The 57,671-nt window shown below is 50.4% G+C and carries 51 protein-coding genes (2 of these 51 running past the window's edge); 2 read left to right on the forward strand and 49 right to left on the reverse strand.

From position 1 onward, the window contains the following. The 29 genes from pduL to dpsA form a co-directional block, all read right to left on the reverse strand. Positions 1-95: the 5' portion of a phosphate propanoyltransferase gene (pduL, locus tag ACLB09_RS07485; protein ID WP_410769176.1), read on the reverse strand. It extends 478 nt beyond the left edge of the window; only the first 95 of its 573 coding nucleotides appear in the window; the start codon lies at positions 93-95; the stop codon falls past the left edge of the window. A 119-nt stretch (positions 96-214) separates the two neighbouring features. Next, positions 215-1,081 carry a 2-oxoacid:ferredoxin oxidoreductase subunit beta gene (locus ACLB09_RS07490; protein WP_410769177.1) on the reverse strand — a complete coding sequence of 289 codons (867 nt, stop codon included), beginning with the start codon at positions 1,079-1,081 and terminating at the stop codon, positions 215-217. Then, positions 1,068-2,843: a 2-oxoacid:acceptor oxidoreductase subunit alpha gene (locus ACLB09_RS07495; protein WP_410769178.1), complete on the reverse strand. Its 1,776-nt coding sequence runs from the start codon at positions 2,841-2,843 to the stop codon at positions 1,068-1,070. Before ACLB09_RS07495 ends, ACLB09_RS07490 begins: the two co-directional genes overlap by 14 nt. A gap of 226 nt (positions 2,844-3,069) precedes the next feature. Continuing rightward, a complete protein-coding gene (locus ACLB09_RS07500) occupies positions 3,070-4,041 on the reverse strand; it encodes a dipeptidase (protein ID WP_410769179.1) in 972 nt (323 codons plus the stop codon). A gap of 90 nt (positions 4,042-4,131) precedes the next feature. Then, entirely contained in the window at positions 4,132-4,392 is a 261-nt protein-coding gene (locus ACLB09_RS07505; RefSeq protein ID WP_006286829.1) for a stage V sporulation protein S, read from the reverse strand. 114 nt (positions 4,393-4,506) lie between these two features. Beyond that, a complete protein-coding gene (locus tag ACLB09_RS07510; protein ID WP_410770053.1) occupies positions 4,507-5,301 on the reverse strand; it encodes a TIGR00282 family metallophosphoesterase in 795 nt (264 codons plus the stop codon). Between the two features lie 108 nt (positions 5,302-5,409). Next, on the reverse strand, positions 5,410-6,951 hold the full coding sequence (rny, locus tag ACLB09_RS07515; protein WP_410769180.1) for a ribonuclease Y: 1,542 nt from the start codon (positions 6,949-6,951) through the stop codon (positions 5,410-5,412). Positions 6,952-7,260: 309 nt separating this feature from the next. Continuing rightward, entirely contained in the window at positions 7,261-8,103 is an 843-nt protein-coding gene (locus ACLB09_RS07520) for a regulatory protein RecX (RefSeq protein WP_410769181.1), read from the reverse strand. Positions 8,104-8,206: 103 nt separating this feature from the next. Then, on the reverse strand, positions 8,207-9,265 hold the full coding sequence (gene recA / locus ACLB09_RS07525; RefSeq protein WP_410769182.1) for a recombinase RecA: 1,059 nt from the start codon (positions 9,263-9,265) through the stop codon (positions 8,207-8,209). 451 nt (positions 9,266-9,716) lie between these two features. Then, positions 9,717-10,979, reverse strand: coding sequence for a competence/damage-inducible protein A (locus tag ACLB09_RS07530; protein ID WP_410769183.1), 1,263 nt, complete (start codon positions 10,977-10,979; stop codon positions 9,717-9,719). 47 nt (positions 10,980-11,026) lie between these two features. Beyond that, a complete protein-coding gene (pgsA, locus tag ACLB09_RS07535) occupies positions 11,027-11,614 on the reverse strand; it encodes a CDP-diacylglycerol--glycerol-3-phosphate 3-phosphatidyltransferase (RefSeq protein ID WP_410769184.1) in 588 nt (195 codons plus the stop codon). After that, on the reverse strand, positions 11,611-12,939 hold the full coding sequence (gene rimO, locus ACLB09_RS07540) for a 30S ribosomal protein S12 methylthiotransferase RimO (RefSeq protein ID WP_410769185.1): 1,329 nt from the start codon (positions 12,937-12,939) through the stop codon (positions 11,611-11,613). The genes pgsA and rimO overlap by 4 nt, the downstream gene beginning before the upstream one ends. Before the next feature lie 168 nt (positions 12,940-13,107). Further along, positions 13,108-13,599 (reverse strand): YajQ family cyclic di-GMP-binding protein, encoded by a 492-nt coding sequence (locus ACLB09_RS07545; RefSeq protein ID WP_410770054.1) that lies wholly within the window; start codon positions 13,597-13,599, stop codon positions 13,108-13,110. 133 nt (positions 13,600-13,732) lie between these two features. Further along, a complete protein-coding gene (locus tag ACLB09_RS07550; protein WP_410769187.1) occupies positions 13,733-14,776 on the reverse strand; it encodes a helix-turn-helix domain-containing protein in 1,044 nt (347 codons plus the stop codon). Between the two features lie 82 nt (positions 14,777-14,858). Then, positions 14,859-15,626, reverse strand: a complete 768-nt coding sequence (locus ACLB09_RS07555) for a DUF3388 domain-containing protein (RefSeq protein WP_410769189.1) — start codon at positions 15,624-15,626, stop codon at positions 14,859-14,861. 212 nt (positions 15,627-15,838) lie between these two features. Then, positions 15,839-16,093 (reverse strand): DUF3243 domain-containing protein, encoded by a 255-nt coding sequence (locus tag ACLB09_RS07560; protein WP_410769190.1) that lies wholly within the window; start codon positions 16,091-16,093, stop codon positions 15,839-15,841. A 93-nt stretch (positions 16,094-16,186) separates the two neighbouring features. Next, positions 16,187-16,954: an elongation factor P 5-aminopentanone reductase gene (gene ymfI, locus ACLB09_RS07565; RefSeq protein WP_410769192.1), complete on the reverse strand. Its 768-nt coding sequence runs from the start codon at positions 16,952-16,954 to the stop codon at positions 16,187-16,189. After that, on the reverse strand, positions 16,955-18,235 hold the full coding sequence (gene yfmH / locus ACLB09_RS07570) for an EF-P 5-aminopentanol modification-associated protein YfmH (RefSeq protein WP_410769194.1): 1,281 nt from the start codon (positions 18,233-18,235) through the stop codon (positions 16,955-16,957). Positions 18,236-18,238: 3 nt separating this feature from the next. After that, positions 18,239-19,519: an EF-P 5-aminopentanol modification-associated protein YfmF gene (yfmF, locus tag ACLB09_RS07575; RefSeq protein ID WP_410769195.1), complete on the reverse strand. Its 1,281-nt coding sequence runs from the start codon at positions 19,517-19,519 to the stop codon at positions 18,239-18,241. Positions 19,520-19,650: 131 nt separating this feature from the next. Then, entirely contained in the window at positions 19,651-20,496 is an 846-nt protein-coding gene (sleB, locus tag ACLB09_RS07580) for a spore cortex-lytic enzyme (RefSeq protein WP_410769196.1), read from the reverse strand. Positions 20,497-20,729: 233 nt separating this feature from the next. Beyond that, a complete protein-coding gene (locus tag ACLB09_RS07585) occupies positions 20,730-23,420 on the reverse strand; it encodes an FtsK/SpoIIIE family DNA translocase (protein ID WP_410769197.1) in 2,691 nt (896 codons plus the stop codon). 65 nt (positions 23,421-23,485) lie between these two features. Then, the gene (locus ACLB09_RS07590; RefSeq protein ID WP_410769198.1) at positions 23,486-23,710 is read right to left on the reverse strand and encodes a YlzJ-like family protein; all 225 of its coding nucleotides are present in this window, start codon (positions 23,708-23,710) and stop codon (positions 23,486-23,488) included. Beyond that, a complete protein-coding gene (locus ACLB09_RS07595) occupies positions 23,707-24,426 on the reverse strand; it encodes a ClpP family protease (RefSeq protein ID WP_410770055.1) in 720 nt (239 codons plus the stop codon). Before ACLB09_RS07595 ends, ACLB09_RS07590 begins: the two co-directional genes overlap by 4 nt. A gap of 257 nt (positions 24,427-24,683) precedes the next feature. After that, positions 24,684-26,363, reverse strand: a complete 1,680-nt coding sequence (locus tag ACLB09_RS07600; protein ID WP_410769199.1) for a ribonuclease J — start codon at positions 26,361-26,363, stop codon at positions 24,684-24,686. A gap of 250 nt (positions 26,364-26,613) precedes the next feature. Then, positions 26,614-27,477, reverse strand: coding sequence for a 4-hydroxy-tetrahydrodipicolinate synthase (gene dapA / locus ACLB09_RS07605; RefSeq protein ID WP_410769200.1), 864 nt, complete (start codon positions 27,475-27,477; stop codon positions 26,614-26,616). 46 nt (positions 27,478-27,523) lie between these two features. Continuing rightward, entirely contained in the window at positions 27,524-28,744 is a 1,221-nt protein-coding gene (gene dapG, locus ACLB09_RS07610; RefSeq protein ID WP_410769201.1) for an aspartate kinase, read from the reverse strand. A gap of 83 nt (positions 28,745-28,827) precedes the next feature. Then, entirely contained in the window at positions 28,828-29,862 is a 1,035-nt protein-coding gene (locus ACLB09_RS07615) for an aspartate-semialdehyde dehydrogenase (RefSeq protein ID WP_410769202.1), read from the reverse strand. A 72-nt stretch (positions 29,863-29,934) separates the two neighbouring features. Further along, entirely contained in the window at positions 29,935-30,528 is a 594-nt protein-coding gene (locus tag ACLB09_RS07620; RefSeq protein ID WP_410769203.1) for a dipicolinate synthase subunit B, read from the reverse strand. Beyond that, entirely contained in the window at positions 30,525-31,424 is a 900-nt protein-coding gene (gene dpsA / locus ACLB09_RS07625; RefSeq protein ID WP_410770056.1) for a dipicolinate synthase subunit DpsA, read from the reverse strand. Before dpsA ends, ACLB09_RS07620 begins: the two co-directional genes overlap by 4 nt. Positions 31,425-31,721: 297 nt before the next feature. On the opposite strand from dpsA, the gene ACLB09_RS07630 reads away from it, so the two are divergent. Then, a complete protein-coding gene (locus ACLB09_RS07630; RefSeq protein ID WP_410769204.1) occupies positions 31,722-32,126 on the forward strand; it encodes a hypothetical protein in 405 nt (134 codons plus the stop codon). Positions 32,127-32,140: 14 nt separating this feature from the next. Continuing rightward, on the forward strand, positions 32,141-33,595 hold the full coding sequence (locus ACLB09_RS07635) for a S41 family peptidase (RefSeq protein WP_410769205.1): 1,455 nt from the start codon (positions 32,141-32,143) through the stop codon (positions 33,593-33,595). A 96-nt stretch (positions 33,596-33,691) separates the two neighbouring features. On the opposite strand, the gene dut is transcribed toward ACLB09_RS07635, so the two are convergent. The 20 genes from dut to ACLB09_RS07735 all read right to left on the reverse strand — a co-directional run. Continuing rightward, on the reverse strand, positions 33,692-34,141 hold the full coding sequence (dut, locus tag ACLB09_RS07640) for a dUTP diphosphatase (RefSeq protein WP_410769206.1): 450 nt from the start codon (positions 34,139-34,141) through the stop codon (positions 33,692-33,694). Beyond that, positions 34,131-35,384, reverse strand: a complete 1,254-nt coding sequence (locus ACLB09_RS07645; RefSeq protein ID WP_410769207.1) for a M16 family metallopeptidase — start codon at positions 35,382-35,384, stop codon at positions 34,131-34,133. The genes dut and ACLB09_RS07645 overlap by 11 nt, the downstream gene beginning before the upstream one ends. A 204-nt stretch (positions 35,385-35,588) precedes the next feature. Next, positions 35,589-36,575 (reverse strand): polysaccharide deacetylase family protein, encoded by a 987-nt coding sequence (locus ACLB09_RS07650; RefSeq protein WP_410769208.1) that lies wholly within the window; start codon positions 36,573-36,575, stop codon positions 35,589-35,591. A gap of 152 nt (positions 36,576-36,727) precedes the next feature. Beyond that, positions 36,728-38,833: a polyribonucleotide nucleotidyltransferase gene (pnp, locus tag ACLB09_RS07655; RefSeq protein ID WP_410769209.1), complete on the reverse strand. Its 2,106-nt coding sequence runs from the start codon at positions 38,831-38,833 to the stop codon at positions 36,728-36,730. Positions 38,834-39,108: 275 nt separating this feature from the next. Next, complete coding sequence (gene rpsO, locus ACLB09_RS07660; RefSeq protein ID WP_076168040.1) at positions 39,109-39,378, reverse strand: 30S ribosomal protein S15; 270 nt, start codon at positions 39,376-39,378, stop codon at positions 39,109-39,111. 163 nt (positions 39,379-39,541) lie between these two features. Further along, entirely contained in the window at positions 39,542-40,489 is a 948-nt protein-coding gene (locus tag ACLB09_RS07665) for a bifunctional riboflavin kinase/FAD synthetase (RefSeq protein ID WP_410769210.1), read from the reverse strand. A 43-nt stretch (positions 40,490-40,532) separates the two neighbouring features. Further along, positions 40,533-41,447 (reverse strand): tRNA pseudouridine(55) synthase TruB, encoded by a 915-nt coding sequence (gene truB, locus ACLB09_RS07670; protein WP_410769211.1) that lies wholly within the window; start codon positions 41,445-41,447, stop codon positions 40,533-40,535. Continuing rightward, positions 41,444-42,421 (reverse strand): DHH family phosphoesterase, encoded by a 978-nt coding sequence (locus tag ACLB09_RS07675; RefSeq protein ID WP_410769212.1) that lies wholly within the window; start codon positions 42,419-42,421, stop codon positions 41,444-41,446. The genes truB and ACLB09_RS07675 overlap by 4 nt, the downstream gene beginning before the upstream one ends. 19 nt (positions 42,422-42,440) lie before the next feature. Further along, on the reverse strand, positions 42,441-42,794 hold the full coding sequence (gene rbfA, locus ACLB09_RS07680) for a 30S ribosome-binding factor RbfA (protein WP_410769213.1): 354 nt from the start codon (positions 42,792-42,794) through the stop codon (positions 42,441-42,443). 15 nt (positions 42,795-42,809) lie between these two features. After that, positions 42,810-45,494, reverse strand: a complete 2,685-nt coding sequence (infB, locus tag ACLB09_RS07685; RefSeq protein WP_410769214.1) for a translation initiation factor IF-2 — start codon at positions 45,492-45,494, stop codon at positions 42,810-42,812. Continuing rightward, positions 45,487-45,810, reverse strand: coding sequence for a L7Ae/L30e/S12e/Gadd45 family ribosomal protein (locus ACLB09_RS07690; protein ID WP_410770057.1), 324 nt, complete (start codon positions 45,808-45,810; stop codon positions 45,487-45,489). The genes infB and ACLB09_RS07690 overlap by 8 nt, the downstream gene beginning before the upstream one ends. Beyond that, a complete protein-coding gene (gene rnpM / locus ACLB09_RS07695; protein WP_410769215.1) occupies positions 45,803-46,120 on the reverse strand; it encodes an RNase P modulator RnpM in 318 nt (105 codons plus the stop codon). Before rnpM ends, ACLB09_RS07690 begins: the two co-directional genes overlap by 8 nt. Before the next feature lie 41 nt (positions 46,121-46,161). Continuing rightward, positions 46,162-47,259, reverse strand: a complete 1,098-nt coding sequence (nusA, locus tag ACLB09_RS07700) for a transcription termination factor NusA (RefSeq protein WP_410769216.1) — start codon at positions 47,257-47,259, stop codon at positions 46,162-46,164. 51 nt (positions 47,260-47,310) lie between these two features. Continuing rightward, positions 47,311-47,772, reverse strand: coding sequence for a ribosome maturation factor RimP (gene rimP, locus ACLB09_RS07705; protein ID WP_410769217.1), 462 nt, complete (start codon positions 47,770-47,772; stop codon positions 47,311-47,313). Positions 47,773-47,924: 152 nt separating this feature from the next. Continuing rightward, positions 47,925-52,241: a PolC-type DNA polymerase III gene (locus tag ACLB09_RS07710; protein ID WP_410769218.1), complete on the reverse strand. Its 4,317-nt coding sequence runs from the start codon at positions 52,239-52,241 to the stop codon at positions 47,925-47,927. Positions 52,242-52,400: 159 nt separating this feature from the next. Beyond that, complete coding sequence (gene proS, locus ACLB09_RS07715) at positions 52,401-53,852, reverse strand: proline--tRNA ligase (protein WP_410769219.1); 1,452 nt, start codon at positions 53,850-53,852, stop codon at positions 52,401-52,403. 21 nt (positions 53,853-53,873) lie between these two features. Further along, on the reverse strand, positions 53,874-55,148 hold the full coding sequence (gene rseP, locus ACLB09_RS07720) for an RIP metalloprotease RseP (protein WP_410769220.1): 1,275 nt from the start codon (positions 55,146-55,148) through the stop codon (positions 53,874-53,876). Between the two features lie 133 nt (positions 55,149-55,281). Continuing rightward, positions 55,282-56,421 carry a 1-deoxy-D-xylulose-5-phosphate reductoisomerase gene (locus tag ACLB09_RS07725; RefSeq protein WP_410770058.1) on the reverse strand — a complete coding sequence of 380 codons (1,140 nt, stop codon included), beginning with the start codon at positions 56,419-56,421 and terminating at the stop codon, positions 55,282-55,284. A 27-nt stretch (positions 56,422-56,448) separates the two neighbouring features. After that, positions 56,449-57,252, reverse strand: coding sequence for a phosphatidate cytidylyltransferase (locus ACLB09_RS07730; protein ID WP_410769221.1), 804 nt, complete (start codon positions 57,250-57,252; stop codon positions 56,449-56,451). Between the two features lie 21 nt (positions 57,253-57,273). Then, a protein-coding gene (locus ACLB09_RS07735) for an isoprenyl transferase (protein WP_410769222.1) crosses the window boundary here: on the reverse strand, positions 57,274-57,671 show its 3' portion. 370 nt of this gene lie beyond the right edge of the window; 398 of the gene's 768 nt are visible here — the last part of the coding sequence; the start codon falls outside the window, past its right edge; its stop codon occupies positions 57,274-57,276.

Raw genomic sequence — 57,671 nt, forward strand, 5'->3', positions numbered from 1 at the left:
GTCAGTTGGTAACCTTGGCCAAACAAAGCTTCGATATGTTCTTGTGTCAGGTGAATATGACGTGCCGATACGCCGACGGGTACAATTTTGCTCATTTTTGAAACACTCCTCGTATAATCTCTATATCGATGACGATTCACATCGTTACCCATTATACACCTAATTCAAACAAAAAGAAAAAGATGTCCACTTATTGTGGACACCTTTTGAAGGGTTATACGAATTCTGCAACAAGATTGTCAAACTCGTTTTTTTGCAGAGCCAACGATTGATGAGCAAGCGGCTCTTGCTTGAACCCGTGCACCATATTCTCATAACTCTTCTTCTCTTTGTTCTGATAAATCAGGCCGGTAATCATGCTGCCCGTTTCCATCAGTTTGGACATCGCCATCGCCCGGTTGCTTGGATCATAATCCGGTACGGTCTCCAGATTAATGATGTTTTCCTTGAACCAGTCGTACGTGTTGACCTTGTTAAAGGTTACGCACGGGCTGAACACATTGATCAACGAGAAGCCTTCATGTTGAATGCCCTGTTCAATCAGGGAAGTCAATTGCTTCAGGTCGCTGGAGAACGATTGGGCTACGAAGGTGGCTCCGGAAGCAAGCGCAATTTCCAACGGAGACAGCGTCGATTCTACCGAACCTTCCGGAGTACTCTTCGTCTTGAACCCCTCGCCGCTGCGCGGTGAAGTTTGCCCTTTCGTCAGGCCGTAAATCTGATTGTCCATGACGATGTAAGTGATATTGATGTTCCTGCGGATCGCATGAACCGTATGGCCCATCCCGATGGCAAAGCCGTCGCCGTCGCCGCCGGAGGCGATGACCGTCAAATCGCGGTTGGCCAGCTTGACGCCTTGCGCGATCGGAAGCGCGCGTCCGTGAATTCCGTGCAGTCCATATGCATTAATGTAACCGGAGATCCGGCCGGAGCAGCCGATCCCGGAAATGACAGCCAGATTTTCCGGCTCAAGCCCTACAGCAGCTGCTGCGCGCTGGATAGCCGCCTGGATGGAGAAATCGCCGCATCCCGGACACCAGTTTGGTTTGATGTTATTACGGAACTCTTTAAAGGTTGCCATTCTTCACCAACTCCTCCTGTGCTTTGTTGCCGGCTGCATTTTTGCATCTTTCGAACACTTCCGAAGGCAGGAACGGATTTCCGTCATATTTGAGGACATTCACGATCTTATCGTGATGTCCGACATTCATTTTAATCAAGTTAGCCAATTGGCCGGTTGCATTGTTCTCCAGTACGACGATCTTCTTTGCTTTCTCCATTTGCTCCTTTACTTCATCGACCGGGAACGGATGCAGCAGGCGGACCGTCATATGGTTCGAAGTAATTCCTTCGCCGTTTAAGCGAAGACGGGCCTGATCGATCGTACCGCCCGTGGAACCCATGCCCACGATCAGAAGATCCGGATCGGCGTGAGGGGCGTGCAGATGGATCGGATTCTCCACCTCCAGCTTTGCCAGCTTGCGGAATCGCTTATCCATCATTTTCTTGCGGTTCACCGGGCTCTCCGAAGGACGTCCCGACTCATCATGCTCCACGCCGGTCACATGGTGAATGCCGTTCTTCTCGCCCGGAAGCACCCGCGGCGAAATTCCGTTTTCGGTGAACGCATAGCGGTTAAACATGCTCGAATCTTCGCGGTCCGGAATATCCTTGACCATATAGCCCCGGTCGATCTGGATTTTATCGAAATCCAGCACCTCGCAAGACTGCTTGCCCAGCGACAGCTGAAGGTCGGTCGCCAGAATGACCGGCACTTGATACTTCTCAGCAAGATTGAAGGCTTGAACGGTATCGTAGAAGCACTCTTCGATCGAGCTCGGAGCGAGCACAATCTTAGGGATTTCCCCGTGCGTCCCGTATATCAACGCGCTGATATCGCTCTGCTCCTGCTTGGTCGGAAGTCCCGTACTTGGACCGCCGCGCTGGGTATCCACGATAACGACCGGTATCTCGGTCATCCCCGCCAATCCGATCGCTTCCATCATGAGCGAGAGACCCGGTCCCGCCGATGCGGTCATGGTTCTTACTCCGGCATAGCTGGCGCCGATGGCCATCGTAATCGCCGCGATTTCATCTTCCGTTTGCACCACGGTGCCGCCGAACTTCGGCAGCTTTTTAATCAGATATTCCATAATTTCCGAAGCCGGCGTAATCGGATAGGCACTCATGATCCGGCAACCGGCAGCTACGGACCCGAGTCCGATGGCATCATTGCCGATCATGAACAGCTTCTGCTTTCCGTCGGCCGGTTCCAGCTTGAAGTTCTCCAGCGGACCGCCAGCGAGCTCAAGCACGTAATCCGCACCTCTTTTGACCGCTTCAATGTTTTTTTCCACGATCGCCGGACCTTTGCGCCCGAATTCTTCTTCGACCGCTTTATTGAATACTTCCAGCGGCAATCCCAAGAGCGCCCAGGAAGCGCCGGAAGCGACCATATTTTTCATTAACGAGGTGCCAAGCTCCTCAGCAATGCTAGTAATTGGAACGGCGAACAACTTCGCGTCCACGCCTTCGGGTACGACCGGATTGAATTTGGCGTCTGCCACAATGACTCCGCTGCTAAGCAGTTCATGTGCGTTCAAATCGATAGTCTCCTGGTCAAAAGCGACTAATATGTCCAAGTCGTCGGAAATCGCGCGAATCGGCTTGGTGCTGATCCGGATTTTATTGTTCGTATGGCCGCCTTTAATACGTGAAGAAAAATGCCGATAGCCGTATAAATAGTAACCCAGTCGGTTCAAAGCCGTCGAAAAAATCCGATCCGTACTTTCAACGCCTTCACCTTGCTGTCCACCGATCTTCCAAGACAATTGACTAATCAAGATCGCCCACCCCTTTATGGTATCGCACTAGAATTTAGATGATATTAGTGCTGACAGAATGTAAACCTGTGAGGAATCGTATATAAACCCCTGACATTTGTGAACATTCTGTTTCAGAGTCATGTCAATTTTATGTCGCAAACATATAAAAAGCAAGCGTTTTCTACCCTTTTTCATATAGTAGTTTTCGATGAAACCAATCTCGTAATTGGATTAATTAAAGCGCTTACTTTATTTGTGGGAGCCATGTTCTTAAAAATGAAAGTGCATTACCGGACAACCATCCCTTTACAAGGTCTTCAGGATAGTGCCGGAGCAGCAGTTCCACCAAGTTCGCGTAGTGGCCGCTATGTCTCAAATCCTCGATATGGCTCTCGATCCCGTCAAAATCCGAACCAAACATGATGTTTTTTTCGCCACCCAGGGAACAAATATGCTCCAGATGCGGTAGAATGTCGCTCGCGGCTACTACAGGAGCTTTTTTAACAAACCAGGGAACGAACGTTACTCCGATTCTGCCGTCCAAGGAAACGATCTCCTGAATTTGGTCATCCCGCAAGTTACGGACATGGGAACATACGCCGTAAGCGTTGGAGTGGGATGCGATAAAAGGTTTTCCCGCCTCTTCGGCCATTTCGGCCAGCTCCCAGAATCCTTTGATCGATAAATGAGATACATCAAGTATGATGCCGAGCTGATGACAGGCTTTGACCAGTTCCACGCCCTGCGGAGTTAATCCGCCACCACGCGGTTCAAGGATACCGTCCGCTGCCCAATTGGCGAAGTTCCACGTTAGACCCAGGCATCGCACGCCTCGCTCATAGCATAGCTTCAAGTAATGAAGATTGGCTTCCAACCCGTCCGCCCCTTCAATCGAGAGCAGTCCGCCCGGCCGACCCGCCTTCACCGCCTCGTCGAGCTCTTCAACTGTGGTGATCGCAGCCAAACCGGATTGCACTACTTTTTGCCTGAATAGATCGATCTGGTCTAGGACGTAACCAAATTGCGGTTTGCCGAGCTTCTCGGAAAGATAGATCGCAAAGCATTGTAATTCGACTCCGCCTTGACCCATCCGTTCCAGATTGACATCCAACCGGGGGTCCCGCGTAAAATCCAGATTATGATCCAACTGCATTTTACTTAGTACATCGCAATGAAAATCCACGATTTTGTAAGCCAAACCGATCCCTCCGCTCATTCTTGTAATACCCGTTAATATCAAAATAAATGCAAAAAAACCTGTCTACTCTATCGTAAACAGGCATCTTCAACAGGATTTTCAATTATTTTATCTAGGTTCTACGATCAATTTTATAGCAGTGCGATCTTCGCCATCGATCACGATATCCGTAAATGCCGGAATACAAATCAAATCGACACCGCTTGGCGCCACAAATCCCCGGGCAATCGCTACCGCTTTAATAGCTTGGTTGAGAGCACCCGCCCCAATGGCCTGAAGTTCAGCAGCGCCACGTTCTCTTAGTACTCCAGCAAGCGCACCGGCAACGGAGTTAGGATTGGATTTTGCTGAAACTTTTAATACTTCCATGGTTAGTACCTCCTGGGAATTGGTTTGATTGATCCCACTACTTAGAAGATATTCGTGAGACTTCAAAAAATTCCTTCTTTTTTCTCCAGAGGCCTTCCCTACAGCTTAATATGTTTACTCCATAATCCATTCGTCTTCGAGCAGACGTATTTTCTGAATTTTCTTGGCATGGCCCGTGGCCTCGTCAATATCAACCACACAGGCATGAAACTGCCATTTTCCTTCGCATACCTGAAAACGTACCGGCAACTGGGTCGTGAACTTGCGCAGTACGGCATCACGCTCCATACCGAGTACTCCCTCCCGGGAACCGACCATGCCCGCATCGGTCAAATAAGCGGTCCCTTGAGGCAAAATAATATCGTCATTACTCTGAACATGCGTATGTGTCCCGACTACCAGAGAGACGCGTCCGTCCAAATGCCAGCCCATTGCGATTTTCTCCGATGTGGCTTCGGCATGGAAGTCGACTAAAATGCACTTATGCTTTTTGGAGAGACTACCCACAATTTCGTCCGCCATCCGGAAAGGATCCTCAATCGCCGGCAAAAAGGTACGGCCCATCAGGTTAACCAAGGCCAGTTCCTTGCCGTTAGCCCGAATGATCGTGGAACCCAACCCCGGCGTTCCCGGCGGAAAGTTCGCAGGACGCACCATCCGCGGCTCGTCGTCGATAAAGTCAAAGATCTCTTTATTATCCCAGGTATGATTGCCCATCGTTAGGCCATGAATGCCAAGGTCAAAAAAATCTTTGGCGATTTTGGCGGTAATGCCCCGTCCGGCCGCAGCATTTTCACCATTGGCTATAATAATGTGCGGATTGTATTTTGATTTCAAATGAGGCAGTGTATCCTTCAGCGCTTTACGTCCCGTGTTTCCAACGATATCTCCGATAAACAGAACTTTAATGACGTTTCCTCCTCAGATCTGGCATTCCGGTAGAACTAATACCTCCGGAACTTATCATATTTAAAAGTGAAAAAGCGGCCCACGGGGGGCCACTTTTCAGCATAACCTTTACTTAGCGTATTCAACCGCCCGTGTCTCGCGAATGACGGTAACTTTGATGTGCCCCGGATAATCGAGTTCACTTTCAATCGTTTTCGTAATATCTCTCGCCAGACGGAATGCTTCCGCATCGTCGATCTTTTCAGGCTGAACCATCACGCGCACCTCGCGGCCCGCTTGAATGGCAAAGGATTTCTCCACGCCTTCGAACGATTCGGAAATCTCCTCGAGCTTCTCCAAACGCCGGATATACGTCTCCAGCGTTTCGCGCCGTGCGCCAGGTCTCGCTGCCGACAAGGCATCAGCTGCACCCACCAGCATCGCAATGACCGAAGTTGCCTCACAGTCCCCATGGTGAGAAGCGATACTGTTGATAACGACCGGATGCTCTTTATACTTCTTAGCCAGTTCCACGCCGATTTCGACATGAGATCCTTCCACTTCATGATCAAGCGCTTTACCGATATCGTGCAGCAGTCCGGCCCGCTTCGCGAGCGAGATATCCTCACCCAGCTCTCCGGCCATAAGTCCGGCCAGGTAAGCCACCTCCATGGAATGCTTCAACACATTTTGTCCGTAGCTTGTCCGGAACTTGAGACGTCCCAAAATCTTGATTAAATCCGGATGCAGCGCATGAACCCCTACTTCGAAAGTAGCCTGTTCACCGTACTCGCGGATACGTTCATCGACCTCGCGACGGGATTTCTCAACCATTTCTTCGATCCGCGCCGGGTGAATACGTCCGTCCGCCACCAGTTTCTCCAGTGCGGTGCGGGCAATCTCACGGCGTATCGGATCAAAGCCCGACAAGATAACCGCTTCCGGTGTATCATCGATAATCAGATCGATACCGGTAAGCGTCTCCAGCGCACGGATATTCCGGCCTTCACGACCGATAATCCGACCCTTCATCTCCTCGTTAGGCAACGATACTACCGATACCGTCGTTTCCGCGACATGGTCTGCCGCACAACGTTGAATGGCCAGCGTAATGATCTCGCGGGATTTCTTATCCGCTTCTTCCTTCGCTTGCTGTTCAATGTCTTTAATCATTTGGGCTGTTTCATGGCGAACTTCCTGTTCCACATTGTTCAAAATGATGGTACGGGCATCCTCCATGCTCAAATTCGAAATACGCTCCAGTTCTTGAACCTGACTCTTGTAAATCAGATCAATCTGTTGCTGTGTTTCTTCAATCCGTTTCTCTTTGCCAGCCACTTGCTCTTCTTTACGTTCCAGCGATTCCAATTTTTTATCCAGCGACTCTTCTTTTTGCAACAATCGTCTTTCTTGTCGTTGAATTTCATTCCGACGTTCACGAATGTCTTTATCAGCTTCGGCTCTAAGCTTGTGGACTTCGTCCTTCGCTTCAAGAACCGTTTCCTTTTTCAGTGCTTCTGCGTCTTTCTTCGCGTTATCCAAGATTTGACTTGCAGCTTGTTCCGCACTGGAAATTTTAGCTTCTGCAAGAGATTTGCGAATAAAATACCCGATCACGAACCCAAAGAATAAAGCGGCTGCAACGAGAACGATCCAGATTCCTGCGTTCATCTGTTCACCTCCCCGTTGTTTCCTCCAAGGCATTCCTTGGGATGTTTGCAGTTGTAATTTTTCTCATTCATCATCATACAAAGAATTCATTACAGGCCGTTTAAGGCAAGGCTCTCCATGTGTGAGTGATGCAAAGTTTCCTCCAGCCACAAACGGAAAATTTGGCCTACATGATTTTCGAATAGAATCTTCACGGGACCCATAATTTTGGAAGGAAAAAAAGGGCCCAAGTAAAAATAGATTCATGTTCATTTTATTATTTGATGAAAGAAATTGTCAAGCAAATGACAAGCAATGTCTGTTTTGCTGTTATTCATTCTCCCACTCTTCTTCTTCGCTCATTCCATCTTCCTTGCCAAGCTCGCGAATGACTCTGGAGACGAGCGATCCCGAAAAGCCCCGGCGCATTAAAAATGCTCCGGTTTTTCGTTTACGGTCTGCCGGCTCGCCAGACGTGGAACGCCATTTCTTGGAAGCAAGCTCAAGGGCGCTCTCGAACTCGTCATCCTCGCTGACCGTTTGAAGGGCCTCTTCGATCAATGGCTTGGAAACCCCCTTCTGACGCAGTTCATGTCGTACCCACAGCTTCCCCTTGCCCCGGCCGCGGACACGCTGTCCTGCCCATTCTTGCGCGTATGCCGCGTCGTTCACCAGACCCTCCGCCGTTAACCGCCGTACGACTTCAGCTGCGGCCTCTTCGCTCCATCCCTTTTCTCCGAGTCGCATAGTTATTTCGAAGGCCGTGCGCGGCTTACGGCTCAAATAATGCAGTGCATCCGCATAAGCTTGCTGCCGTTCGTCGGCAAGCACGATTTCTTCCAACTCGTTCTTGGTAAAGGCCGCGCCTTTAATCATGCGGTACTTGATCATGACATCTTCATGGACTTCCAGTGAATAAGACCCGAATGAAATCCGGTATCGGAACTTGGGACGTTTCAACAGCAAAACGGATGTGATCGTCAGATCGATGCCCTCAGGAAATGCATCAATACCGCCGCTTTCCCCGGTTGACCCGGTTGAGAGATCTTCCGAAGCATTGCCGCGTGTCATCTCCCAAAATCCCTCTTCCGAAATATCTACAATGCCGCCGGATTGTTCCTGCTTTCCCCGGCTGCCAGCCTGTTTATTCCGTCCGCCATATCGCTGTTCCACCCGTCTATCGCTCCTTTATTCAGCACAATTAGAATCTCAGTTAAATAAAAAACGCCCTGTACCGGGAAGCCCCGGCCACAGAGCGCTTTAACAGCATGAGTTATTATTCTTCAAAAAGCGCCTGTTCTTCTTTAGCTTCAGCTTCCTGGTCGCTTGGTGACGAAGGAGGTACGGAAGTCGTCAAATTGCTGGCCTCCCGGATTTTCTGCTCGATGGCGTTAGCAATTTCAGGATGCTCTTTAAGATACTGCTTCGCATTTTCACGGCCCTGACCCAACCGTTCTCCGGCATAGGAATACCAAGCGCCGCTCTTATCCACGATATCCTGTTCCGCACCTATATCGATAATGCTGCCTTCTCTGGAAATTCCCTCACCGTACATAATATCGATCTCCGCCTGTTTAAAAGGAGGAGCTACTTTGTTCTTGACTACTTTAATCCGCGTCCGGTTACCAACCATATCATTGCCCATTTTGATCGTTTCCACACGGCGAACGTCAAGACGAACCGTGGAATAGAACTTCAAGGCACGGCCGCCAGGCGTGGTTTCAGGGTTCCCGAACATAACGCCGACTTTCTCCCGCAATTGGTTAATGAAGATGGCGATCGTTTTGGACTTGCTGATTGCCCCTGACAATTTGCGAAGAGCCTGGGACATTAGACGCGCCTGAAGACCGACGTGGGAATCCCCCATCTCGCCTTCAATTTCCGCTTTAGGAACCAGAGCGGCTACAGAGTCGATAACAATGACATCAACGGCGCCGCTTCGCACGAGCGCTTCGGCGATTTCGAGCGCCTGCTCACCGGTGTCCGGCTGAGACAACAGCAGTTCGTCGATATTTACGCCCAGTTTGTTTGCATAAGAAGGATCGAGGGCATGCTCCGCATCAATAAAAGCGGCTTGTCCGCCAATCTTCTGAACCTCGGCGATCGCATGCAGCGCCACCGTCGTTTTACCGGAAGATTCCGGTCCGTATACTTCAATGATCCGGCCGCGGGGAAGTCCCCCCGTACCAAGTGCGATATCTAATGCCAACGATCCGCTAGGTACGATCTCCACCTGCATATGCGTGGATTCTCCCAGCTTCATGATCGAACCTTTACCGAATTGTTTTTCTATTTGACGAAGCGCCATTTCCAGCGCTGCTTTACGATCTGACAATCAGCTCACATCCTTAAATATGATTGGATATACGATTTCTTACATTTATAATTGTACCTTGTTTTGGAACGTTTGCCAAGCATTTTTTCGAACATACATTCGTAAATTTTTCTATGTCGCTCAAACCCTTCTGGAACGTTTAGAAAAGCTTTGCCTCCTTTCGAAAACACCCATAATGGATAATTCGCCAGGCTTGAACCGATGATTTTCCGCGCTCTTCTTCCCCTCATGCTGAATGTGCCCGTTGACATGGTAATGCTGCCGTTTACGATGACGCCCCATGTCTCGAGCAAGTCCTCTGGCCCCAAAGCGATTAACGATCCACTCCTTCCCGTTCCATACTTATAACGACAAAAAGAACCGCAGCAAAACAATCAGTTTGCTGCGGTTCTTCCGCTAAAATCTATTATACTCCGGTTGAAATCCGTAAGGCAAGGCATAGCATTCCCGATTAAAGCGGCTGCTCTGCCTTCAATTGTTTCCAAAGATGATAAAGCACGGTTTTGGCCGACCGCAATCGAATCGTCTCACGGTTTCCCTTTAAATTTAGTTCATAGACGTCGGTGTCGCCGCCGCGCCGGGAAATACCGATATATACCAGACCGACAGGCTTGCGTTCGGAATAACCGGGGCCAGCCACACCCGTAATCGACAATCCGAAATCGGTATCCACGATCATGCGCACTTGCTCCGCCAGCACTTTGGCCGTTTCCGCGCTGACGGCCCCGGGGGCGTTATCGCCTTCCAACAATTCATGCGGCACGTTCAGAAGTTTCTCTTTCATCGCATTGGAATAGCAGACTATTCCTCCGAGGAACACCGTGGCGCTGCCGGGAATGCCCGTAACCGACTGCATCAGGAGCCCGCCGGTACAGCTTTCCGCGGCGCTCAATGTGAGCCCCCGCTCCGTCATCATATCCACGATCGTCTTCTCGATCGGCACGTCTTCGCTGGCGTAAAGGTGATCCGGGAGCCTTGAGCCGATTTCGGCCTCCAGCTTATCCAGTTTTTCCATCGCTTCGTGCTCTGTTCTTGCTTTGGTGGAGATCCGGATCGTGACTTCACTTTCCTTGGCATAGGGAGCGACCGTCGGATCGGATTGGTTCTCGATGAGATCCAGCAGCTTGGTCTCCAACCCCGATTCCCCGATGCCTGCAAACTTGAGCATTTTGGAATATAGCGGCTCCTCCTGGGTTAATACATGCTGCAAAATCCATGGTTTCGCCTGCTTCTCATACATCGGCTTCATTTCGGACGGAGGCCCCGGAAGCAGCACGTAAAACTTCCCGTTTTCCTCGATGGCATTCCCGACAGCGAGCCCGGTTTCGTTCGGCAACGGCGTCCCCCCGTCAACGACCAGCGCCTGCCGGCGGTTGTTTTCCGTCATAGGAACACTGCGGCCCTGGAAGAACCGGTCCACATTGTCCATCGCGATCCGGTCGATGTGTAGCGATCTTCCCAGCACCGCAGCCACGGCGTCCTTGGTCAGATCATCCTGGGTCGGGCCAAGCCCGCCGGTAAAAATAAGCAGGTCTGCCCGCTCAGATGCGACCCTAATCGCATGGGACAGGCGATTCACGTTATCGCCCACAACGGTTTGAAAATATACGTCAATCCCTATGGAAGCAAGTTCCTGGGACAAATATTGCGCATTGGAATTTACGATTTGACCAAGCAGCAGCTCGGTACCGACTGCGATGATTTCTGCTTTCATTTGTCATGTCTCCTTTCCGGAGGATTGCACGCTTAATTGCGGATGGCTTACATTTTCGATAAATTAAGCACGTTTTTATTTTTCACGAAATAATCGATTCCCGAGTAAATCGTAATGATGGCGGCCAGCCAGATCGCGATCTCGTCAAATGGGACATGGATCCACTCGAACGGGAAGTTATTCAGCAAGAGCACCGAAATGGCAATAATCTGCGTGATGGTCTTGGCTTTTCCCCATTTGCTCGCAGCGATTACGGAGCCTTCAAGCAGGGCCACTTCGCGAAGTCCCGTTACGGCAAACTCCCGGCTGATGATCACGATCACGATCCAGGCGTCGCATTTGCCCATGGCTACGAGCGCAACCAAGACGGCAGCCACCAGTAACTTATCCGCGAGCGGATCAAGCAATTTGCCCAAGTTCGTAACCAAATTATGCTTGCGGGCGATATACCCGTCGATTCCGTCCGTACTTGCCGCGATGATAAACAAAATAGCGCCGATCAGCTGATTCACCGGCAAAGAATAATTCCCCAGCGTCAGATCATACGACCACCAATCCAAATCCACCAGCAAAAAAACAAGCATCAGCGGAATCATGAAAATTCGGGCTAACGTGATGCGGTTGGGCAAATTCACAGGATCGCCTCCCCTGACAGATCATACTCATAAGCATGCGTAATCCGGACTTTGGTTATTTCTCCGATGGCTGCCGAACAATTACTTACGAACACTTCCCCGTCGATTTCCGGTGCATCGTATTGGGACCGTCCCACATACACGTCACTGCGTCCGTCGTATCGCTCCACGAGCACGTCAAGAACCTGTCCGACATACTTGCCACCGTTCTCATTGGCGACGGAACGCTGAATCTCCATCAGCGTATTGGCGCGCCATTCTTTAACCTCGTCATCGATTTGCTCCGGCAAACGCGATGCCGGGGTATCTTCTTCCATCGAATATGTAAAAACGCCCAACCGGTCGAACTTGATTTCCCGCACAAAATCGCAAAGCGCCTGAAATTCTTCCTCGGTCTCTCCCGGAAACCCTACAATGAGGGAAGTACGCAGCGAAACACCGGGTATTCTTTCCCTGATTTTAGATATCAATTCCCGGGTATCCCGGTTCCGTCCAGGCCGACGCATCCGCTTCAAAACAGCATCCTCGCTATGCTGCAGCGGCATATCCACGTATTTGCAAACTTTCGGGTTGCTTGCCATCGTTTCGATCAAATCATCACTAAAAAATCCGGGATAAGCATAGTGCAGTCTTACCCATTGAATTCCCGCCACCTGACTGACTCTATCGAGCAATTCGGCCAATTTGAGCTCCCCGTAGAGATCGCTGCCATAGTTGGTCGAGTCCTGGGCAATCAGGCTGACTTCCTTAACCCCTTGAGCCGCAAGCAGCTCCACTTCAGCCACAACCGATTCGATGGAACGGCTGCGGAATTTTCCGCGCATTAGCGGAATGCTGCAAAAAGTACAATTGTTGTCGCAACCTTCGGCGATTTTAATATAGGTCGTATGCCGGGCAGTTGTAAGCTTACGGGGCAAGCTCTCTTCATAATTAAACACGGGATTTCCGACTTGAATCGGCTTTTTCCCTTTTAAAGCTTCGTCCACGATCTGGTTGATATTATAAAAATCCCCCGTCCCGACGATCCCGTCAATCTCAGGCATCTCCTCCATAAGACTCTGCTTGTACCTTTGGGTCAGGCAACCTGAAACAATCAAGGCCTTCAGCTTGCCGGTCTCCTTAAGATCGGCCAGATCCAGAATCGTATTGACGGATTCCTCTTTGGCCGCATCAATAAAGCCGCAGGTGTTGACGATGATAACCGTTGCGTCCTCTTGATCTTCTACCAGCCGATAGCCCCTTGCATCAATCAGACCGGACATAATTTCGGAATCCACCAGATTTTTTTCGCAGCCTAGCGTAACTACTTTCACTTTTTCTGTCATGAGATATATCCCCCATTGCTCTAGAGCCGTAATCCCGAATTAAAAAACCTAATTAAGTATAATATTTCCGTAACAGTACTGTCAAAATCAATAAAATCAGCTCCATGCAGCAATATAATTGAAAAAAGTCCCACGCGGTGCATTGCACTGCGAGAGACCGTACACTGTCTATTTCAGATTGGTGAACTGCAAATCGACGGTAAGATCAGCCTTGCGGAGCATTTGAATAATCTGCTGCAGATCGTCCCTGCTCTTGCCGGTAACCCGGATCTGATCCCCTTGAATCTGACTCTTCACCTTCAGTTTGGAATCACGGATCAACACATTGATTTTTTTGGCGTTTTCCTGATCGATCCCCTGCTTCAAATTAATCCGCTGGCGCACTGCACCAAGCGAAGCCGGCTCAATCTTGCCATAGTCGAGATTTTTGATCGGCAGCCCGCGCTTTATCATTTTTGACTGCAAAATATCGATTACCGCATTCAGTTTGTACTCGTCGTCGGAAAGAATCACCAATACGTCCTTTTCGACTTTCAGTTCACTTTTGCTGCCCTTAAAATCAAACCGGTTGGCGATTTCCCGCTCGGTCTGGTCGATCGCGTTGGTCAATTCCTGCATGTCCATTTTGGATACAATATCAAAAGAGCTTTCAGAAGCCATCATTCACATTCCTTTCCAATGTTCTCTATCCCTTAATTATATGTAAAAGATTTCGCAAAGTCGAGTCAGGAGAATTCTGCCTGCTGAAAAACAAAAGACGTCCCTGGCCATCCATCGGCCAAAGACGCCCGTATTATTCGGCGTTAGTTCCGGTTCCGTCGGCGTTAGTACCGTCAGTGGTAGTATTGTCCGTCGAGGTTCCGTTATCCGTATTTGTCGTTCCTGCATCGGCGCTGCCCAGATTTAACTGGATTTTGGAAGTATTCTTGCCGTCCGTAACAACCTGATCTCCAACCGTAATCGTCGTTTTCGAAGAGGCGCCCGATTTGATGAACAGGCCTTCAGGACCAAGTTCGTAATTCAATACATCGCCTCCGTTTTCCGACGTATTGTCGAAAAACAGCTTTTCTCCATTCTTGTCTCCCTTGCGAACTTCCACCCAGCTCTTGCCGGTGGACGTGATCACGACCGGAACAGGTTGGTCTCCAGCCGCCTGAACTAGAAATTTCGTCGTACTTCCTTCCGTACCGTCAGGGGTAACAACCACGGTACCAGGTTCCGCTCCTGTATTCGCATCGTCCCCACCGGTCTCGTTGGTTCCGCCGTTTGTGCCATTTCCGGCATTCCCCGTACCCGTTCCGTCGTTACCCGTGGTTCCGTCATTTCCCGTTCCCGGATCCGAGCCGTTTTGGCCTGCGTTTCCGTTGTTTCCGCTGTTTCCATTGTTTCCTTTGCTGACATCCGTCACCGGAGTCTGGTCGGGCTGATTATCCTTGGCTTCGTCGCCCTTGCCCCAGACGGTGAAATACATATAAATCACCACGAGGATCAGCACGGCAAACGACCACATCAACGTCGTTGACAACCACTTGGAATTACGTTCCGACGTCCGCGAACTGCGCCGCTTCTGCAGCACGGGTTCCATCGCCGGTTCCGGAGCCACGTCAGGCACATGTTGCTTATGCTCGTTCAGCAGTTCGTCGGGATCCACACCCACAGCTTCGGCATAAGTCTTAATAAAGGCCCGCACATAAAAACTTCCGGGCAGAACTTTATAATCCCCTGCCTCGATGGCTTCCAAATATCGCTTGCGAATCTTCGTCATTTCTTGAACGTCGTCCAGAGACAATCCTCTGGAAAGGCGGGCTTCCTTCAATTGCTGGCCCAAATCCGACACGACCATCACCTCCCGTAATGTTAAAAATAATAATGTGTCAATTCATGATCTATATGTGATGCAGCGTGACATACGCTATGCTTCATAACTCGTCGGAATAAATTGTAGTGAACGTATCATAAACGATTTGCTCATCAGGATTGTTACGCAATTCAATAATTATGTCAAAATCGTCATAATTGTATTCGGATTCTTTAATGAATACGTCTGGATGTTCTATGACGATGGTCGAAGGCATGCTCATTAAATGCTGCAACAGCTGATAGTGCTTTTCATTCGATCGGAGCGTACTGATAATCCCGTCAATGATAAACACATTGTTCGGGTTCATTTCATCTTCCGATAACTGGCTGCGTACCGTCTGTCTCAGCAAAGTCGAAGAAACGAACGTCCATCGCTTCATCGCGCAGACACTGCCGGCGATAATGGACTCCGTCTTCCCCACCCGGGGCATCCCTCTTAAGCCGATTACCTGGTGACCGTCCCTTTTTAATACTTCACCCAAAAAATCAACAAGCAACCCAAGCTCATCCCGCGTGAAGCGGAAAGTTTTATGGTCGTCGGAATCCCTGACGATATAGCGGCCATGCCGGACAGCCAAAAGATCGACGAGCCTTGGAGTCCGCAGGGCGGTAACCGTTATGCTGTCTACTTTACGGAGCATCTGGTCAATCAGGGCGATTTTCCCGTCGTCGTCACTCTCCAGAAGCAGCCCACGGGTTTCTCCCTCGACGCCGTTGATCGTCAAAATATTTACTTCAAGCATCCCGAGCGTAGAGGCGATATCCCCCAGCAGGCCGGGACGGTTTTTATGTATTTTATACTCCAGATACCATTGCTTCGGTCCCATTCCTACACCTTCTTTATGTCCTATACCACCATTCGACAAAATAGGCCTATTTTCCTGCTCCGTTCTTGAAAAGTTGGATCTCGGAATGACGACCTGAAAATGCGAACAGAATATGAATACGTGTCTTATGATATATAAAATAGAATTGAAAGGCAAGCCGCTGCAATATATTGGAGAAAAGCTCCCTTAAAGGGAGCTTTTTCTCTGCCGGATTATGCGTTTCTCTTAGCCAGCTTGACCATAAGTTTGGCAATGGTCCGGCGTTCCTCTTCATTTCCCACATCCCATATTTCTTTCAGGGTGCGGTTGGATTCATTCTGAGGATCGACCTTGTCGTCCAGAAATCCACCAATTTCATAAGCCAGGTTGGCGATTGCCTCCTCGCTCATGCCCGATTTCTCCGCGTGTTGCACGCGGTCACCGAGAAATTTTTTCCAGGTATCAAAATTTTTGAGTACTGTTGACATTTATTAAATCCTCCTTCGGTTGGCGATTTAAAATCAACAGTCCTAATATGCGATGAACGCCCCTGCTTTATTCGCCGCCGGCCGGTGGGGAAATCAGGTAACCCAGCCGCCGTTGGGGCTGATAATCTGCCCGGTGATGTACCCCGACTCCGGCAAAGCAAGAAAATAAACCAGCGAGGAAATCTCCACGGGCGAAGCAAGCCTCCCGGCAGGAATCTCTTCCTCAAGCTGTTTCAGTTCCTCTGCGTCAAAGCGAGCCATCATCTCCGTTTTCACCGCACCGGGAGCAACCGCATTAACGGACACGCCCGAAGGTGCCAGCTCTTTCGCCAGCGCTTTGGTAAAGGAGTTTACGCCTCCTTTGGCGGCGGAATAAACAACTTCGCAAGATCCTCCGGAAATGCCCCAGACAGAGGATACATTAATAATCCGTCCAAAACGTTGCGAGATCATGTACGGCATAAAGATCTGGCTGCACAAAAACACGCTTTTCAAATTCACGGCCATGACGTCGTCCCACTGTTCTTCTTCAACATCCGAGAGCAGACCGTAATGGGATATGCCGGCATTATTCACCAGAATATCCGGATGCAGCCCATGACTATCCAGCTTTTCTTTCATGCGCAGGATCTGTTCCTTGCTCCGTAAATCCGCCGACACGGTATATACTTTAGCGCCGAGCTCAAGGCACTTGCGGGCCACTTCATTGGCTGCTTCATGTGAATTCATATAATGGATAACCACATTCATTCCGACCGAAGCGAACCGGAGCGCGATTTGCGCTCCGATTCCCCGGCTCGCGCCGGTGACAAGCACGGTCATGTCCCCGATGTTCTTCTCTACCCCATGATTCATTGCCATTTACGGACTCACCACTAACGAAATGGCCAACTGCTCCCAATCGATATGCTCGCGCAGCCGGGTGTTTACTTCATCCAGGGTCAGCGACTCGTATACCGATAGCACCTCAAAGAAATCTCCGCCACGGAAGTGATAACGGGTAAATTCGTGGGCGATATTTTCGGGAGAGTTCAACATTCTTAAATAACCGCCGATCTTTTTCTTGCGGGCGCGTTCAAAATCCTCCTCGCGCAAGCCGGTTTCCGTCACGCCCTTAATTTCCTCCGTAATGACCTGCAGCAGGCGCTCCGGATCCTTCGTATCCCCGCCGATGGCGGAGAAGGCGTAATTGGGATTGCTATTGTACTCATGAGAGAAACTGTCGGAAATCAGATCCAGATCATAAAGTTTCTGATACAGCCGGGTGCTGGCACCGAGCAACAGGTCCAACGCCAACTTGGTCGCAAGATCACGGCGCAACAGTTCCTCTCCGCTGTATCCGAGCTTGGTTTCCTTGAAACCGAAAAGGCATTTCGGCAGCGCCACCGGAAGCTTGGATTCACGGCGTTTTTCATGTACGGCTACCGGCTCCTCAGCAAACAAGCGTGCAATCGGACCTTGCGGCTGATATTCTTTCTTGGCTTGATTCTCCCTCACCAACCGAAACACTTCTTCGGCATCTACGCCGCCAACGACAAACAGCAGCATATTGCTGGGATGATAAAATGCGTTGTAGCAAGTGTATAGCGTTTCCTTCGTAATCGTACCGATCGATTCCACCGTTCCCGCTATATCGATATGCACCGGATGGACGCCATACATCGCTTCAATTAGCCCGAAGTAGACTCTCCAATCGGGATTGTCGCGGTACATGCCGATTTCCTGGCCGATAATACCTTTCTCTTTTTCCACATTCTGATCCGTAAAATAAGGATGTTGAACGAAATTGATCAGCGTTTCCAGATTGTCCTTGATGTTCTCGGTAGCTGAAAATAGATATACGGTCTGGTCAAAGCTAGTGAAAGCGTTGGCGGAAGCACCCTGGGAAGCAAACTTGGCGAAAATATCTCCTTCAGGCTCCTCGAACATCTTATGCTCCAGAAAGTGAGCGATCCCGTCAGGAACGGATATTTCCTCTTCCCCGGCAACACGGAAATGGTTGTCGATCGAGCCGAATTTCGTTGAAAAGGTGGCATATGTTTTCTGGAATCCCGGCTTGGGGAGTACATACACCTGAAGTCCGTTATCCATCGTCTCGCGGTATAACGTCTCCTTTAAAGTATCATAGGTGATAGCTTCCACCGTTCATCCCTCCTTTTGACCTGTCAAAAAGTAAATGGTGTCGAGCTGGAACGTTTCGGCCGCCCCGATCACGTCTTTAACGGTCACCTGCTCCACCTGGCTGAGCAGCTCTTCTGCCGGACGTTCTTTGCCGGACAGTACCCGGTTGAAATCGTAAGCGATCATTTCAAAAGCCGAGTCCTGCATTTCAAGCAGACTGTTGCGGATCATCGCTTTGGTCTGGCTCATCTCCAGCTCGCTGATTTCGCCACTGCGCATGCTTGCTAGTTGTTCTTCAATAATCCGAAGCGCTTTGTCGTAATTCTCGATCTCGATCCCGGACTGGATCGTCATCAGGCCTTTGTGTCCGTCATAACGGGACGCGGCGTAGTAGGCAAGGCTCTCTTTCTCCCGTACATTCATAAACAGTTTGGAGTGAGGATAACTGCCCAGAATCCCGCTATAAAGCAGGGCGGAGGCATACCGTTCGTCTCCGTAAGTAATCGGAGTGCGAAGCCCGAGATTGAGCTTGCCTTGATTGACGTCAAGGGCTTCCTTCACCGTACGTACTTCTTCGGATTTGATTTCGCTATGCTCGGGGGCATATTCCGGAGAAGCGGAGCGGTTAAGATGAAACATCTTCTCCACCAATTCCTGTACTTCCGCGAGAGAAGTGTCTCCCACTACATACAAATCAAGGCTGGCTTGCTGCAGCCAATTCCGGTAAGCCTCATAAAGCGATTCCGGCGTAATGCCGTCCAAATCGCTGCGTTGGCCGAGCGGATGCAGACGGTAAGGATCGTTTCGGAACATCTCCTCCAAGCACCGTTCGGCAGCATACCGAATTTTATCGTTAATGATGCTTTCCAGCTTTTGACGGACGTTTTCGCGTTCGGAAGTTACATAAGCGGGCCGGAAAACGCCCTCCTCCAGCACAGGCTTGGTTACGACCTCGCCGAGAAAAGCAAAGGATTGGGACAGCAGCGATTCTTCGCTTTGGACAAAAGAGTCGTTAATCGTATCCATACGAAATTGCACGATTTGATAATTTCCCCGTTTATACACGTCAAAGCCAAAACCGGCGCCATACAAGCGCTCAAGCTGTTCCCGGAACTGAATTGTTTCCGGATAAGATGCCGTGCCCCTTCTCAGTACAAAAGGGGTTAGTGCCGTCGTGGTTACCGTCTTGCTGTCCAGCGGAATGCCCGCATACAGGGAGACGGCAAACGTCTTGAAGCGGGTCGTTGGCAGTACATGGATCCGGATATGACCGGCACTGCCGCGTTCGAAAATCGTTTTGTTCAAGACCAAAACTCCTTTACGAGAGACTGATACTGCACGCTGTAATAAGAAAATTCAGTTCCATTCTATACCAATTCAAAGGAAAGAAGCAACCTGACGGATCAAGCGGCTGCTTCTTTATAAAGGCATAAAATTTACATACAGAAGATGTGTTTCCCTATCGTTTTTACCTGCGGACGCGTCCAGATCCATTTGGAGGTCGCCGTTTCGGGGTTGAAGTAATACAGGCATCCCCCGGAAGGATCCCATCCGTTTAAAGCCTGCTGAACCGCCTTGCGGGCATTTTCGTTCGGCTCCAGCCAGATTTGCCCGTCCGCGACCGCGGTAAACGCCCCCGGTTGGAAAATGACGCCCGATGCCGTGTTTGGAAAGCTCGGGGACTTCACCCGGTTCAGGATGACGGCGGCGACAGCGACTTGCCCTTCGAAAGGTTCCCCCCGCGCTTCCCCGTAAACGGCGTTAGCCATTATTTTCAGATCGTTTTCCGAAAGTCCCATGCCATTGGATGGAGATAAATCCGCGGATTCGGCTTTCGGCTTGTCCTTCGCGGCTTCCCCCGCCTCTTTCCCTGCATTCCCCTTGCCCTTTCCTTGTCCGCCCTGTGCATATTCCATTCCCGGTTTCCATGCCTTGGTAGCATTGTAAAGCTTAAGTTTGGTTTTAGGTCCGGCCAGACCGTCCGCCTTCATGCCGAACTCCGATTGGAACCACTTCAAAGATTCCCTCGTCTTCGGCCCGAAACTGCTATCGAGCTTGCCATGGTAAAATCCGAGAAAAGCGAGACGCCCTTGCAGCTCGTATACGTCCTTGCCGAACGCTCCGTAATCGATGACCTGCTCGCTGAAAACAGGAATGGCATGCTTCGGCGTTTCTTGTTTCATGTCCACATCTTTGGCTTGCCGAAAGTGGCTGTACCCGTAGACAATTCCGAACAAAAGCAGCACTAAACCCGCCGCGAACCATATCTTCATGTTTTTCATATCGTTTAGCTCTACCTTTCTGTTGTGGAATTAACATAATTGGTTGACATTATTATGACAAGGCCAGACCCTTCCTATGCACTATAAAATGACTAACCCTTCGTCTGCTCCACCTGCGCCATGCCGTACGGAACCTTCTAAGAAAGTCTGCGGAATTCCTGGCAACGCAAAAAGCCCCGCCGTAGATCGGCGAGGCTTTAATGTGATTATTTTGTGCGTATGTTGTTGTAGTATCAAGAGGATATTTTCCCGACTTTGTATTGATCGATGGACATCAGAACCTCCCGAGGCTTGCTGCCTTCGTACGGCCCTACAATGCCTCTGGCTTCCATCGAGTCGATCAGGCGGGCAGCCCGGGTATAACCGACCCGCATACGGCGCTGAAGCAGCGATACGGAGGCCTGCTTGGCCTCCAGCACGATCTGTACGGCCTGATCGTACAGTTCGTCCAGTACTTCATTCTGGTCCGCCGATTCCTCTTCGATTTCGGGAACGAGGCTTTCATCATATTCCGCCTGGCCTTGGCCGCGGACATAAGTCACGATCGCTTCCACTTCCTGATCGCTCATAAACGCGCCCTGAACCCGAACCGGCTTGGAAGCGCCCATTGGCATAAAGAGCATATCCCCGCGTCCAAGCAGCTTCTCCGCACCGGCCATGTCGAGAATAGTGCGCGAATCAACCTGCGACGATACGCCGAAGGCGATGCGCGACGGAATGTTCGCCTTGATGACGCCCGTGATTACGTCTACGGACGGCCGCTGGGTAGCGATGATCAGGTGGATGCCGGCGGCACGGGCCATCTGGGCAAGCCGTGCTATTGCGTCTTCCACATCATTCGCCGCGACCATCATCAGGTCGGCAAGCTCGTCCACGATGACGACGATATACGGCAACACGGCCGCCGGGTTCTCCTTCATCATCAGGTTGTAGCCTTCGATATTGCGGGCACCCGATTTGGAGAACAACTCATACCGCTTCTCCATCTCGACCACGATTTTCTTCAGCGCGAGCGAAGCTCTGCGCGGATCGGTGACCACCGGGGTAAGCAGATGGGGAATCCCGTTATAGACATTCAGCTCGACCATTTTCGGATCAACCATCATAAATTTGACTTCATCCGGCTTCGCCTTATACAAAATGCTCGTAATGATCCCGTTGATACATACGGATTTCCCCGATCCTGTCGCCCCGGCCACGAGCAGATGGGGCATTTTCGCCAGATTACCGACGATGGTTTGACCGGAAATATCGCGTCCGAAAGCGATAGACAGTTTGGATTCCGCATCAACGAATGTCGGGGTTTCCATGACTTCGCGCATGGTCACCAGAGACACTTCGTTGTTAGGCACTTCAATCCCGATGGCCGATTTGCCCGGAATCGGTGCCTCCATCCGAATGTCTTTGGCGGCTAGCGCCAGGGCGATATCATCCGTCAGGTTCACGATTCGGCTTACCTTGACCCCGATATCCGGCTGAATCTCGTAACGGGTAACCGCCGGTCCGCGCACGACTTCAAGCACGCGGGCGCGTACGCCGAAGCTTTCCAGCGTCGCTTCAAGCTTGCGGGCCGTTTGCATATAATCGGCCTGATCGCCGGATTTCCCGCCGCCTGACGGCTTCTCCAACAGTCTGAACGAAGGCAGCTTGTACGGCTTCGGCGCCGGTTTAGGCTGTACAGGGACGACGGGCTCGGCCGGACCGTCGGATCCTCCGTCAGCCTCTCCATTAGGTGTCCCGAGTACTCCAGTCTCCGTATGGTCTTGAGCTTCCTCGCCACTAAAGTGATGCGACGATGCATCCTCCAAGTTTAGCGATTCGGCATCATTAACCGAGGCTTCGCCACTCCAAGCACTTTGAAGCTCCTGCGCCTCTTCAGCTTCCAGTTCGTCCTCGCCAGGATGGCTTTCCCGCTGAATTTGATCGAAAAAGTCGCGGATAATCGGTCCGGTATCCCCGAAAGAACGGTTCTCCGTCCCCTGAGACTGTTGGACTGTGCCGCCGCTGGCATCATGGCCGGCTAGTCCGCGATACTCCAATTCATTCCAATTGATTTCATGACTTTCCGGATGATCGTGTTCATCCTGCGGATCCTCCTGTACAGGAGGATTATTCTCCGGTGCTTGTCCTTTAAATCCAAATAGCTGAAAGAACACAGGCTTCTGTTTCCGAACCGCCGTACCCGGAGGATGTGACAATACCTCTTCCGCCTCTTCTTCCTCTTCCGGTTCGCGAATGACCGGTTTGGAGGCCGCTTTGACTTTATTAGTTACCGGCACCGGACGAAGCATGCGGATCTTTTTGCCCAACAATTCGCCGAATCCGCCCATTTTGCCCCGCAACAGCCGGATCAGGTCCACATAAGATAAACCGGTTACGAGCATAAAGCTGATCGCAAGCATAACGATCATTATTAATTTGGCTCCCGCCATGCCGAACAGCGAGTATAAAAGAGCGAATTCAAGGCCTCCTATGTATCCGCCGCTGATATTCAGCTGCAGCAAGCTAAATCCGGAATCGCCTGATGCAGGGTGAAACAAGGCTCCCTGAAGATCGCGCTGGATTTGTCCCATAATATTTCCGAAAGTCAGTGGTACGGAAGGCGTTAATCTTTGCCCCATTGCAGAGATACTGCTCATCAGCACAAAAGCCAATACGGCCAATAAAACTCCGCTGCGCTTTGTCGACCATTTGGCGGGCCATTTTCGCCCGATCATGACAGCCAGTCCAACATAAATGCCTATTAATGGAATAACAAAATAAAACTTGCCGAGGATCAGCGCCGACATTTTCGAAAGCGTTCTGCCGACGGCCGCCTCCCCGGACAAGGCTATGATGGATAAAGTGATCAGGATGATCCCATAAATTTCATATTTGAGCATATTGCCTAAAGCTGCCTTTTTCTTCTTCCGTTTGCGTGCCAAACAGGAACACCCCCCAGATGAATATTATACCATAATCACCGAGAGGTACCATATGATCGTTCCGTTTATCTTATCAGAACCGGCAAAAAAGTGATCTGGCGACCCGGTGCATAAGCCGGATTCAAATAATCATCCAGCCCGCACCGGAGGAGCCGGATAATAGTCGCTCTGTTTCCAGGGTCCATTCGTACCTGCATCAATATACCGCCAACCTCGATCTCGTTGTACATCTCTGCGATTTCCGGCTGTTCCCAGTAGGCTTCCTCCGGCAAAATCGTATAGTGGGTCATTGCGTGATCCCTCCCGGTGCCCTCATATTCCGACGGGTCTCGATCAGCGAGTTCAGTTTGCTTAGCCCTTCGCCAATTCCGCCAAGCGCATCGATCAAACCGTACTTAACCGCATCATTGCCGCCGACGGCCGTACCGATATCCCGGTTGAGTTCCCCGGTCTTGAACATCAGTTCTTTAAATGTATCTTCCGGTATCCGTGAGTGTGCCGTGACGAAACGGACTACCCGCTCCTGCATTTTCTCGATATATTCGAAAGTTTGGGGTACTCCGATCACAAGCCCGGTCATCCGGATCGGATGAATCGTCATCGTGGCGCTTTCAGCGATAAACGAATAATCCGATGCTACGGCAATAGGAACGCCGATGCTGTGTCCGCCGCCGATGACCACCGTAACTGTGGGCTTGGATAGGGATGCTATCATTTCCGCGATCGCGAGTCCTGCTTCAACATCGCCTCCCACGGTATTTAAGATGATCAGCAGCCCCTCGATTCGCGGATTTTGTTCTGCCGCTACCAACTGGGGTATCAGATGTTCGTATTTCGTCGTTTTATTTTGCGGAGGAAGTACGAGATGACCTTCTATCTGACCGATAATCGTCAAACAGTACACATTCGATTCCCCTTGCACAGGTACAGCCGTCTGTCCGAGCTGCTCGATCGTCTCGGTCACCGCCGCAGCTTTCTTATCCGCTTCAGGCTGAACCGGAGGCATCTCCTCCTGATCCGCCGCAGCTTTATCGCTTTCCTTGTTCATGTCGTCACGCTTCCTTCCGGCCATTCAGGCCTTTTTCATCGGTAACAATCTTACATGAACTAGTATGCCGACCTGCTCCCGCTCTCTATTCCACTTGGATATAGAACCCTTTTTTCAAACAAAAAAAGCCCCCTCTCCCGCAAGGAACCGTCCAATATTACCGGCGGGAAAAGAGGCGACTGTGTGCCTAACTATAAACTTATTGTCGTCTTAAATTAAACTTCCATAATAATTGGAAGAATCATCGGTCTGCGGCGGGTTTGTTCATACAGGAACCGTCCCAGCGAATCCTTCACGCTGGTTTTGAGCGAAGCCCATTCATTCACATTCTCGCTCATCAGTTTCTCCAGCGTACTGGAAACGATGCGGTTCGCTTCCTCAAGAAGGCCTTCGGATTCGCGAACGTAAACAAAACCTCTCGAAATAATGTCCGGACCGGACACGATCGTTCCATCCTGTTTGCTCAAGGTAACGACAACTACCAAGATGCCGTCCTGGGACAACAGTTTGCGGTCGCGAAGGACGATATTGCCGACATCGCCGACGCCGAGTCCATCGATCAAAACGTTGCCTGCCGGGACTTTACCGGCTTTGCGGGCTGCCCCGCCTTGAATTTCAACGATATCACCGATATCGACCAGGAAGATATTCTCCGGATCCACACCGACCGATTGACCTAACAGCGCGTGTTTGCGAAGCATCCGGTATTCGCCGTGAACCGGTATAAAATACTTAGGACGCATCAGGTTCAGCATCAGCTTCAGCTCTTCCTGACTGCCGTGGCCCGATACATGCACACCGGAGTTGGAGCCGCTGTAAATGACTTCCGCGCCAAGACGGAACAATTCGTCAATGGTGCGTCCTACATATTTCTCATTTCCCGGTACAGGAGTAGCAGCAATAATAACTGTATCCCCGGGTAAAATATCCACTTTGCGATGGGTCGAACGCGCCATGCGCGTCAATGCCGACATCGGTTCACCCTGACTGCCTGTGCAGAGAATAACAACGCGATCCGCCGCCATCTTGTTCACTTCTTCCGGCTCGATCAGAATTCCGTCCGGAACATTAAGATAGCCGAGTTCGGAAGCGATGCTTACTACATTGACCATACTGCGGCCGATAATCGTCACTTTGCGTCCTGTTGAAAAGGCTGCATCGATGACTTGCTGAATCCGGTGCACGTTCGATGCGAACGTAGCCACCACAACACGCTGCTCCGCTTTGCGGAATATGTCATCCAGCACGATTCCCACGTTTTTCTCGGATGGGGTAAATCCCGGTTTCTCCGCATTGGTGCTATCCGATAAAAGAGCCAGAACGCCCTTCTTCCCGATTTCGCCCATACGATGGAGATCGGCAAATTGATCATTGACTGGAGTATGATCGAATTTGAAGTCACCCGTGTGAACGACATTGCCTTCCGGCGTCTCGATGCACACTCCAACGGAATCCGGAATACTGTGGTTTGTTCTGAAGAATGTCGCTTTCATCGTCGATCCCAATTGGATTTCCGAATCCGCATGGATCAATACGCGCTTCGTTTCCCCGAGCAACCCGGCTTCCTTCAGCTTGTTTTCTACAAGGCCCAGCGTCAATTTTGTTCCGTACACCGGAACATTCAGGTTTCTGAGCACATAAGGCAAGCCCCCGATATGGTCTTCATGACCGTGCGTCAGCACGATACCCCTTACCTTATCACGGTTCTCCGTCAGGTAAGTAATATCGGGAATCACGATGTCGATGCCGAGCATGTCCTCTTCCGGAAATTTAAGGCCGGAATCGATGACTACAATGTCATTGGCATACTGGACGACATACATGTTCTTCCCGATTTCTGCGACGCCGCCCAGGGCAAAGATCATCAATTTATCATTATTCATTTTTTTGGACAAGTGAATCTAACCCTCCTATTGTTTTGGACGTCGTAATTTGTAAATGGAAACGCACCGATCAGTGCTTTTCTATATAAATTTTTAATAAAATACACCGCACCCAGTCACTTGAAACCATTATACATGATTAAATTGGCAAAAAACAAGTCAGCCGCCCGCCGCCTTCATATCGTTACCTTGCTCCACAGTCAAAAAACCGATGCCTGTTTTACCGGCATCGGTTTATGGAAATAGAACAAATTTATGGTTTTCAGCCCAACAATTCGCGAATTTTGCCCGCTTCCTCTTCCGATGGAGGTATGAGCGGAAGCCGTACAGACCCCACGGAATACCCTAGCTCATTAAGCGCATATTTCACGGCAACCGGATTCGGACACTCGAACAGCCCCTTAAATACAGGGAGCAGTTGTTGATGACTTTTCGCCGCGGCTGCGACATTTCCACCGATAAACAATTCGATCATCCGTTTCATGTCCTTACCGACAATATGGCTCGCTACGCTTACTACGCCGTGAGCCCCCACAGCAATCGCCGGCAATGCGGCCGAATCGTCTCCCGAATAGACTTTAAAGCCCTCAGGAGCTTCCGATGCGATCCCGGCAACCTGATCTAACGCAGCACATTCCTTCGTAGCGACGATATTAGGAATCTGGGCGAGCCGCAATGTCGTCTCTTTGCTAAGGCTGATGACGGTCCGGCTAGGCACGTTATAAAGCATGACCGGCAGCTTCGTCGACTCAGCTATGGCTTCAAAATGACGATAAAGTCCTTCCTGACTCGGTTTATTATAATATGGGGCTACCAGTAATAATCCATTGACACCGGCCGCTTCGGCTTCCTTGGACAGGTGGATCGAATGAGACGTATTATTGCTGCCCGTCCCTGCAATAATCTTACAGCGTCCCGCCGCATGCTTGACGGCGAATGCGAACAATTCCAATTTTTCTTCATCGGTTAAAGTGGGAGACTCTCCCGTCGTTCCACAAACGACAAGACTGTCGGACTTCTGCTCGTCGATTAAATAGTCCATAAGCCGAGCGGTTTGTTCCCAATCGATCTCATTCCGGTTATCGAAGGGGGTTACCATCGCTGTTATCAATCTTCCGAAATCCACGCTGTCTCCTCCTTGTTATTCTTCATTCGATTCAAGCACAGCCGTGTTACTTGCCTAATTCAAACTTGGTATGCAAGGCTCGGAGGGCTTGCACCATATCTTCCTTATTCACCAGTACCCAGATCGTGGTGTTGGAATCGGCAGACTGCAGGATCTGGATTTGCTGTTCCGTCAGTGCCTCGACAATTCGGGCCATGATCCCCGGCACGCCGTTGATTCCTCCGCCGATGACCGATACTTTGGCACATCCGCTAACAATTTGCGGATTAAGTCCCAAATCGTCCAAAACGGACTTCGCTTTGTTGGCATCGCTGTCAAAAACGGTATAAACCGCTCCGGACGGGGTTACATTAATAAAATCGACACTAATCGCATTTTCCGCCATGGCTTTAAAAACCCGCAATTGCAGGTTGTCCGAACCTTTGCCGCCCGATTCAACCTTGATTTGCGTCACATTGGCCACATAAGCGATTCCGGTCACATAGCGGTCAACAATGCCGATCTGCACGTCTTTGAATCCTTCCGGATTGGCAACCAAGGTTCCTTCACCTTGCGAAAAAGTAGAACGCACCCGGACAGGAATGCCGGATTGCATGGCAATTTCCACGGCGCGCGGGTGAATCACCTTCGCCCCCTGGTGAGCCATATTGCATATTTCGGCGTAACTGACGTAGTCAAGCGGTTTGGCGTCTTCTACGATTCTTGGGTCGGCGGTCAGGATACCGTCCACATCGGTATAAATATCTACCATTTCCGCATGCAGCGCCGCACCCAGCGCCGTTGCCGAAGTATCGCTTCCGCCCCGGCCCAGCGTAGTAAAATCGCCGTTTTGATTCTGGCCTTGGAATCCGGTTACGATAACAACATCGTTCCGCTCCAATTCCTCCAGGACTCTGGTCGGCACAATATCAAGGATTCTCGCATTGCCAAACTGGCTGTCCGTACGGAAGCCTGCCTGAGCTCCCGTAAGAACGACGGAGCTGAGAGATATTTCTTGTAATAAGCTGCATAGCATCGTGGCCGAAATAATTTCACCGCAGGAAAGCAGTAAATCCTGTTCGCGTGAGGGCAGGGAGCCCCCTCCTGTCGCGATCAGATCCAAGAGTGTGTCCGTGGCGTAAGGATCCCCTTTACGTCCCATGGCTGAAACCACAACGACAAGCCGGTAACCGTTATCCAGTTCCCGGCGAATATGAGAGATGACATGTCCTCTGGCTTCCTTTGTAGAGAGAGACGTGCCACCGAACTTCTGCACCAAAATGCGCATGGGTATTCCTCCAATTTAGTAAGCGGAGTAAAGCTATTCTTCATTCCGTTGTCGTGATGATGTAAAATGGACGATCAGCGGCCTTATTCCTGGGCCGCAATGATCTCCGCGATTTGTACGGCATTCCATGCCGCGCCTTTGAGCAGGTTATCCGAAACGATCCAAAGATTCAAACCGCGCGGATTACCAAGATCGCGGCGTAGTCGACCTACGAATACATCGTTTTTGCCTGCAGCATTCGTGGCGAGCGGATAGCTTTGCGAGGCCGGATCATCGACCAGCGCAATGCCAGGAGCATTGGAAAGCAGGTCTCTGATTTCCTCAAGTTCATAATCGTTCTTAAGCTCGACGTAAACAGATTCGGAATGACCGTAAACAACCGGAATACGGACACAAGTCGCGGTAACCTGGATCGAATCGTCTCCGAAAATTTTCTTCGTTTCGCGTACCATCTTCATTTCTTCCAGCGTATACCCGTTATCCTGGAATTTGTCGATTTGCGGTACGGCATTAAAGGCGATCTGATGCTTCACCGGTAACGAACCTACCGGCAAAATGTCAGGCGTCACTTCGCGTCCTTCGAGCACATCCTTGCTTTGACGCAGCATTTCGTTGATGGCCTTGGCGCCGGCACCGGATACGGCCTGATAGGTAGAAACGATAATCCGCGAAATTCCAAAACGGTCGTACAACGGCTTAAGGGCCGCCACCATCTGAATCGTCGAACAGTTAGGATTGGCAATGATTCCTTGATGCTTGCTGATCATATGTTCGTTAACTTCAGGAACGACGAGCGGAGCCGTCTCTTCCATCCGGAACGCATTTGTATTGTCGATGACTACTGCGCCATGACGCACGGCATGCGGGGCAAGCGCTTTGCTGACATCTCCGCCCGCGCTGAACAGCGCGATGTCGATGCCTTCAAAACTGTCCGGTCCAGCTTCCTCAACGGTAATTTCCTGTCCCTTAAAACGAAGAACGGTTCCTGCGGAACGGGCCGAAGACAAAAACTTCAGCTTTTCTACCGGAAAGTCCCTTTTCTCCAATAATCCGATAATTTGCTCCCCTACGGCTCCCGTCGCTCCGACTACGGCGACATTAAATTTCCTTTTGCTCATCTGGCACGTCTCCCCTTCTCTAATAGAACTATTTATATTAATGTAATGGATCTCCTGGTTAGGTGGGTTGGATCAATCCCGAAAACGTTCGATAATCAACGGCTGGAGCTGTTTGCCTTCGAGCGCGGCATAGCAGGTTTCAGGCACCAGTTCCATCCTTGCGACGAGCGAGTTGGGTTTGTTATCCGGGTTATCCTGACCAAACGGGACAAAATAAATATGTTTGGCCACGAGCAGTTTAGCTATATTGGCCATATTAAAACCTAATCCGTCATTGGTCGACACGGCGATCACCACCGGGCGGCCGTTGCGAAGCGTCGCTTTGGCAGCCATCAGCACCGGGCTATCGGTCACAGCGTTCGCCAGCTTGCTTGTCGTAGTCCCGGTACAAGGAGCGATTGCAAGTACATCGAGCAACTTGGTTGGTCCTAGCGGTTCCGCGTCGACAATTGAAGAAATGATATCATTCCCTGTTATATCTTTCAACTGTTTTTGCCAATTTTCCGATTTACCGAAGCGGGTATCCGTCATCATTACCGATTGCGAAATGATCGGCACCACTTTGGCGCCGTCATCGACAAACCGCTGAATCTGAGGCATAACCTCAGCTAATGTACAATGCGATCCCGTCACAGCGTATCCAACTGTTTTCCCCTGCCAATTCACTCTTCATCCCCCCGTAAATGAAACTCTTCCAATATCGACTGACAGAGCGTATTCGCTATGATAATACCAGCCGTTTTGGGAGCGACGATTCCGGGCAAACCGGGAGCAAGGAGCGCCTTGATTCCGCGTTTCTCGGCAAACCGGAAATCACATCCTCCGGGAGCCGACGCGAGATCGATGATAACAGCTTGACGGGGCAATTTCGAGATGATTTGCGCTGTGACTATCATAGTCGGAATTGTATTAAAAATCAAGTCAATAGCGCTATTGTAAGCGTTCAAATCCGTTGCTACAAAAGGCTTCCACCCCATTTGCACCGCCCTGGCCACATCGGCTTCCTTCCGCACTCCCACCTGTACATTCGCTCCCAAACCCTGCAGCGTTTTCGCCAAAGTAAATCCTGTTCTCCCTATCCCGAGAACGATACAATTCGAACCATGAATAGTGATTTCCGTGTTCTGAATCGCCATCATTACCGCCCCTTCGGCGGTAGGAATGGAATTGTAAATCGCCACATCATCGCGATCCAGCAATTCGATTAAGCGAAAACCGTATTCCGCTCCCATCCGTTTCAAATAGCTTTTTGCCATGCCTGTATAAACCAATGTATCTTCCTTTATCGCAGCAAACATCTCTTTCTTCAAGACCAGATCAGTGGTGGAAAACGGCGCGGCTATCCCCCCCTGATCATTGCAGCCCACCACCGGTAGCACGATTACGTCCGCTTCCTGAAGCAGTGCCGGGGTCAGCGTTTCATGACTAACGCCGGCTAGCGGAGATTCCAGTGTTTCAAAACCAACCACCCGGACAATCGCATCCAGTTCCACACATTTATTGATCACTTCCACCTGGCGGGCATCTCCGCCCAAAAAAACGATGGTGAGACCGGTTAACATCAAGATCGGCACTCCTTCCAGGCCATACAGTATAGAGCATCTTATGCCGCTGCCCACGAAGTGGTGAAACATTATACGTCTATCCCCGTTTTTCGGTGCGAAAGCTCATATTAAAAATGCGGATCATTTTTTAGAATACAACAAATAGGAAAGGAGCCTAACTTATGTCAAAGAGATTCATAGAAATTACGTTGGCTTTCGCCATTGTAATTATCGGGGCGTTGTTTGTTTAATTCGGAAAGAAACGCCCCCTCTTCTTCTACAAAACCTGTAGACACGGTTCCGGCAGTACCAACGATGACGGTCCAACAAATGAAAGAGGATCTGGATTATCTGGTAAGTACGATCGGACAGGTTCATCCCGCTCTGATCGAGGGATGGAACCGGGAGCAACAGGATTTGATTGACGAAGTATACGAACGCGCTCAAACTCCTATGACTAGCGACCAGTTTTATTTTATAGCCAATGAAATCATCACTATATTGCAAGATGCACATACAGCAATGAGTCCATACTCCAGAACCACCAAAACTCTGAGGCTGCCTCTCGATTGGACGCAGGAGGGACCCATCGTCCTGACTTCGCAACACGATTTGCAGCGAGGTGATTTGCTCCTCAGCCTGGGCGGATTTCCTTTTGTATCAAGTGCAAAAACTCACAGTGAAAAAATCGAATTCTTCCTAAGATATAACAAATTATAAAAGGGGATCTGCATATGAAAAAAACAATGATAAGGACCGTCACGTTATTCCTTGTTGTCGTTGCCGGAATTTTGTTATTCCTGTTGTATCCTGCAAAAAACAATCCACCTTCCGGCGATATCGCCGAGTCGGTCGCATCAACAGCGTTGGGAGATTCAACGGAACCCGTCAGTTCGGATCTGCCGACCGATGCGCCGGTAAATATGACTATAACGGTCCAGGAGATGACGGAGGATCTCGATTATTTAGTGAAAACGATGGAAGAGGTTCATCCTGCCTTGATGGAAGGTTGGAGTAAGGAGCAGCAAGAGACGATAAATGAGGTCTATGAGCAGATAAAATCTCCATTGACTAAAGAACAGTTTTATTTTTCTGCCAATAAAATCGTTGCTTCGGCTCATGATGCGCATACAACGATAAATCCATTTTCCGCCGCGACGGAAGTAATCTCTCTCCCCTTATACTGGGCGCCAGAAGGACCCGTGGTACTGAATTCCACGCTTCAGCTTCAGCGCGGCGACCTCTTGGTCGAGCTCGGGGGGCTTACGCCGGAAGAGTTGTTGGAAAAACTCACTCAAGTAGTGCCCGCTGAGAATGAATACTGGGTAAAGACAAGCGGTATTTCAATGCTAACCAATGGGGCGTTTCTGAAGGATTTAAACCTCGTTGAAGATGGCAAAGTTTCCATTACGATTGACCGGGATGGAGAACTTGTCCAGTTGGACCTGCCGCTTGTTCCCCTAAAATCATCAAACACTTCAAAGACCGCATTTGATACCGGGCACGAAGACTACAGCTATACTTTAAATGAGGAGCTGTCGCTCGGGATTTTGCGCATAAATACGTGTAAGGTAAATCAAGACTATTTAAGCACTTTGGAAAATTTCTTTGCCGAAGTCGCAAGCCTGAAGATTAAGCATGTGGCTGTTGATATAAGAAACAACTCGGGCGGAGATTCCAGAGTAATTGATGAATTTTTACGTTACATAGATGGAGTCGACAAATATGGAAGTTATTCAGGATTGGTCCGCTTTTCCAAGCAGGCTGCTGAACAAAGAGGCGAGAGTCAGACCAGCGGCTACTTTAGTTCCGATCCCTATCAAGTCGAAATTACCAATCCGGCCACCCCTTCCTTTGCCGGGAATCTCTATGTGTTGACTTCACCCAAAACTTTTAGTTCAGGCAACTGGTTTGCCGTCATCATTCAAGATAATAAGCTTGGAACGATTCTCGGGGAACCAACCGGTAATCAGCCCTCCAGTTATGGGGATGTCCTGGGCTTCTCGCTGCCCCATTCCGGATTTCAGTTCAATGTTTCCTACAAAAAATTTAAACGGCCCAATAGCAAACTGGATGATCAAACGGCACTGATGCCGGATGTGCCTGTGTACACAACACGTCAGGATATTATCGATTCACGCGATGCCCAAATCGGCAAATTGGAAGATATCATAAAAAGGAAACCTTGAGGCAAGCGGGTTAGCTTGTCCGAACAAATAAAGGCAACGGAGATTCAACTCCGTTGCCTTTATTAATTTCAATGGATAATGACGAAGAATTCCGTGTTACTTCGTACCTGTATGACCAAACCCGCCGGCCCCGCGGAGAGTCTCCGAAAGCTCGTCAACCTGAAGCAGATTCACTTCCGGAACGATCTGGAACACCATCTGGGCAATCCGTTCGTTGCGTTTGATCGCGAACGGCTCCTGGCCCAGGTTGATCAGCAGCACCTTGATTTCGCCCCGGTAATCGGCATCGATCGTCCCCGGCGTGTTCAAGCAAGTGATGCCATGTTTGAATGCCAGGCCGCTGCGCGGACGAATCTGCGCTTCGAGCCCGCCCGGCATAGCAATGGCGATGCCGGTAGGCACCAGATTGCGCTGACCGGGCTCTAGCACCAGGTCCTCGGTTACCGCAGCATACAAATCGAACCCGGAGGCCAGCTCCGACATTTTGCGGGGAAGCTCGATATCTTCATTTCCGGCGATTCTTTTGATCTGTACATCAAATGACAAGTTCATCTCTCCTTATTCCCGACAGCACGCGGTCCGAAGCACCGACCATGGCGAGTGCATACGGCTCGCTGAACATTTTTTTCAGCACATCGTTCACATCGTTCATAGTAACGGCTTCAATGCGGTCTATCATTTCATCAAGCGTATAATGCCGTCCGATCATCAGCTCATTTTTGCCTAGACGGTTCATCCGGCTGCCCGTGCTTTCCAAGCTAAGTATCAAGCTGCCCTTTAATTGCTCCTTGCCTTTACGCAATTCGCTTTCCGTGATGCCTTTTTCGGACACTTCATGCAATAATTCTTTGGTCAAGTCGAGCACATCTTTGGTCTGTTTAGGCGCCGTACCGGCGTAGACCGTGAACAAGCCGCTATCCGCATGAGAGCTATGATAAGAATAAACGGAATACGCCAGCCCCCGCTTTTCGCGGATTTCCTGAAACAGCCTGGAACTCATTCCGCCCCCCAGAGCATTGTTCAGCAGTACCATCGCATACTGATTCGGATCCCCTACCGGTAATCCCGGGAAAGAGAGACAAATATGATTTTGCTCGGTTTTTTTACGGTAAAACTTGAGGCCGCCAAGAAAATCAGGAGCAGACAAGGCATCCGCTGTCCCGTGGTTTCCAAAGTCCCCAAAGTATTTCTCAAGCAATTCAAGTATCGAATCATCGATATTGCCGGCGACGGCAATGACCGTATTTTCGATCGTATATTTCTCTTTCATATACGAACGAAGATCGGCCGGTCCCAAGGCCCGGAGCTTTTCTTCCGTCCCGAGAATAGGCAGCGCGAGCGCGTGGGTTCCGTAGGCGGCTTCCGCCAGCAGATCATGGACCATATCATCCGGCGTATCCTCGTACATCGAAATTTCTTCCACGATCACGTTCTTCTCTTTACGCAACTCTTCCTCGTCAAATAAGGAGCGGAAAAACATATCGGACAACACATCTACCGCAATCGGCAAATGCTCGTCTAATACTTTCGCGTAATAACACGTATATTCCTTGGAAGTGAATGCATTCACGTTGCCGCCGATGGCATCGAATTGCTCTGCGATATCCTTGGCGCTGAAGCGTTCCGTGCCCTTGAACAGCATATGTTCAATAAAATGCGAAATCCCGCCCATTTCAGGCGTTTCGTTACGGGAACCCGTCTTTACCCATATGCCGAACGACACCGAACGGCAGGTCGGTATTTTCTCCATAACCACCCGAAGGCCGTTTTTTAACTGCGTTTTATTCACGACTGGCCCTCCTAAAAGTTTTACGAAGCATTAGCTACTAAAGGAATACTTCGCAGTAAAACTTGCTTCGAAAGCATACGCTTAGTTTTACGAAGCATTAACTACTAAAGAAATACTTCGCAGTAAAACTTGCTTCGAAAGCATATGCTTCGTTTACGTAACTAAACAAATGCACCATTATCCTATCAAAAAAACACCGATTCCTCAACTCCCCGGCACATGGACCCGGTTCGGCGACAACGTTTCTTCCACCGTGCCCAGCGTCAACCCTTTTTTCCGGATGACCTGAATCATTCCCTTGAGCGCATCCCGGGACGAAGCGGTCGGATGCATGAGGATCAGCGATCCCGATTCCACCTTGCTTGCGATTCGGTTAATGATCGTATCTGCGGGCGGTTTTCTCCAATCGATCGTATCTACCGTCCAAAGGACCGTTTTCAGTCCCTGTTCGGCAGCCAGTTGCACGGTTCGATCGTCGAAATCTCCCGATGGCGGCGCAAACCAGCGATTGTCCACGCCCAATTTCTCCTTGAGTACCTCTTTCGTTTTGGAAATCTCCAATCTGGCCCGGCTATCGTCCAACTCGCTCATATTGGGGTGGGAGTAGGCATGGTTTTCCAACTGATGCCCCCGTTTCTGGATTTCCAGTCCCAGGTCGGCATTCTTTTTTAACCAGCTTCCATCAAAAAAGAACGTCGCCTTTACCTTGGACTCGTCCAGCGTATCCAGCATCGGAATAATAAATTCGTTGCCCCAGGCGACATTGATCATTAAAGCGACCATCGGCTTGTTAGGGTTTCCGCGATAAATGGGATGCGCTCCGAGATCGTCGAGATGAACCTTGGGCTTGATTTCTTTATACAAATATTGAATTTCCGAACCTTCCGGCTGCAATCTTGCTTTTTGATATGTGCCTTCGACGTCAACTTCCAGACCGTTATACCCCGGTATTGCTCGCCAGACCCGGTCCACTACGGCGTCAACGGGCTCGACCCTTCGCTTGGTTGCCTCTTCTTCTATCTTTTCCAGCAATTGTGACTCTCCGCGGCTGTCCGCAAAACGCCCGAAGGCATCCTGACCGCGCTCGCGGTTGTCTCGGCCTTCCACAAAGACACGGATCCCCGCAAATTGCCCCAGCACGAAGACCAAAAGCATGCAAAGACACACAAGCGCGAACTTTTTCCGATTCATGACAGACTCATCCCTTCAGCGGGTTTTGTCCTCATCTTATGAATACCGGGTAAAAATTATGCGGACAGGCGAAATAAGTCTTCCAAAAAAATAAAAAAGAGCCAGAATTATTTCATTCTGCCTCTTTTCCGCGCTAGGGTGAGTAGCCTAAATCAGGATGGCGATTTTTCCGTTTCCGCAGTCAATACCGCTTTACGGGAAAGATTAACCCGTCCTTGCTGATCGATTTCCGTTACTTTCACGGTTACGGTATCACCGATCGCCACTACATCTTCCACTTTAGCTACGCGTTCCGTCGAAAGCTGAGAAATGTGTACAAGACCGTCTTTACCCGGCAGAATTTCAACAAAAGCGCCGAATTTCTCGATCCGTTTTACGGTACCGATGTATATTTCTCCAACAATGACTTCCTTCACGATGCCTTCGATAATCGAACGTGCTTTGTTGTTCATTTCTTCATTGGTTGAAGCAATGAATACGCGGCCGTCTTGCTCGATATCGATTTTTACGCCGGTTTCTTCAATAATTTTATTGATGATTTTACCGCCGGCACCGATAACGTCGCGGATTTTGTCCGGATTGATATTCATGATCATGATCTTAGGCGCATAAGGAGACAAATGTTCCTTCGGCTTTTGAATGCGATCGGTCATCTTGGAGAGGATGAACATGCGGCCTTCCCGTGCCTGCGACAGCGCATCGGTCAAAATCTGGCGGTCGATACCGTCAATTTTGATGTCCATCTGAATCGCAGTAACGCCTTCCGACGTACCGGCGACTTTAAAGTCCATGTCTCCGAGGTGGTCTTCCATCCCCTGGATGTCGGTAAGGATCGACACATGCTCGCCATCCTTGATCAACCCCATCGCCACACCGGCCACCGGCGCTTTGATCGGAACACCAGCGTCCATCATCGCCAGCGTACTGGCGCAAATGCTCGCTTGCGAAGTGGAACCGTTGGATTCCAATACTTCGGATACGAGACGAATCGTATACGGGAACTCGGATTCGGGCGGAATGACTTTGGATAGCGCTCTTTCACCGAGAGCTCCATGTCCGATTTCACGACGTCCCGGAGCGCGCAAAGGACGAGCTTCGCCTACGCTGAACGGCGGGAAGTTATAGTGGTGCATGAATCGTTTCGATTCTTCCGGATCGATGCCGTCCAGAATTTGCACATCGCCCAAGGCTCCTAACGTACAAACGCTGAGCGCCTGGGTTTGACCGCGGGTAAACAAGCCGGAGCCATGCGTACGCGGCAGCAAGTTAATATCGCATTCGATCGGGCGGATTTCATCCAACTTCCGTCCGTCAGGACGAACTTTGTCATGAGTAATCAGGCGGCGCACTTCTTCTTTAACGATATCGTGCAGTACTTCCTTCACATCGCCAAGAAGCTCAGGAGACTCTATGTACTTCTCCACAAAATGGGCTACCGTTTCATCATTAATACTGTCAATGGCATCTTGACGGGCATGCTTCTCGACGATTTTTACGGCTTCCACAAGGCGTGCTTCGGCAAAATCGCGAACGTCGCGATTGACCTCTGCATTGACCGCGTGCAGCTTCACTTCCATCTTCTCTTTACCGGCAACCGCAACAAGCTCTTCAATGACAGCTACGATATTCTTGATTTCGTCATGACCGAACATAATCGCTTCCAGCATGACTTCCTCAGGAACTTCATTTGCTTCCGCTTCCACCATCATAATAGCGTCCTTGGTACCTGCCACGACGACATAGATGTCACTGGCTTCCTGCTGGGCAATGTCCGGGTTAATGACGAATTTGCCGTCCACACGGCCAACGGCCACCCCGCCGATCGGTCCGTTAAACGGCACGTCGGAAATGCTCAGCGCTGCGGAAGTACCGATCATAGCTGCGATTTCAGGCTCGCAGTCTTGATCCACACTCATTACGAGATTGACGATTTGCACGTCATTACGGAATCCTTCCGGAAACAAAGGACGGATCGGACGGTCGGTCAAGCGGCTGGCGAGAATCGCCTTTTCGCTGGGACGCCCTTCCCGTTTAATGAAACCGCCGGGAATTTTCCCTACGGCGTACAGCTTTTCTTCATAATTGACCGTAAGCGGGAAAAAATCAAGATCCTTCGGTTCAGAAGAAGCCGTAACCGTACACAAAACTGCCGTTTCTCCGTACCGTACCATGACAGCGGCATTCGCCTGCTTGGCCAAACGTCCGGTTTCCAGTATAAGAGGTCTTCCCCCCAACTGCATTTTTACATGTTTTTCCATGAAATCCCTCCTTATCACAAATAACAGTTCGGTACAAGTCTCATTATTTCCTGCTTTTATCACATTCATAAACGCAGAATGCATTAATCGCAGAATAACATAGAGCTTGTCCTATTCACAACAAAAGCTCCTGACGGAGCTTGGACTAAGCGATATATAGTTTGCCACAAAAACGTATACATTTCCAACTTTTTAAAAAGCAACCCGGAAGCACACCGTCCGCTTGATCAGCGAATCCGGCGACAACCAGGCTGCTTCGGTAAAACAAAGGCAAATTAACGACGCAATCCGAGCTTTTCAATCAAAGCGGAGTAACGCTTAACGTCTTTGTTCTTCAAGTAAGCCAACAGCTTGCGGCGTTGACCAACCATTTTCAGAAGACCGCGACGGGAATGATGGTCCTTCTTGTGCGTACGCAAGTGGTCCGTCAAATTCACGATGTTCTCCGTAAGGATAGCAATTTGCACCTCTGGTGATCCTGTATCGGATTCATGAGTTTTGTGCTCTTCAATCAGTTGTTGTTTGCGTTCTTGAGTTAATGCCATCCTGTTCACCTCCTTTTATCAAATCGCCATTAGCCTAGTAGCCGGACGGTGAGACCGGTAACCAAGCCAAGGTTATCGCGTCTATGCGAAAATATCCCGCATAAACAACGTAGATTAGTATAGCATAGATGACATATAAAAGTAAATGCCGCTAACCGCGCGACTAATCTTCGGAACTCAGCAGTTGTTTTGCAGTCTCGGCATCCTTCGCAATTTGCGCTACAAGCTCATCAATGCCGCTGAATTTACGTTCCTCACGGATAAAATCGACCACTTCAACCAGCAAGGACTCTCCGTAAAGCTGACCGCTAAAATCGAACAAATGAACTTCAAATGAAGGCCTGGTTTCATTCTCGTGAAAAGTCGGCTTTACACCCACATTCATCACGCCCGAGAGCACGGTTCCCCCGTAGCTAACTCTTACGGCGTATACGCCTCTGGCCGGCAGAACATAGTGCTCATCCAACTGCAGGTTAGCAGTTGGAAATCCGAGCTTGCGTCCGCGTTTCTCCCCGTGCATGACCGTTCCTTTGATCGCGTAAGGCCGACCGAGCCAACGGTCCGTCTGCCGGATATTTCCTTCCTGCAATGCCTTGCGGATATCCGAACTGCTGACCTTTTCGCCTTCGATCAGAAACGGCGGTACAATATTCACGTCCATCGAATCTTCGCTAAGCTCCCTAAGCATTCCGGCATACCCTTCCCCGCGATACCCGAACCGGAAATCGAAGCCGACCACGGCGGTATGAATTTGCAGCGGCACAAGCATGCCGCTCACGAAATTATGCGGACTGACACGGGAGAAAGCGTCGTTAAACTCAACGATGTATAAGTAATCCACGCCCATGCCGCGAAGAATTCTTTCTTTCTCGGCCGGCGGGGTGAGATAGCCTTCATAGTCGCCTTTCTTCATGACTTCTTTAGGATGCGGATGGAAAGTCATGACCGCAGAGGGCAGTCCTTCCTCTCCTGCAAGCCGGACCGCAGATTCGATGACGCTCGCGTGACCGAGATGAAGTCCGTCAAACTGGCCGATGGCCAAAATTTGACGTTTTGCCACTGCGGCTATGATGTCATCTGTCAATGGATAAGTTAAATGTATCGTTTCCAATATCGTCTCACCTGCAATTTCACTCGGATTTGCTAGATTCATATTACTCCGGAAGAAATACCTTGACCGGTGCCACTGCACCCGATTCCTCCACAAGATAAATGCCTAAAAATTGTTGTTCCGGGCTATATAACCGGATGGTCTCGCCTGGAGCAGCCGGCGGCTGAACCACTGAACGCGATAAACGTTGGCCTTGCAGAGCTGCTTTAACCTTTTCTTCATTTACGGTATGCGCCGGTAGATGACTCACAGCATGATCAACAGGTATTAACCGAGATGGCAAGGTGCCCTTCTGAACTTCCTCAGCCAACTGCTCTAAGGTCAAACATTGTTCCTCCCGGAAGCCCGCCGACATCGTCCGTTCCAGTTGTTCCATAACGGCCGGTACGCCCAAGGCCCGTCCTATATCAACACATAACGTACGGATATACGTCCCCTTGGAGCACAGCGTGCGAAATTTTATTTTCGGATGGACAGGATCAAGGTTCAAAGCCAGCAGTTCCAGCTCGTGAATACTCACCTCGCGCGGCTGCCGCTCCACGGTTTTCCCTTCGCGCGCCAGTTCGTACAGCCGTTTGCCGTCCTGCTTCAACGCAGAGTACATAGGAGGCACCTGAGAGATAGTTCCTACGAACTGTTCCAGCACTTCCCGTACCTCGGCTTCGGTCACAGATACTTGCTCCAGCCGTTCCAGGACGTTCCCGGTCATGTCTTCCGTGTCCGTGGCTAGGCCGAGAACCAATGTAGCTTCATATTCTTTCGGAAGCTCCTGCAAATACTCGACAACACGGGTCGCCCGCCCCAAACAGAGCGGAAGAACGCCCGTTACTGCAGGGTCCAGCGTCCCCGTATGCCCGATCCGCTTCATCTTCAGAATGCCGCGGCTCTTCGCCACAACATCATGCGAGGTAAATCCGGCAGGTTTCATAATTGGCAGGATGCCTTCATAGGAATTCATAACCGCTGCTTCACCTGCTCTATCACGCCCGAAACGACCGTTTCAAGGCTTCCTTCGATCCGCGCTCCTGCAGCCCGGACATGCCCCCCGCCGCCAAAGCTTTGCGCAACGCTCGCCACGTCGACTATTCCGGCTGAACGCATGCTGACCTTCACCGCATTTTCATTGATTACTTTAAACAACAAACCCACTTCGACTCCTTGAATATTGCGGGGGTAATTCACGATCCCCTCCAAATCCTCATGAATCGCTCCGGTGAGCTTCATATCATCATCATTCACGGATACCCAGCTGATTTTGCCGTCCTCACTGATCTGCAGCCCATTAAGGGCACGGGTCAGCAGCTTCAACTGCGGCAGGGTCATCTGCTCCAGAAGCAGCTCCGACAAGCCTGGGCCATCAACGCCGTATTCCAGCAGTTTTGATGCGATGGCCATCACTTTGGGTGAAGTGCTGGAATAGCGGAATCCGCCTGTATCCGTCAGGAGGCCCGTATAAATCGCTGTCGCCACGTTCTGATTCATCTCCAGATTCATGAACTGAATCAGCTCAAACAAGATTTCAACCGTCGCCGCCGCATCGGGAACAATGAGATTAATTAAACCATACCCGTCATTTGTCGGGTGGTGGTCAATATTCAATATTTGTGCATCCTCCGAAAAAAGAGTGCTGCTCTTGCCCGTCCGCTTGAAATCGGCACAGTCTACACAAATCACATGCTTATAAGACTCAGCAAGTGGCGTTTGCGAAAGATCGATGATCTTCTCCGATTCCCATAAATACTCCATCCGTTTCGGAATCGGCCCCTCGTTGACCATAACGTAATTTTTACCCAGACATGAGAGAAGCCAGCCCACCGCAAGGGTAGAACTGACTGCATCTCCGTCCGGCTGTACATGCGACACGACTAGGAAATGATCATGCTCCGTCAAAAACTGCTGCGCTTGCCGGAACTCCCGTTCATTGGTCTGCATTGCCGTCTCCTTTTAAATTCTAATTTTCATCTTCGTGCGAAATATCTCCCAGCAGCTTCTCGATCCGGCTGCCGTATGCGATCGATTCGTCGATCTTGAAAATTAATTCCGGGGTGTGTCTGAGGCGTATTCGCTTGCCGAGTTCGGTACGCAAGAAGCCGCCGGCCTTTTCAAGGCCTTTCAATGAAGCCTGCTTGCTCTCCTCATCTCCAAACACGCTCAGATACACTTTTGCTTGCGATAAATCGCTTGTCACATCAACGCCGGTCACGGTGACAAATCCGATACGGGGATCTTTAAGCCCGCTCTGGATTAGCACGCTAAGTTCTTTTTTGATCTGTTCGCCTACGCGGCCGGTACGATTTTTGGCCATGTGTGACACCTCACCTTATTTCGGTTCGACGGTTTCCATAATGAACGCTTCGATAACGTCGCCTTCTTTGAGGTCGTTGTAATTATCAAGGGTAATCCCGCATTCATAGCCTTGCGCAACATCCTTGGCGTCATCTTTAAACCGTTTAAGCGAGTCGATTTTGCCTTCGAACACGACGATGCCGTCGCGGATCAGGCGGGCTTCCGCAGCACGCGAAATTTTGCCCGAAGTAACCATACAACCAGCAATGGTTCCCACTTTACTGATTTTGAACGTGTTGCGGACTTCGGCGTGTCCGATAACCGTTTCTTTGTAAACCGGATCCAACATTCCTTTCATCGCCTGTTCGATTTCCTCGATCGCGTTGTAAATAACGCGATGCAGACGGATATCGACTTTTTCTTGCTCCGCTGTTGCCTTCGTCTGGCTGTCCGGACGGACGTTAAAGCCGATGACGATGGCGTTCGAAGCTGCGGCTAGGATAATATCGGATTCCGTAATGGCACCGGCACCGCTGTGAATGATTTTCACGCGAACGCCTTCCACTTCGATTTTTTCCAAAGAGCCCTTGAGCGCTTCGACCGAACCTTGAACGTCCGCTTTGATAATTACGTTCAGGTCCTTGATCTCGCCTTCTTTAATGTGGCGGAATAAATCGTCAAGCGTTACGCGGGTATTGGAACCGAGATCGGACTGACGTTGCGTAACCGCCCGTTTGTCCGCGATGGAGCGTGCTTTGCGCTCATCTTCAAATACCATGAACGGATCGCCGGCTTGCGGCACTTCCGTCAGACCCGTTACTTCCACCGGTGTGGAAGGTCCCGCTTCTTTCAGGCGGCGTCCCTTATCGTTTACCATTGCCCGAACGCGGCCAAAACTATTCCCCGCTACGAACGCGTCGCCGACTTTCAACGTACCGTGCTGCACCAGGATGCGGGCAACCGGTCCCCGGCTCTTATCGAGCTCGGCTTCAATGACGGCGCCGCGGGCGCGTTTATCCGGATTCGCTTTATATTCATTGACTTCTGCAACGAGCAGAATCATTTCAAGCAAGTCTTCGAGGCCCATTTTTTGTTTGGCCGAAACATTGACGAAGATCGTTTCTCCGCCCCATTCTTCCGGAACAAGACCGTATTCGGTCAATTCCTGTTTTACTTTATCCGGATTGGCGTCCGGTTTATCGATTTTGTTCACCGCTACGATAATCGGAAGTCCGGCAGCTTTGGCATGGTTGACAGCTTCGACCGTTTGCGGCATAACGCCGTCATCGGCCGCTACGACGATAATCGTAATATCCGTCAATTGGGCACCGCGGGCACGCATGGCCGTAAACGCTTCGTGGCCCGGCGTATCCAGGAACGTGATTTTCTTGCCGTTAATTTCGACTTGATAAGCCCCGATATGCTGGGTAATCCCGCCGGCTTCTCCGCCGGTCACGTTCGTCGAACGGATGGCATCGAGCAATGTCGTTTTACCATGGTCGACGTGACCCATGATCGTTACAACCGGTGGACGTTCCAACAGATCCGCTGCTTCATCCACTTCCTCGATCGTTTCGAAGCGGTCATCCTCAACCGGAATCTTCACTTCCACTTCCACTCCGAAATCACCGGCAAGAAGCAGAATGGTGTCGATATCAAGTTCTTGGTTGATCGTAGCCATAACCCCAAGCGTAATCAACTTCTTAATAACTTCGGAAGCATCCTTATGAAGCAGTTTTGCGGTTTCGCCTACGGTCATCGTGCCGCGCACGATAATTTTCTTCGGCGTATTGTCGATCTTCTCGCGTGGAGGCTGCTGGTTGTATCCGCCTCTTCCGCCACGGCCGCCTTTTCCGCCGCGGTTGTTCTTGTATCCGCCTTGACGGTTATCATCAAAGCCCTTGGATTTATTATTGTTGAAATTGTTGTTGTTTCCTTTTTTGAAGCCCTGATTTTGTCCGCCTGGGCTGCTGCCTTGTCCGCCTTGGCTACGGTTGCCGCCAAAGTTTCCGCCGCCGCTGTTATTCCCCGGAGAAGCACTCCGATTTGGCTGGGTGCTGCGGTTTCCGGCATTCCCCGGACGTGAAGCCTGCTGTCCGCCGCCTTGACTTTGACCGCGGTTGGGTTGCGAATTGCGGTTACCCGCAGATCCGGAACCTTGACCTTGCTGAGGACGATTCCCTTGCGATTGGCCTGATCCCTGGTGAGGACGATTTCCTTGCGATTGATGATTTCCACCGGATGGGCGGCTATTTCTTTCCTGAGTGGCTTGGGTGCTGCCTGAGGCAGACGTTGAGTTATTGTGATTTGGTCTATTATTCATGCTTACCTGCTTTTCTTGTTGATTTTTTGGATTACCTTGACTTTGACTGCTTTGTCCTTGATTTCCCTGGACATTTCGACTTTGTTCTCCACGCTGGCCGGTTACTTCCCCGGCTGATGGTTTCGGTGTCTGGCTTCCTCCTGCGGAAGCCGGAGCCGTCGATTTAGCTGGTGCCTCAGCGCGTCCCGCGCCTTCTCTCTTGGCAGCGGCATTGCTCTTAATATCCTTGAAAAATTGTTCCACACGAGATACGGAGTCATTTTCCATAACGCTCATATGGTTATTTACCGGAATATTAAGACGTTTAAGAATCGTAATAATTTCTTTACTGCTCATATTGAGCGATTTGGCGTATTCATACACCCTGAGTTTATCTTTGTTTTCTTGTTTACTCAATATACTCCACCTCCGACGTTTTCACGATTTCTTTGGTAATCATATCGGCAAACCCTTGATCCGTCAGTGCGAGCACGACCCGTTCCGGCTTGCCTACACTGGAACCGAGCCGCTCTCTGTCGAATCCGATGGCCAAGGGGACTTCGTACGTTGCGCACTTGTCGCGGAATTTCTTCTGAGTATTCAATGATGCATCTCCTGCAACGATGACCAGTTTTGCTTCCGCAGAGCGGATCATTTTCAGAACCAATTCATCACCGGTCACCAGTTTGCCCGCCCTTGTAGCCAGACCAAGCTGATTCAGCGCCTTACTCATCATCGGCCGCCTCATCCCGATCCCGGCTGGAGATGAATTCTTCCTCCACCGCCAAGAAATCACGGGCCAGTTGCTCATAGACCTCAGGCCCCACCGGAGCCTTTAAGGCACGATCCAGGGCCCGGTTCTTATGGGCGAGTTTGAAGCAAGCCACTTGCCCGCAGAGATAAGCTCCCCGTCCCGATTTCTTGCCGGTGAGATCGATCGAAACCTCACCTTCCGGAGACCGGACGACGCGGATTAACGACTTCTTGGGCATCATCTGCTGGCAAGCTACGCATTTGCGAAGCGGTATTTTTCTAGGTTTCATTTAAAAGACCCCCGTTTCTTGCTCCCGAATCAATCTAGAGATTAGTCGACGGAAACGGAATCTTGAGGTAGTTCATCCTGATCGGTTTTTTCTCTTCCGAATTCCTCTTCCGCCTGGGTTTCGCTCTTGATATCGATTTTCCAGCCGGTTAACTTGGCGGCCAGACGGGCATTTTGACCCTTGATGCCGATCGCCAGCGAAAGTTGATAGTCAGGCACGATAACACGGGCCATTTTCTCCGCTTCAAACACCTGAACTTCGAGTACTTTGGAAGGGCTCAGCGCGTTTGCCACATATTCCTCGACGCTTTCCGAATAACGGACGATATCGATTTTTTCGCCGCGTAACTCATTCACGATCGTTTGCACCCGTACACCTTTAGGGCCGACACAGGAACCTACCGGATCCACTTCGTTGTTGCGGGAATAAACTGCGATTTTCGATCGGAATCCCGCTTCGCGGGCAACGGAACGAATCTCCACCACGCCGTCAAAAATCTCCGGAACTTCCAGTTCAAAAAGACGTTTGAGCAGACCTGGATGAGTGCGGGACAACAAGATTTGCGGCCCCTTCGTCGTGTTTTCTACTTTGGTGATATAAGCTTTGATCCGGTCGCCATGCTTGAACTTTTCGTTAGGCATCAGCTCATTCAGCGGAAGATGGGCTTCCACCTTGCCCAGATCGACGAAAATGTTACGCAAATCCTGACGTTGCACAATCCCGGTGACAATATCTTCTTCCTTCTCTACGAATGCGTTGTAGATGAGGCCTCGTTCCGCCTCGCGAATGCGCTGCGTGACGACTTGCTTTGCGGTTTGGGCCGCAATGCGTCCGAAGTCGCGCGGAGTCACTTCGATTTCCGCGACATCTTCCAGTTGGAAGCTCGGATTAATCTCACGGGCAGCCGGTACCGAAATTTCCGTACGCGGATCAAGAACTTCCTCCACTACAAGCTTGCGCGCAAACACTTTGATCGCACCGGTATGGCGGTTCATATCTACCCGGACATTTTGCGCCGTATTGAAGTTGCGTTTGTAGCTGGAGATCAGAGCAGCTTCAATCGCTTCGAATAAGATATCTTTGCTGATCCCTTTTTCCCTTTCCAATTCATTCAAGGCTTCGATAAAATCCATACTCATTTGCCTCGAGTTCCCCCTTTCATAGTCCCCTGCAATTCACTGCACCTTTTGTTAGAAAATAATGGCCAACCTAGCGCTGGCAACTTTGCTGTATGGAATGGTATGGCTCTTTTTGCCGATTTCAACGACAAGCTCCTCGCTTTCAAAAGAAAGAAGCCGGCCTTCGAATTCTTTCAAGCCGTCTACCGGTTCATATGTAGTTACAAATACATCTTTGCCGACGGCCTTTAATACATCTTCCGCTTTTTTCAGCGGACGTTCCGCCCCGGGGGAGGACACATCCAGGAAATAAGCTGATGGAATCGGATCGTTCTCATCCAGCTTCTCGGTTAGAAATTCGCTGATCCGACCGCAGTCATCGATATCGATGCCTCCGTCTTTATCCACGAATACGCGCAGGAACCAATTGCTCCCTTCTTTGACGTACTCGACGTCGACCAGTTCAAAGCCGTTCTCATCCAAAAAAGGTTTGACCATCTCTTCCACGGCCGCTTTGATCTTCGGTGTGCTCAAGCGTACATTACCTCCATATGGTTCTTTCCTATATACCAAAGAGTAAAGAGTGGGTTTCCCCACTCTTTAAGCAACGGTTCTATCTTCATGATTACCAAAAAAATTATAACATAGTCCGGTAATAGTGACAAGTAAAACGCCTTTACGCCGGGCTAAAACAGCGACAGCTGATTGCTTTCCGGCAGCCCGCGGAAACAGCCCATCGTACCGAGCAGTTCGACGATCGTCTTGCTCGCCTTCGACTTTTGCTGGAAATCCTCGATGGAGAGGAATTCCCCTTGTTCCTTCGCCGCCGCAATGTTGCGGGCAGCGTTATCGCCGATGCCCGCCAACGCGGAAAACGGCGGAATGAGCGCATCTCCGTCGACGATGAATTTCGTCGCGTCGGAGCGGTACAGGTCGATTCCCTTAAAGCGGAATCCGCGCGATGTCATTTCCAGCGCCATTTCCAGAATCGGCAGCATGTTCTTCTCCTTTGGCAGCGCCTGGAAGCCCTTTTGCTCAATCTCCTCGATTTTGCGGTAAATCGCTTCATAGCCCTGACAGAACAACTCGATATCGAAATCCTCGCCCCGTACCGAGAAATAAGTTGCGTAATATTCAATCGGATGATACAGCTTGAAATACGCGGTACGCACCGCCGAAATGACATAAGCCGCGGCATGCGCTTTCGGGAACATGTATTGAATCTTCAGGCAGGAATCAATGTACCATTGCGGCACTTTGCATTTCTTCATCTCATCGATCCATTCCTGCGACAGCCCTTTCCCCTTACGGACGCTCTCCGTAATTTTGAAAGCCAGGCCGGCGTCCATCCCCGCCTTATAGATCAAGAACAACATAATATCGTCACGACAGCCAATTACCGTCTTGATGTTACAAGTTCCGTTTTTGATCAAATCCTGAGCATTTCCCAGCCATACGCCGGTACCGTGGGACAATCCGGAAATCTGCAGCAAATCCGCAAAGGAGGACGGTTGCGATTCCACGAGCATCTGGCGGACGAACTTCGTTCCCATTTCGGGAATGCCATAGGTGGCAACCGGTGTCCGGATTTGCTGCGGTGAAACTCCAAGCGATTCCGTGGAATTGAACATGCTCATCACTTTCGGATCGTTCATCGGGATCGTCGTCGGATCGACGCCGGTCAAATCCTGCAGCATCCGCATCATGGTCGGATCGTCGTGACCCAGAATATCAAGCTTGAGCAAGTTTGCATCAAAAGCATGATAATCAAAATGCGTCGTCATCCATTCCGCGCTCGTATCGTCGGCAGGAAACTGCACAGGTGTAATATCTTCAACCTCGATATAGTCAGGAACGACCACGATTCCCCCAGGGTGCTGACCCGTGCTGCGTTTTACGCCTGTGCAGCCTGCGGCCAAACGGTTGAGTTCGGCGCCGCGCCAGCTTTTATGGTGTTCTTCTTCGTATTTTTTCGTGAATCCGAACGCGGTTTTCTCCGCCACCGTACCGATCGTTCCGGCACGGAATACGCTTTTTTCCCCAAACAGCACTTTGGTGTAATTGTGCGCCTGAGGCTGATATTCGCCGGAGAAGTTAAGATCGATATCGGGCACCTTGTCGCCCTTGAAACCTAGGAACGTTTCGAACGGAATATCCTGGCCTTCTCCCTTAAGTTTGTTCCCGCATTTCGGGCAGTCCTTGTCCGGGAGGTCGAATCCGCTCGGCACGCTGCCGTCGAGGAACCATTCGCTGTATTTGCATTCGGAATTCAAACACATATAATGCGCAGGCAACGGATTTACTTCGGATATCCCAAGGAAGGTCGCCACGACGGACGAGCCTACGGATCCCCGCGAACCGACGAGATAACCGTCCTGGTTCGATTTTTTCACCAGTCGTTCAGAAATCAGGTAGTTCGCCGAGAACCCGTATTTGATGATCGGCTCCAACTCTTTCTCCAGTCGCTTGACGACTACGTCGGGCAGCTCTTCGCCATAAATGGATCTCGCCGTTGCATAACATGTATTACGGATTTCTTCATCCGCCCCATCGATAATAGGCGTATACAGCTTGTCCGGAAACAATTCGAGTTCCTCAAAGGAATCCGCCAGATCGGAAGTGTTTTTTACGACAACCTCAAAGGCTTTATCCTTCCCCAGAAACTCAAACTCCTCCAGCATTTCGTCCGTCGTACGCAGGTGTGCATCCGGTTTGCGGATGTCTTTCAGCGGACTGAACCCGGTAATCCCGTGAATGGTGATATCGCGGTATAACTTGTCGCGCGGATCCAGATAATGAACGTTCCCGGTGGCGACAACCGGCTTTCCGAGCCGCTCGCCGATCTCCACCACTTTGCGGATCGCTGTTTTCAGTTCCTCCGCGCTGCCTACGAGCCCCTTGTCGACCAAATGCATATACATCGTAAGCGGCTGAATCTCCAGCACATCGTAAAACTCGGCGATTCCTTCGGCTTCTTCCACCGATTTGTTCAGAACCGCCTCGAAAAACTCGCCCTTTTCGCATCCCGAAATGATAAGCAGACCTTCCCGCATTTCCGCAAGCTTGGACTTCGGTATACAAGCCACACGCTTGAAATACTGGGTATGGGACATAGAGATGAGCTTGAATAAATTTTTCTTGCCGGTCATATTTAAAGCATAAATCCCGCAATGAAACGGACGAGCATTGGACAAATCCTTACCGACCTTGTCGTTCAGACGCTCCAATGAGGTAATACCCTCGATTTTAGCCGCATCCTCAATGAGTCCGATCAAAATTTGCCCCAACGCCAACGTATCGTCGATCGCGCGGTGATGATTTTCCAGCGAAACTTTATATTTGGCCGCCAGCGTATTCAAGCGGTGATTTTTCATAGAAGGGAACAACATTCTGGCCATCTCGAGCGTATCGAGTACCGGGTTCTCCATGACAGGCAGGCCGAGTTCCTTCAGCTTGGCATTCACGAAGTCCACGTCGAACCGGGCATTGTGCGCTACCAGAACCGAATCTTTGGCAAACTCGATAAATCGCTTCAGTACCGGCTCCACTTCCGGAGCATCCTGAACCATTTCATCATTGATGTTGGTCAGTTGCTGGATATGATACGGGATTCGCTCATGCGGATTAACGAAGGTGGCATACCGGTCGATTTCTTTGCCCTCACTCATTTTGACGGCGGCGATTTCAATGATCTTGTTCTGAGTAACCGACAGACCCGTGGTCTCGATATCGAATACGATAAAGGTCGTCGTCTTCAAATCATCGGCACGGGGGTTAAGTACGACCGCCACATTGTCGTTGACAACGTTGGCTTCCACGCCGTAAATCATTTTGATTCCGTTCTTTTTCGCCGCTTTAGCCGCATCCGGATAACACTGAATACCGCCATGATCCGTAACGGCAATCGCTTTATGCCCCCACTTGGCCGCCATCTTGACGTAATCTCCGATCGGGGTAACGGCGTCCATCGTGCTCATCGTCGTATGCAGATGGAATTCCACCCGTTTCTCCTCGGCGTTATCCTTCCGGGACGGCGGTGCCGAAATCTCGCACAGATCCGAAGGGATCATGACGAGTTCCGGGATTTGCATAAACCGATCCATTTCCACTTTACCGCGGGCCTTCACCCATTTTCCGTTAGCCAGTTGACCCATAACCTTCAGGTCTTCCTTGTTCTTGGCAAACATCTTCATTTGCAGGGAATCGGTAAAATCGGTCAGATAGAATGTAAATAGCGTATTACCGTTTCGAAGCTCCTTCCGATCCAATCCGAAGATCGTACCTTGAATCGTAATTTTCTTCTCTTCGTCCTGAATGTTCTGAAGCGGCACAGGCTGTTCTTTAATATCATAGCCAATCTGCAGCTTGATGACTTCCCCATCCACTTCTTCAGGCGGGGCTTCCACGGTCATGCTCTCCATCAATTGCTGAATCACTTCACGCTCTTCTTCCACGATCCGCTGTTGAAACTCTTCAAAGGCATCGCTGCTGTTTTCGCCCGATAACAGCTTCACCCGGAGGCCTAGACCGAAATAAGTATCAAAGAATGCCGTAATCGCCCGGTCGATGCCTTTCTTACGGGCCAATTCCAGAGTCATAGCATCGGTGAAGGTGACGGACACGAGATCTTCTTCTACTTCATGGGCCGCCCGTGCCATCCACCCGTTGACCGACGGCACTTCCCGCTGCACCCATTCCAGGAACAGTTTCCAGTATTCCTGTACGATTTCGCTTGCGCCGATTTCTTGCTCATAACGGAATAAAAAAGAGATGCGTGCGATATGCTCCATCCGTTCCTGTACCCGCAGGCAAAACGTACGATAGACCTGCGCGGGAACGAGCGTAGTTTTGCAAAGTGTAATCTTCCATTCCTTGTTGGTACGGCTTACTTCCACCCGGTCGATATATCCATCGAGAAAATACGGATCGACAACGGTTGACGGCATCTCCGCCTGCTTCATCAGCAGTTCCAGACGCGTTCTTTTTCCCTGAGTGTCGGACATGATTTCCCCTCCCATACGACACGCTTGCTGATAAGTTTAAAAGTGACACTTCAATATTACATTAATTCTCAAACAGCAAGGCTTCCGGCGCTGGAGGCCGACAGGTGTTTGACCTGTCGGCAGTTTCCTGCCGGAAGCCTTCCAATAGATAGTATGTGACTAATAGGCTCTGGCAAAAACAACCGTATGTTGTGCTTGTTCCCCGCACACCAGACAAGTGGTTTTTGTAACTTCGGGCTTAAACGGAATGTTCCGGCTCGTTGCGCCCGTTTCTTCCTTAACATGGCGTTCGCAAGCTTCGGAACCGCACCAGCCCGCGAGAGTGAAGCCGCGCTTTTCTTCAATGCTGGCTTTCATTTCATCCAGGGTGTCCACGGTATAGAAGTGTTCTTCCCGGAACGCTTTGGCGCGGTCGAACATCTCCTGATGCACTTGATCCAGCATAGTTTTTACTTCTTCCACCAGGTTTTCCTGAGATACCACTTTCTTCTCTCCGCTGATCCGGGAGACAAGCACGCATACCCCGTTTTCCATATCGCGAGGACCGATTTCCAGACGAACCGGCACGCCGCGCATTTCATATTCATTAAACTTCCAGCCCGGACGGACGTCTGCACGGTCGTCAATGCCGACGCGAACGCCAGCTTTTTTCAATTCGGCAAACAGTTCGTCCGCCCGACCGACAACAGCATCCCGGGTTTTTGGCGGGCCGATCGGAATGATCATAACCTGCTTCGGTGCCACTTTAGGCGGTAAAGCGAGCCCACGGTCATCGCCGTGAACCATGATTAACGATCCGATCAGCCGGGTGCTGACGCCCCATGACGTCGTATGCACGAATTCACGAACATTGTCCCGGTTCAAATATTGAATATCGAATGCCGTCGCGAAATTGGTTCCGAGATAGTGCGACGTCCCGGCCTGAACGGCCCGTCCATCTTTCATCATCGCTTCGATGGAATACGTATCGACCGCACCGGCAAATTTCTCCGAAGGCGTCTTCTGGCCGACGATGACGGGAATGGCTAAGTAATTTTCGACGAAATCACGGTAAATTTCCAGCATGCGTATCGTTTCTTCCCGAGCATCCTGTTCATTCTCATGCGCGGTGTGGCCTTCCTGCCAGAGGAATTCGCTCGTACGCAGGAACGGTAAAGTCCGTTTCTCCCAACGCACTACATTGGCCCACTGGTTAATCAGTACTGGCAGATCGCGGTAAGATTGAATCCATTTTTCATACATATGCCCGATCATCGTTTCGGAAGTCGGACGGATGGCCAGACGCTCCTCCAGCTTTTCGCCGGCTGCTTCGGTTACCCATGGAAGCTCGGGATTGAACCCCTCAACGTGCTCCTTTTCCTTTTGAAAAAAGCTTTCGGGAATAAACAGCGGGAAGTAGGCATTGCGGTGTCCAGTTTCTTTGAAACGCCGATCCAGCTCAGCTTGAATATGCTCCCAAATTTCATAACCGTCCGGTTTGAAAACAATGCATCCGCGCACGGGCGAATAGTCCATCAAATCCGCCTTTTTGATTACATCGATGTACCAGCGGGAAAAGTCCTCTCCCTGCGGGGTAATTTCCGTTACGAATTGTTTCTCCTCATTAGCCATTAAACCCTTATCCTCCCGTTATTAGCCTATCAATCGCAATATATCATTATAGGTGACCGCAATCATCAGCAGGAACAGCATCGCAAACCCGATGAAATGCACCAGCCCTTCGCGGTTCGGATCCACCGGTCTGCCGCGCAGCGCCTCCACGCCCAGGAATACGAGCCTGCTTCCGTCCAATGCCGGAATCGGCAGCAGATTGAAAATCCCCAGGTACAAGCTAAGAATAGCTGCCCAGTAAGTCAATTGGACCACGCCTTGCTTGGCGATTTGTCCCGTTACTTCAAATGTACGCACCGGTCCGCCCAGATCGTCCATCGAAAACTTGTTGATCAGCTGCTGAAACCCGAGAAAAATCGCTTTGGTCGTGTAGACCATGTCTTTGCCCGCTACGCTAAACGTCTCTCCGAACGAAGCGCTCCGTGTAGGGAAGTAAGTGATGATCGTGCTCCCTACTTTACCGCCTTCATCGTTGTCTACAGACCGCGGAGTAAGGGCAATCTTCAGATTTTGATCTCCCCGCTTTACGGTCCATTCCATCGGCTTGTCTTTGGACGCCTTGATCATATCGATCAATCCGTTAGCGTCGGTTCCGACCGGTGTACCGTTTACGGAGACGATAATATCTCCCTCCATAACCCCGGCTTCAGCCGCAGGCATGCCTTTCATCACTTCGCCGATTTGCAGATGGCTGGGATCCGCAAGCGGAATTCCGGCCATTTGTGTATGGAGCGCAAAGAGCACGAAAGCAAGGATAAAGTTCATCAGAGGTCCGGCAAAAATAGACAGGGCACGCTGCCCTACTGTTTTGCTTCCATATTGACGATCTTTAGGAGCGATTTGCGTTTCTTTACCTTTCGCCACCAGCATCGCTTGCGGGTGAACGCGATAGGTCAGCACCTCTCCATCCACATCAAGTTTGACCTGCAAACGATCTTCCAGATCCACCTCATTCACTTCGCCGCGGATTACATTCTTGCGGCTGTCAAGCCGATCGAGATATATTTTCCGGACTTCTTCCCCATCCAGTCTTAAGGCTACGGTTTGCCCGTTCGTGATCTGAACCAGTTCCGGATCTTCCCCTGCCATCCGGGCGTAGCCGCCAAAAGGCAGCAGTCTTAGTGTAAACTGCGTCTCGTCTTTCTTATAGGAAAACAGTTTAGGACCGAAACCGATAGCAAACTCGCGAACGAGTATCCCCGCCCGTTTGGCGAAGAAATAATGTCCCCATTCATGCACAGTAACAATCACAAAGAACATGAAAACAGTCAAAAAAATGATCTTAATCAATTCCAATCGTAAGCATCCTCCTTTTGGCCACGGATCGTCCAACGTTCTTTTAGATTATCATTATTCTCCGATCAGGTACAAGAGAATACCGGGATGGAACTTTTCCGCTCTCAAAAGAAAAATTTATGCTCCGGCGGTCTTACAAAGATCGCGCGGTGTCACGAGCCCACCGGTCGGCTTCTTTGATAGCTTCCAGATCCGGCTCGGCTTGAACCTGGTGTCTGGAAAGAACACTTTCGATAATATGTTCGATTTGCAGAAACGGAATTTCCCTGTTCAGAAAACGGGCGACGGCGACCTCATTAGCTGCGTTGTACACACTCGTTGCCGTCCCACCTATTTTACCACATTCGAAGGCCAGTCTTAAACAAGGGTACCGGACCATATCCATTTCCCGGAAATGAAGCTTGCCGACATCGGCCAGCGACAGCCTTTTCGTGTCGGAAATCCATCGCTGCGGATAAGTGAGGGCATACTGGATCGGTACTCGCATATCCGGTGTCCCCAATTGGGCGATCACACTGCCGTCACGGTACTCAACGAAAGAGTGGACAATGCTCTCCGGGTGCAGCAAAACTCCGATTTGTTCGAAGCTCATTCCGAACAGCCAGCGGGCCTCGATCACTTCCAATCCTTTGTTGACCATCGTGGCCGAATCAATCGTCACCTTCGCGCCCATCGACCAGTTCGGATGCTTAAGGGCATCTTCAACGGTCACATGGCGCAGCTGCTCACGATTCAGATCGCGGAAAGAACCTCCTGATGCCGTAAGCGTTATCCGCTCGATATCCCCCATCCGTTCCCCGTTCAAACATTGAAAAATTGCGGAATGCTCACTATCTACAGGCAGTAGGGACACTCCCTTTTCTTTTGCCAATCCGGTTACCAGATGACCTGCGGTCACCAGCGTTTCCTTATTTGCCAACGCGATATGCTTGCCTTCGGATATCGCCGCCAGCGTTGCCGGCAATCCGGCGCTGCCCACGATCGCCGTGACCACCGTTTCGGCTTCCGTTCCGGCCGCAACCTCGACCAGCCCTTCCTCCCCATAATAAAGCTGCACATCGTTTGGAATCAGGTGACGTACCTGATCCGCGATCTCTTTAGTCGCAACGGATGCTTTTTTCGGTTTAAAGTCATTTACCTGCTTCACGAAGAGTTCGGCATTGGTGCCGGCCGCAAGGCCTTCAACGGCAAATTGATCGGCATGTTGCTTCACGACATCAAGAGTTTGGGTACCGATCGAACCGGTCGAACCGATGATGGCTATTTTTTTCATCATGCACACCTCGCACTTCAAAAGTATCTAGAACACTGGCAACAACGACAAGATATGTACAAAAGGAAATACCGCGATCCAACTGTCGCAGCGGTCGAGAATCCCTCCGTGTCCGGGCAGCAGAGTCCCGGAATCCTTAATGCCGTATACTCGTTTATAAGCAGACTGAACAAGGTCGCCCAATTGACCGACGACAGCGGCGGATAACCCTAACAGAAGAGCTCGGCCGATCGTCAGCAGTCCGCCCGAAGCCAAGGCGAAAATAACAGCGGCGATGACCGCCAAAACAATGCCGCCAATGGCGCCTTCCACCGTTTTGTTCGGACTGATCGCAGGCCACAACTTGTTCTTCCCGAACCTGCGGCCGCTAAAATAGGCCCCTGCATCACTGCTCCAGATCGAAGCCAGCATGAGGAAGGTCCAGAATAGGCCATGACCGTCCGGAGTGCTCCGAGTTTCGGCCAGATAAGCGAAGCCCAGGCCAATGTATACCATGCCAAGGAACAGCATTGCAATCTGACCGATCGGAACCTCGTTTTTGGTAACGACGGTAACGACAAGAAACAGCAGCATCAGCAGCCAGAATACCGCCATCACGCTTAAGGGCATGTCCAGTTCAAGTAATTTCCAAGGGAAAACGGCATACAAGACACCGATATACCCGATCAAGGCAGTGCCGCCAAAAGCCGGAAGCTTGGTCATACGAACGAATTCATAAAATCCGATCAACGCCATGACCAGCACAAGCGCATGATACCATAACCCCCCAACGAGACAGAGTCCGAGAAATGCGCCGCCGGCGATAATTCCTGTAATCAACCGTTGTTTCAACTTTCTACACCTTCCATCCCGCTAGGATAAACCACCATAACGCCGGGTTCGATTTTGGTATTCGGCCACCGCTGCAAACAACTGCTCACGGCCAAATTCAGGCCAATACAGGTCCGTAAACCAGAGCTCACTGTAGGCTGTCTGCCATAACATAAAATTGCTAAGCCTTAGCTCTCCCCCGGTACGAATGAGCAAATCGGGATCCGGCAAACCACCGGACAGCAGTCTCGATCCGATCATTTGCTGCGTAATTTCCTCCGGCTTTATCTTGCCTTCCATTACCTCGCGGGCAATCTCTTTGACACTTTCGGTAATTTCTCTCTGGCCACCGTAATTGAGCGCAAAATTTAAAATGAGTCCCGTATTATGTTTAGTCCGCTCAATCGCTTCTTCCATAGCGGCAATCGTATGCTGCGGAA

Origin of the sequence: Fontibacillus forbon (assembly GCF_046559655.1) — a bacterium.
Lineage (GTDB): Bacteria > Bacillota > Bacilli > Paenibacillales > Paenibacillaceae > Fontibacillus.

Excerpts from the sequence above, each read along its gene's own strand:
- ACLB09_RS07490 (WP_410769177.1), bottom strand. The coding sequence starts at position 1,081 with ATGGCAACCTTTAAAGAGTTCCGTAATAACATCAAACCAAACTGGTGT.
- ACLB09_RS07500 (WP_410769179.1), bottom strand. The coding sequence starts at position 4,041 with ATGAGCGGAGGGATCGGTTTGGCTTACAAAATCGTGGATTTTCATTGC.
- ACLB09_RS07505 (WP_006286829.1), bottom strand. The coding sequence starts at position 4,392 with ATGGAAGTATTAAAAGTTTCAGCAAAATCCAATCCTAACTCCGTTGCC.
- rny (WP_410769180.1), bottom strand. The coding sequence starts at position 6,951 with ATGAACGCAGGAATCTGGATCGTTCTCGTTGCAGCCGCTTTATTCTTT.
- ACLB09_RS07530 (WP_410769183.1), bottom strand. The coding sequence starts at position 10,979 with ATGAAAGCAGAAATCATCGCAGTCGGTACCGAGCTGCTGCTTGGTCAA.
- rimO (WP_410769185.1), bottom strand. The coding sequence starts at position 12,939 with ATGACAGAAAAAGTGAAAGTAGTTACGCTAGGCTGCGAAAAAAATCTG.
- ACLB09_RS07545 (WP_410770054.1), bottom strand. The coding sequence starts at position 13,599 with ATGGCTTCTGAAAGCTCTTTTGATATTGTATCCAAAATGGACATGCAG.
- ACLB09_RS07555 (WP_410769189.1), bottom strand. The coding sequence starts at position 15,626 with ATGGGACCGAAGCAATGGTATCTGGAGTATAAAATACATAAAAACCGT.
- ACLB09_RS07560 (WP_410769190.1), bottom strand. The coding sequence starts at position 16,093 with ATGTCAACAGTACTCAAAAATTTTGATACCTGGAAAAAATTTCTCGGT.
- ymfI (WP_410769192.1), bottom strand. The coding sequence starts at position 16,954 with ATGGCAATGAATCATGGGGTAGAGAAGAACATCGGGGACATGACCGTG.
- sleB (WP_410769196.1), bottom strand. The coding sequence starts at position 20,496 with ATGAAAAACATGAAGATATGGTTCGCGGCGGGTTTAGTGCTGCTTTTG.
- ACLB09_RS07590 (WP_410769198.1), bottom strand. The coding sequence starts at position 23,710 with ATGACCCACTATACGATTTTGCCGGAGGAAGCCTACTGGGAACAGCCG.
- ACLB09_RS07595 (WP_410770055.1), bottom strand. The coding sequence starts at position 24,426 with ATGCCTCCGGTTCAGCCTGAAGCGGATAAGAAAGCTGCGGCGGTGACC.
- dapG (WP_410769201.1), bottom strand. The coding sequence starts at position 28,744 with ATGCGCATTTTGGTGCAGAAGTTCGGTGGCACGTCTCTCTCTACAAAG.
- ACLB09_RS07615 (WP_410769202.1), bottom strand. The coding sequence starts at position 29,862 with ATGAGCAAAAGGAAATTTAATGTCGCCGTAGTCGGAGCGACGGGAGCC.
- dpsA (WP_410770056.1), bottom strand. The coding sequence starts at position 31,424 with ATGTTAACCGGTCTCACCATCGTTTTTTTGGGCGGAGATGCCCGCCAG.
- ACLB09_RS07630 (WP_410769204.1), top strand. The coding sequence starts at position 31,722 with ATGACGGTCCAACAAATGAAAGAGGATCTGGATTATCTGGTAAGTACG.
- ACLB09_RS07635 (WP_410769205.1), top strand. The coding sequence starts at position 32,141 with ATGAAAAAAACAATGATAAGGACCGTCACGTTATTCCTTGTTGTCGTT.
- ACLB09_RS07650 (WP_410769208.1), bottom strand. The coding sequence starts at position 36,575 with ATGAATCGGAAAAAGTTCGCGCTTGTGTGTCTTTGCATGCTTTTGGTC.
- pnp (WP_410769209.1), bottom strand. The coding sequence starts at position 38,833 with ATGGAAAAACATGTAAAAATGCAGTTGGGGGGAAGACCTCTTATACTG.
- rpsO (WP_076168040.1), bottom strand. The coding sequence starts at position 39,378 with ATGGCATTAACTCAAGAACGCAAACAACAACTGATTGAAGAGCACAAA.
- truB (WP_410769211.1), bottom strand. The coding sequence starts at position 41,447 with ATGAATTCCTATGAAGGCATCCTGCCAATTATGAAACCTGCCGGATTT.
- ACLB09_RS07675 (WP_410769212.1), bottom strand. The coding sequence starts at position 42,421 with ATGCAGACCAATGAACGGGAGTTCCGGCAAGCGCAGCAGTTTTTGACG.
- rbfA (WP_410769213.1), bottom strand. The coding sequence starts at position 42,794 with ATGGCCAAAAATCGTACCGGCCGCGTAGGCGAACAGATCAAAAAAGAA.
- ACLB09_RS07690 (WP_410770057.1), bottom strand. The coding sequence starts at position 45,810 with ATGAGTAAGGCGCTGAATCAGCTTGGTCTGGCTACAAGGGCGGGCAAA.
- rnpM (WP_410769215.1), bottom strand. The coding sequence starts at position 46,120 with ATGAAACCTAGAAAAATACCGCTTCGCAAATGCGTAGCTTGCCAGCAG.
- nusA (WP_410769216.1), bottom strand. The coding sequence starts at position 47,259 with ATGAGTATGGATTTTATCGAAGCCTTGAATGAATTGGAAAGGGAAAAA.
- ACLB09_RS07710 (WP_410769218.1), bottom strand. The coding sequence starts at position 52,241 with ATGTCCGACACTCAGGGAAAAAGAACGCGTCTGGAACTGCTGATGAAG.
- proS (WP_410769219.1), bottom strand. The coding sequence starts at position 53,852 with ATGGCTAATGAGGAGAAACAATTCGTAACGGAAATTACCCCGCAGGGA.
- ACLB09_RS07725 (WP_410770058.1), bottom strand. The coding sequence starts at position 56,421 with ATGAAAAAAATAGCCATCATCGGTTCGACCGGTTCGATCGGTACCCAA.